47 protein-coding genes and 3 pseudogenes (2 of these 50 cut by a window edge) are annotated in these 57,671 nt (G+C 57.0%); 25 read left to right on the top strand and 25 right to left on the bottom strand.

Features of this window, described 5'->3' with window-relative positions; genetic code table 11:
* Both AC6I6S_RS16270 and AC6I6S_RS16265 read right to left on the bottom strand, forming a co-directional pair.
* Window positions 1-102 carry the 5' portion of a hypothetical protein gene (locus tag AC6I6S_RS16270; RefSeq protein ID WP_497951650.1) on the bottom strand. 612 nt of this gene lie to the left of the window's left edge, so the window shows 102 of its 714 coding nt (coding positions 1-102); its start codon is at window positions 100-102; the stop codon falls past the left edge of the window.
* 474 nt (window positions 103-576) lie between these two features.
* Window positions 577-1,827, bottom strand: coding sequence for a hypothetical protein (locus tag AC6I6S_RS16265; RefSeq protein WP_497951649.1), 1,251 nt, complete (start codon window positions 1,825-1,827; stop codon window positions 577-579).
* Window positions 1,828-2,028: 201 nt separating this feature from the next.
* Here AC6I6S_RS16265 and AC6I6S_RS16260 point away from each other — a divergent pair, with 201 nt between their 5' ends.
* Both AC6I6S_RS16260 and AC6I6S_RS16255 read left to right on the top strand, forming a co-directional pair.
* Entirely contained in the window at window positions 2,029-3,504 is a 1,476-nt protein-coding gene (locus AC6I6S_RS16260) for a flippase (RefSeq protein WP_497951648.1), read from the top strand.
* A 511-nt stretch (window positions 3,505-4,015) separates the two neighbouring features.
* Window positions 4,016-4,152 (top strand): annotated as a pseudogene (locus AC6I6S_RS16255) (IS701 family transposase); the annotation flags it as partial.
* A 57-nt stretch (window positions 4,153-4,209) separates the two neighbouring features.
* Here the strand turns inward: AC6I6S_RS16255 and AC6I6S_RS16250 are convergent.
* On the bottom strand, window positions 4,210-5,316 hold the full coding sequence (locus AC6I6S_RS16250) for a glycosyltransferase (RefSeq protein ID WP_497951646.1): 1,107 nt from the start codon (window positions 5,314-5,316) through the stop codon (window positions 4,210-4,212).
* Between the two features lie 120 nt (window positions 5,317-5,436).
* Between AC6I6S_RS16250 and AC6I6S_RS16245 the strand changes: the two genes are divergently transcribed.
* Window positions 5,437-6,612, top strand: a complete 1,176-nt coding sequence (locus AC6I6S_RS16245) for a glycosyltransferase family 4 protein (RefSeq protein ID WP_497951645.1) — start codon at window positions 5,437-5,439, stop codon at window positions 6,610-6,612.
* 30 nt (window positions 6,613-6,642) lie between these two features.
* Here AC6I6S_RS16245 and AC6I6S_RS16240 read toward each other — a convergent pair whose 3' ends face one another.
* The 6 genes from AC6I6S_RS16240 to AC6I6S_RS16215 form a co-directional block, all read right to left on the bottom strand.
* A complete protein-coding gene (locus AC6I6S_RS16240) occupies window positions 6,643-7,905 on the bottom strand; it encodes a polysaccharide pyruvyl transferase family protein (protein WP_497951644.1) in 1,263 nt (420 codons plus the stop codon).
* A gap of 124 nt (window positions 7,906-8,029) precedes the next feature.
* Window positions 8,030-9,871 (bottom strand): heparinase II/III domain-containing protein, encoded by a 1,842-nt coding sequence (locus AC6I6S_RS16235; protein ID WP_497951643.1) that lies wholly within the window; start codon window positions 9,869-9,871, stop codon window positions 8,030-8,032.
* Window positions 9,868-11,082 carry a glycosyltransferase family 4 protein gene (locus AC6I6S_RS16230; protein ID WP_497951641.1) on the bottom strand — a complete coding sequence of 405 codons (1,215 nt, stop codon included), beginning with the start codon at window positions 11,080-11,082 and terminating at the stop codon, window positions 9,868-9,870. Before AC6I6S_RS16230 ends, AC6I6S_RS16235 begins: the two co-directional genes overlap by 4 nt.
* An 8-nt stretch (window positions 11,083-11,090) precedes the next feature.
* Window positions 11,091-12,374 carry a nucleotide sugar dehydrogenase gene (locus tag AC6I6S_RS16225; protein WP_497951640.1) on the bottom strand — a complete coding sequence of 428 codons (1,284 nt, stop codon included), beginning with the start codon at window positions 12,372-12,374 and terminating at the stop codon, window positions 11,091-11,093.
* Window positions 12,371-13,480: a non-hydrolyzing UDP-N-acetylglucosamine 2-epimerase gene (gene wecB, locus AC6I6S_RS16220; protein ID WP_497951639.1), complete on the bottom strand. Its 1,110-nt coding sequence runs from the start codon at window positions 13,478-13,480 to the stop codon at window positions 12,371-12,373. The genes AC6I6S_RS16225 and wecB overlap by 4 nt, the downstream gene beginning before the upstream one ends.
* Window positions 13,481-13,555: 75 nt before the next feature.
* Complete coding sequence (locus AC6I6S_RS16215; RefSeq protein WP_497951638.1) at window positions 13,556-14,860, bottom strand: glycosyltransferase family 2 protein; 1,305 nt, start codon at window positions 14,858-14,860, stop codon at window positions 13,556-13,558.
* Between the two features lie 727 nt (window positions 14,861-15,587).
* Between AC6I6S_RS16215 and AC6I6S_RS16210 the strand changes: the two genes are divergently transcribed.
* On the top strand, window positions 15,588-16,379 hold the full coding sequence (locus tag AC6I6S_RS16210) for an SDR family oxidoreductase (RefSeq protein WP_497951636.1): 792 nt from the start codon (window positions 15,588-15,590) through the stop codon (window positions 16,377-16,379).
* A 73-nt stretch (window positions 16,380-16,452) separates the two neighbouring features.
* Here AC6I6S_RS16210 and AC6I6S_RS16205 read toward each other — a convergent pair whose 3' ends face one another.
* Window positions 16,453-17,559, bottom strand: coding sequence for a M24 family metallopeptidase (locus AC6I6S_RS16205; RefSeq protein WP_497951635.1), 1,107 nt, complete (start codon window positions 17,557-17,559; stop codon window positions 16,453-16,455).
* A gap of 459 nt (window positions 17,560-18,018) precedes the next feature.
* Between AC6I6S_RS16205 and AC6I6S_RS16200 the strand changes: the two genes are divergently transcribed.
* From AC6I6S_RS16200 to AC6I6S_RS16190, 3 genes are read left to right on the top strand one after another with little or no spacing between them, the layout of a single operon-like run.
* Window positions 18,019-19,002, top strand: coding sequence for an ABC transporter substrate-binding protein (locus tag AC6I6S_RS16200; protein WP_497951634.1), 984 nt, complete (start codon window positions 18,019-18,021; stop codon window positions 19,000-19,002).
* A gap of 12 nt (window positions 19,003-19,014) precedes the next feature.
* Window positions 19,015-20,115, top strand: a complete 1,101-nt coding sequence (locus tag AC6I6S_RS16195; protein ID WP_497951632.1) for an ABC transporter ATP-binding protein — start codon at window positions 19,015-19,017, stop codon at window positions 20,113-20,115.
* A gap of 3 nt (window positions 20,116-20,118) precedes the next feature.
* The gene (locus AC6I6S_RS16190; protein ID WP_497951630.1) at window positions 20,119-21,966 is read left to right on the top strand and encodes an ABC transporter permease; all 1,848 of its coding nucleotides are present in this window, start codon (window positions 20,119-20,121) and stop codon (window positions 21,964-21,966) included.
* A gap of 548 nt (window positions 21,967-22,514) precedes the next feature.
* Here the strand turns inward: AC6I6S_RS16190 and AC6I6S_RS16185 are convergent.
* Entirely contained in the window at window positions 22,515-23,345 is an 831-nt protein-coding gene (locus AC6I6S_RS16185) for an alpha/beta fold hydrolase (RefSeq protein WP_497951628.1), read from the bottom strand.
* A 24-nt stretch (window positions 23,346-23,369) separates the two neighbouring features.
* Here AC6I6S_RS16185 and AC6I6S_RS16180 point away from each other — a divergent pair, with 24 nt between their 5' ends.
* Entirely contained in the window at window positions 23,370-23,828 is a 459-nt protein-coding gene (locus tag AC6I6S_RS16180; RefSeq protein ID WP_497951626.1) for an FAD-binding protein, read from the top strand.
* Window positions 23,825-25,216, top strand: coding sequence for a M20/M25/M40 family metallo-hydrolase (locus AC6I6S_RS16175; RefSeq protein ID WP_497951624.1), 1,392 nt, complete (start codon window positions 23,825-23,827; stop codon window positions 25,214-25,216). The genes AC6I6S_RS16180 and AC6I6S_RS16175 overlap by 4 nt, the downstream gene beginning before the upstream one ends.
* Before the next feature lie 39 nt (window positions 25,217-25,255).
* On the opposite strand, the gene AC6I6S_RS16170 is transcribed toward AC6I6S_RS16175, so the two are convergent.
* The 11 genes and pseudogenes from AC6I6S_RS16170 to AC6I6S_RS16120 form a co-directional block, all read right to left on the bottom strand.
* Complete coding sequence (locus AC6I6S_RS16170; RefSeq protein ID WP_497951623.1) at window positions 25,256-25,795, bottom strand: hypothetical protein; 540 nt, start codon at window positions 25,793-25,795, stop codon at window positions 25,256-25,258.
* 783 nt (window positions 25,796-26,578) lie between these two features.
* The gene (locus tag AC6I6S_RS16165) at window positions 26,579-27,877 is read right to left on the bottom strand and encodes an ABC transporter ATP-binding protein (RefSeq protein ID WP_497951621.1); all 1,299 of its coding nucleotides are present in this window, start codon (window positions 27,875-27,877) and stop codon (window positions 26,579-26,581) included.
* Window positions 27,870-28,994 (bottom strand): ABC transporter ATP-binding protein, encoded by a 1,125-nt coding sequence (locus AC6I6S_RS16160; protein ID WP_497951620.1) that lies wholly within the window; start codon window positions 28,992-28,994, stop codon window positions 27,870-27,872. Before AC6I6S_RS16160 ends, AC6I6S_RS16165 begins: the two co-directional genes overlap by 8 nt.
* Window positions 28,991-29,932 carry an ABC transporter permease gene (locus tag AC6I6S_RS16155; RefSeq protein ID WP_497951618.1) on the bottom strand — a complete coding sequence of 314 codons (942 nt, stop codon included), beginning with the start codon at window positions 29,930-29,932 and terminating at the stop codon, window positions 28,991-28,993. Before AC6I6S_RS16155 ends, AC6I6S_RS16160 begins: the two co-directional genes overlap by 4 nt.
* Entirely contained in the window at window positions 29,929-30,909 is a 981-nt protein-coding gene (locus AC6I6S_RS16150) for an ABC transporter permease (RefSeq protein ID WP_497951617.1), read from the bottom strand. Before AC6I6S_RS16150 ends, AC6I6S_RS16155 begins: the two co-directional genes overlap by 4 nt.
* A gap of 78 nt (window positions 30,910-30,987) precedes the next feature.
* Window positions 30,988-32,646, bottom strand: coding sequence for an ABC transporter substrate-binding protein (locus tag AC6I6S_RS16145; protein WP_497951616.1), 1,659 nt, complete (start codon window positions 32,644-32,646; stop codon window positions 30,988-30,990).
* Window positions 32,647-32,787: 141 nt separating this feature from the next.
* Window positions 32,788-33,248, bottom strand: a pseudogene (locus tag AC6I6S_RS16140) (transposase); the annotation flags it as partial.
* A 183-nt stretch (window positions 33,249-33,431) separates the two neighbouring features.
* Window positions 33,432-33,905 (bottom strand): type IV pilin domain-containing protein, encoded by a 474-nt coding sequence (locus AC6I6S_RS16135; RefSeq protein WP_497951614.1) that lies wholly within the window; start codon window positions 33,903-33,905, stop codon window positions 33,432-33,434.
* 2 nt (window positions 33,906-33,907) lie between these two features.
* The gene (locus AC6I6S_RS16130; RefSeq protein ID WP_497951612.1) at window positions 33,908-34,324 is read right to left on the bottom strand and encodes a type IV pilin domain-containing protein; all 417 of its coding nucleotides are present in this window, start codon (window positions 34,322-34,324) and stop codon (window positions 33,908-33,910) included.
* Between the two features lie 192 nt (window positions 34,325-34,516).
* A complete protein-coding gene (locus tag AC6I6S_RS16125; protein WP_497951610.1) occupies window positions 34,517-35,059 on the bottom strand; it encodes an FAD-binding oxidoreductase in 543 nt (180 codons plus the stop codon).
* Window positions 35,056-35,178, bottom strand: a complete 123-nt coding sequence (locus tag AC6I6S_RS16120) for a hypothetical protein (RefSeq protein ID WP_497951608.1) — start codon at window positions 35,176-35,178, stop codon at window positions 35,056-35,058. The genes AC6I6S_RS16125 and AC6I6S_RS16120 overlap by 4 nt, the downstream gene beginning before the upstream one ends.
* A gap of 222 nt (window positions 35,179-35,400) precedes the next feature.
* Here AC6I6S_RS16120 and AC6I6S_RS16115 point away from each other — a divergent pair, with 222 nt between their 5' ends.
* Window positions 35,401-36,171, top strand: coding sequence for a carbon-nitrogen hydrolase family protein (locus AC6I6S_RS16115; RefSeq protein WP_497951606.1), 771 nt, complete (start codon window positions 35,401-35,403; stop codon window positions 36,169-36,171).
* A 44-nt stretch (window positions 36,172-36,215) separates the two neighbouring features.
* Here AC6I6S_RS16115 and AC6I6S_RS16110 read toward each other — a convergent pair whose 3' ends face one another.
* On the bottom strand, window positions 36,216-37,502 hold the full coding sequence (locus AC6I6S_RS16110) for an MFS transporter (protein ID WP_497951963.1): 1,287 nt from the start codon (window positions 37,500-37,502) through the stop codon (window positions 36,216-36,218).
* 896 nt (window positions 37,503-38,398) lie between these two features.
* On the opposite strand from AC6I6S_RS16110, the gene AC6I6S_RS16105 reads away from it, so the two are divergent.
* Both AC6I6S_RS16105 and AC6I6S_RS16100 read left to right on the top strand, forming a co-directional pair.
* Window positions 38,399-39,832 carry an MATE family efflux transporter gene (locus tag AC6I6S_RS16105; RefSeq protein ID WP_497951605.1) on the top strand — a complete coding sequence of 478 codons (1,434 nt, stop codon included), beginning with the start codon at window positions 38,399-38,401 and terminating at the stop codon, window positions 39,830-39,832.
* 420 nt (window positions 39,833-40,252) lie between these two features.
* Window positions 40,253-41,260: a multicopper oxidase family protein gene (locus AC6I6S_RS16100; RefSeq protein ID WP_497951603.1), complete on the top strand. Its 1,008-nt coding sequence runs from the start codon at window positions 40,253-40,255 to the stop codon at window positions 41,258-41,260.
* 53 nt (window positions 41,261-41,313) lie between these two features.
* On the opposite strand, the gene AC6I6S_RS16095 is transcribed toward AC6I6S_RS16100, so the two are convergent.
* The gene (locus tag AC6I6S_RS16095) at window positions 41,314-42,720 is read right to left on the bottom strand and encodes a transposase (protein ID WP_497951601.1); all 1,407 of its coding nucleotides are present in this window, start codon (window positions 42,718-42,720) and stop codon (window positions 41,314-41,316) included.
* Between the two features lie 358 nt (window positions 42,721-43,078).
* Here AC6I6S_RS16095 and AC6I6S_RS16090 point away from each other — a divergent pair, with 358 nt between their 5' ends.
* From AC6I6S_RS16090 to AC6I6S_RS16045, 10 genes and pseudogenes are all read left to right on the top strand, one after another.
* Entirely contained in the window at window positions 43,079-43,525 is a 447-nt protein-coding gene (locus tag AC6I6S_RS16090) for a hypothetical protein (protein WP_497951600.1), read from the top strand.
* A 310-nt stretch (window positions 43,526-43,835) separates the two neighbouring features.
* On the top strand, window positions 43,836-45,302 hold the full coding sequence (locus AC6I6S_RS16085) for an aldehyde dehydrogenase family protein (RefSeq protein WP_497951599.1): 1,467 nt from the start codon (window positions 43,836-43,838) through the stop codon (window positions 45,300-45,302).
* 105 nt (window positions 45,303-45,407) lie between these two features.
* A complete protein-coding gene (locus AC6I6S_RS16080; protein ID WP_497951597.1) occupies window positions 45,408-46,385 on the top strand; it encodes an isocitrate/isopropylmalate dehydrogenase family protein in 978 nt (325 codons plus the stop codon).
* A gap of 171 nt (window positions 46,386-46,556) precedes the next feature.
* Entirely contained in the window at window positions 46,557-48,116 is a 1,560-nt protein-coding gene (locus AC6I6S_RS16075; RefSeq protein ID WP_497951595.1) for an ABC transporter substrate-binding protein, read from the top strand.
* A gap of 156 nt (window positions 48,117-48,272) precedes the next feature.
* Entirely contained in the window at window positions 48,273-49,022 is a 750-nt protein-coding gene (locus AC6I6S_RS16070; RefSeq protein ID WP_497951594.1) for an SDR family NAD(P)-dependent oxidoreductase, read from the top strand.
* A gap of 9 nt (window positions 49,023-49,031) precedes the next feature.
* Window positions 49,032-50,297 (top strand): ArgE/DapE family deacylase, encoded by a 1,266-nt coding sequence (locus tag AC6I6S_RS16065; protein ID WP_497951592.1) that lies wholly within the window; start codon window positions 49,032-49,034, stop codon window positions 50,295-50,297.
* A complete protein-coding gene (locus AC6I6S_RS16060; RefSeq protein ID WP_497951590.1) occupies window positions 50,290-51,195 on the top strand; it encodes a hypothetical protein in 906 nt (301 codons plus the stop codon). The genes AC6I6S_RS16065 and AC6I6S_RS16060 overlap by 8 nt, the downstream gene beginning before the upstream one ends.
* Window positions 51,192-51,962, top strand: coding sequence for a hypothetical protein (locus tag AC6I6S_RS16055; protein ID WP_497951588.1), 771 nt, complete (start codon window positions 51,192-51,194; stop codon window positions 51,960-51,962). Before AC6I6S_RS16060 ends, AC6I6S_RS16055 begins: the two co-directional genes overlap by 4 nt.
* A gap of 183 nt (window positions 51,963-52,145) precedes the next feature.
* Window positions 52,146-52,307: pseudogene (locus AC6I6S_RS16050) on the top strand (winged helix-turn-helix transcriptional regulator); the annotation flags it as partial.
* Between the two features lie 54 nt (window positions 52,308-52,361).
* A complete protein-coding gene (locus tag AC6I6S_RS16045; RefSeq protein ID WP_497951962.1) occupies window positions 52,362-52,661 on the top strand; it encodes an Lrp/AsnC family transcriptional regulator in 300 nt (99 codons plus the stop codon).
* 29 nt (window positions 52,662-52,690) lie between these two features.
* Here the strand turns inward: AC6I6S_RS16045 and AC6I6S_RS16040 are convergent, their stop codons facing one another.
* A complete protein-coding gene (locus AC6I6S_RS16040) occupies window positions 52,691-54,163 on the bottom strand; it encodes a CoA-acylating methylmalonate-semialdehyde dehydrogenase (protein WP_497951586.1) in 1,473 nt (490 codons plus the stop codon).
* 177 nt (window positions 54,164-54,340) lie between these two features.
* Between AC6I6S_RS16040 and AC6I6S_RS16035 the strand changes: the two genes are divergently transcribed.
* The 3 genes from AC6I6S_RS16035 to AC6I6S_RS16025 all read left to right on the top strand — a co-directional run.
* Complete coding sequence (locus tag AC6I6S_RS16035) at window positions 54,341-55,675, top strand: aminotransferase family protein (RefSeq protein WP_497951584.1); 1,335 nt, start codon at window positions 54,341-54,343, stop codon at window positions 55,673-55,675.
* 187 nt (window positions 55,676-55,862) lie between these two features.
* Window positions 55,863-56,813 carry an ABC transporter permease gene (locus AC6I6S_RS16030; RefSeq protein ID WP_497951582.1) on the top strand — a complete coding sequence of 317 codons (951 nt, stop codon included), beginning with the start codon at window positions 55,863-55,865 and terminating at the stop codon, window positions 56,811-56,813.
* Window positions 56,810-57,671, top strand: the 5' portion of a protein-coding gene (locus tag AC6I6S_RS16025; protein WP_497951580.1) for an ABC transporter permease. It continues 59 nt past the right edge of the window; only the first 862 of its 921 coding nucleotides appear in the window; it begins with the start codon at window positions 56,810-56,812; the stop codon falls past the right edge of the window. Before AC6I6S_RS16030 ends, AC6I6S_RS16025 begins: the two co-directional genes overlap by 4 nt.

The following is a 57,671-nucleotide window of genomic DNA, read 5'->3' as shown; positions in this document are numbered from 1 at the left end:
TGAGACGTAGATCGTCCCGTCGAGAGGCGAGACAGCGCGGTTGTGTAGATGATCCTCCCAGTCCGAAAACTCGTTCTGATCGTCAGCAATAGATACCCACAACTGGCCGTCATCTGTGGACGTGGTCCCAGGTGAAAATGGATATTACAAAGCAACCACTCGGTTTCTTGAGGTGTGACAGGTGATGAAATATCCGTGGGGCTTAAGGTCGGTCCAGTCGTAATTTCGATACTTAACTACAGGGTCACTCTGTGGATACGCACCTTTATGCAGCCCTCTGCATCGACTGTGGCGCAGCGCTCCACGAAATCAATAATCGTTTTATATTCGCTCAGGGTATGTTTATCGGTTTGTCGTCTCAGCAGTATGGACGGTCTCACGCCTCTATTGCTTCGGATGCTCATCAAGATGTTAACCCACTTGGACGTGAAGCACAGCGGCTTCGCACCCGTCTCGGAGAAGCACATCGTCGAACAAACATATCGTGACTGATCATTAAACCAACCCCCGCTGTTCACTAATCTCCAGGCCAGGAGATATTATATTAAAATATAATATCCCCTAACGGAAATACACCTATTTGCAGGTGTTGTTGGTTGTTCTAGAATTGATTACTGACTTCGTTTCGCCGGATAACCGGTCCTGAATGTAAGACCGGTAGATAGATTCTGTATCGGGTGAGTGCGAATATTCCCACGGGTCTGGTCCTGGGTTTCGGTCAGGCCACCAAACCTCATCATTATATAAGATCTCACCGAGTTGTGGCCTCAAATCTGTCGATTTTGAGATCATATTCGGATCATAGTGCCGATAAACGTTTTCCCAAAGTTCCTCAGAGTGATATAGCGAAAGCACTGGTACACCGGTATAGTTTTTAGTAAGTTGGTGTGTGAGTGCTCCCCATTTTGCCCCACGGTTGAAGTGTGCCTTAAAGTAGTTATCTGACCCATGGAAAGCATGATGATAACTGTTTATAGTGTCCCCTTCTTCTCCGTTCCACATTATACATTTACCGTCAAACTGATCTACGAGATTATTTAATTTGGGATACCATTTGTGATGTCTAGGATCACTTCGGAGGTCGGTACAAATTACTTTCCGCTCAAATTCTTCTATAGATTCATTATTTTTATTATCATGATAGAATAGACTATTAATATCTATATTATTTTCATTGATAAATTTCTTGACAAGAGAGTGGTTCGGTTCTGCACTGAAGACGTGCCAGTTTTTAGTCTTTTTTGGAACAAGAGAAATCAATTGACTATCTTTCCCTCCCATACGGATTACATGTTGATGGTTGGGAAACATTTCTTCTATCTTATGCACAAATTTTGTTATATACTTGGCTGACTGTGAGAGAAACTCCTCTTTTTCACCAAGTGAATAGGTTGGTGAAAAATTATTCTTTTTGCTATTTAACGTCACTTTTTCGAACGGACGTAAATATGAGATGCGTCGATCTATCGTATGTCCCCCCTCATACCAACGGTCAGTAGGGTTAGGTAATACACTGAAATCTTGGAGGAAGTGTACTATGGATGAAGGAACGGTAGATTTCACACTGTTAGGCACATAGGAGATGGCCTTTTTGCGCTTATTAGGACTGAAGAAGTTAGGGGGATTAAAATTAGGATTTTCTTGGAGATCCCCTAATTCGCACACTAATTCTGTTACTGAGGTAGAGACCAAAATAGAATTATCCCGGCGGGCATAATAACAGGGATACATACCACACCCAACGTCTTTTAATTGATTTGTCTGTACTACCTTCCCAGCTGGATAGTTCGTGTGGAGATCAATGCTCCTAAGCCATTCCTTACTCATGTTCAGAATGGTCTTCTATTCACACAAGTAATTTCCTATCAGTTACATTCACCCATTTAACGGTGGATATTATATAATCCATAGTCTAATTCATATTCACTTTCATTATCTATATTACCAATTTACCAATATATTACTAGTTTTTATGGGCGAAAATATCGATATCAACAGTTAGTAGTGTCGGTTGAGTTGTGATCCTTAGTGAGTCTTACATCAGATCTTGGTGATCGGTTCAAAGCCGAGTTTGTTGGAAAGATTATTGCAGTTATTTCCGGAGCAATTCTGACAATCGCGCTAGCTCGACTTCTTAGTCCAGATGACTACGGACTATTGTTCCTCGCTATCTCCGTCTTTGGAGTAATTCGGGTATTCAGTGAACTCGGTATCGCTAGATCAACAGCTCGTTATATTGCAGAGTACAAAGAAACCGAACCAGGTCAACTCCCACACATTCTTAGGTTTGCATTCATTCTAAATATTAGCACGATTGCAGTTGTTTGTATCCTCCTGTTTGCCAGTCACGAGTATTTGGCCATATTAATTGGAGAGCCAAGGCTCAAACCTCTACTAGCAATAGGTATCTTCTTTCTTGTCTTTGTTGCATTGAAAACATTTGCTCGATTGGGGCTCCAGGGATTTGAAGATATCAAAACAGCTGCGACATTACACGCATTTGAGAACGTTTCACGATTGATACTTGTAATTGGAATTGTAATACTTGGATATGGTGCCATTGGTGCTCTTGTGGGTTACATCGCCGGCTATGCGATTGCGGCACTCATTGGATTAGGTGCATTATATTTTCGTTTCTACAAATCAATTTCCCCAGTAGATATTGAAGCAGGAATTCGACGGCGGATTGCTGAATATACCGTTCCATTAACGTTTACGAGTACTGCAAACGTCCTTGAGGGCCGTGTTGACACAATATTTGTAGGATTTTTTGTTGGCCCGGTTGGGGTCGCATACTATACAATCGGGAAACAGATTATTCAGTTTATTGAAGCTCCCATGGCGGCACTCGGATTTACACTCTCACCGACATATGAGGCACAAAAAGCGCAAGGTAACACAGAAACTGCCGCTAAAATATATGAAGAGGCTCTTACTCACGGACTACTGCTATATATACCAGCATCTGCTGGACTGATATTAATATCTGAGCCTTTAGTCCAATTGATTTTTGGGACAGAATATCTCGGTGCAGTTCTCGTTATACAGGTTCTGGCGATCTATGCGGTATTATACTCTATGATGGAACTCACAAGCACCGGGCTTGATTTTCTTGGACGAGCCCGAGATCGGGCAATTATCAAAGGAGTAACTGCGATACTTAATGTTGCTCTCAACATTCTCCTTATTCCATGGCTCGGCGTTGTCGGAGCTGCTATCGCCACCGTGATCACATATTCAATATTCTCATCTGCAAACATGTATCTTATGCATATTGAACTGGGATTGCGTGTAGCATCTCTACTTCGCCATACTGGGGCCGTATTACTGATAACATCAATAATGTCGATTACTATCCATCCTCTTGTCAGATTTATCGATGGTTTTGTGATGTTATCTATTGTGATTAGCGTTGGCGTTGTTGTTTGGGCAGTACTCGCAACCATTACTGGACTCCTTGATGTCAAAAATATTGTGTCGATATTATATAGTCATTCTGAGTGAGATCCCATTATAACCGACTTCGCACGTTTATTCCGGTTAGATGCCCATCTCTGGTGGATACCCTAATGTCCCCAATTATATTATTTCTTTCCAAAGGCAAGAAAACTACCTACCCGCTGCGTTTTCGCCGTTACGAGATACACAGCAAGTTCGAGGAAAAGAACTCGTCAATGGGTGCATCAAGATAGTTGTTCACTGGGACACCGTTCTCTTTGACATCACTGACTGTTCGGGTGAATATATTAACCATCTCAAAGGCTACGCCAAAGAGTGGGTGTCTACGAACAAGATTGATTGCACTATGATGTAGGCAAAGGAACGGATGTGCGTTGATACGCTACGTGAGCACATTGACACGCAACCACGAACTGGCGATAGGAGACCGACTACATTTGAACTAAGTGCTCACAACGTCAAAACTGAGAGCAGTGAAGTGCTGATCACGGAGAAACAGCCGACCGACGAAAATGATGAGTTGAGTATCAAGTACAGCGTGAAAAATATAATCAACGCGCCAGCGAGCCATCTCATCGTCTCCAGACAATGAGATGGCGGGTCAAGACGTTTTTCAGAGACGCTAAGCAGAACCTTGGCTTGGAAGACTGCGAATTGGACGCAGGTGCCCATCGTCACTGGCACCTGCTGTTGCCTGTCTAAAGTCTTCTGGAGTTAGGGGTACGAAGTAAGTTCATAGAATTCCAATGATCATATATTTTCTATTAGCTCAATATATTCTCTACAAACCTTATCTGATGAAAAATCCATTGATCGATTTTGTAACTTTTCACTGTGATGGGGGTTTGAGAGTACTTCCGATATACCAGCAGCCAATTTTTGAGGATTATTAGTTGGAACTAATTTTCCATATTCCCCGTCTACCAAAATCTCAACAGGGCCAGATGAACATTCTGTGGCGACAATTGGACAGCCACACCCTAATGCTTCTATCAATACTGTTGGTAGACCCTCTGAAAGAGATGGTAAGACGAACACTGATGCTTCCCTCATATATGGATAGGGGTTATCAACATATCCCGGTAAGTAAACTAAATCCTCTAGGTTATAAATTTCAATTAGGCTCTCAATTCTATCCTTCTCTTTACCATCTCCAAAAATAATAAGCTTAATGTTTTCTTCCTCGTTCAATATAGACATAGCTTTTATCAAGCTGGGAATGTCCTTTCTAGGATCCAGCCGAGCGACAGTTAAGATAACACTATATTTGCTATTTTCAAAGTATGGGTACTCGACCTCCTGTTTCCTTTTTTTATGAAATCTCTCTGTGATTACGGGATTGTGTATAACGGACACATTAGCAGGCTCCAGTTGAAAGGTATCAACTAAATCTTCTTTAACGCTATCTGAGACAGCTACAACATGGTCTGCATAATTATAAATATAACTCGCTAAGAAAAATGTTAGATGGGTTCTTTTTGTCCCGAAATGCGAAAGAACATCTGATTTGATATCATGCTCAGTTACTATTGTTTTAGATTCTTTCCCGGATAATATATTTGCACAAATAGATGTGATATTTGCATGAGGTTTAGCAGAGATTATTGCATCTGGTTGATTATTTCTAATATACATAGTTAGCTGGGGGATAGCTCCAAGGATCCCTATCGGAGTTCTTGGTATATCAAGATTGATTATATTTATATTTTCACCAACCTGATTTTTGAAATTGCCCTTCTGCTTGGCAACTATAATAGATACCTGCTCACCATTCGTATCAAAGCTTTTTGCCAAATTCAACATAATTCTTTGGACCCCTCCAGTCCGTAAGTCCGGTAAAAATATTGCGATATCCATGTGATACTGCTTGTTATTTCGGTTATTTATTAATAGTTGTGGTTTGAATTATCGACGGTATGAGATCAGGCCAGATCGATATAGCAAAAGTAAAGTAGACACCAACTAGTCTAATATTTGATGAAAATAGCGCATATTCATGCTTTTTTTGTCCCCGATCTGGGATATCAAGAGAATTACCTGCCAGCAAAGCAACAAGAATTGGGTCATGAAGTGGAGATTATTACAAGCGATTCACTCCCCCCAAAGTTTGACAATAAGAGAGAATCATTTGAACCAGGGACATATAACTACAATGGGGTAACAACACATAGACTACCCAGCTTGATTACTTGGAATGCTGTCGGGAAGGTTGTTTTGAAAGGATTAGAGGAGCAATTAGATGAGATTGAACCCGATGTAATACAAGGTAGAAACGTAATAACCACTCAAACTATTCGATTAGCACGTTATAGCCGCAAAAACAACATTCCATTGTTTGTTGACGATCATATTGACAATGACAATTTCCATCTTGATAAGTATTACAAAAATATTGGTTTAGAGTTGTTTAAAAATATATTTTTAGAGGAGGTGAAAAATCAAACAAACCTCTTCCTTCCAGTTCAACCACATTCGAGAGATTTCCTCCATAATGAACTAAACATCAAGAAGTCACAAATGGAGTTACTACCATTAGGGGTGGATGCGAATAAGTTTTATAAAGATGAGATTGCTGGTGAGAAAAAAAGGAAAGAACTAGGAGTAAAAGATGAGTTCTTAATTATCTCTGCTGGTAACTTTGATCCTCGAAAAGATATTGATATCCTTCTTGATTCCTTTAACAACTTAGTCGATGATTTCGACTGCAAATTATTGTTGCTTGGTAAGCCTTCTGAAGTAAATGGGAGAGAATATTGGAAGGAAATTCAATCTCAGGTTCGCTCTCAAAATTTAGAAGGTAGTGTCATATATCATGATTTTGTACCACATAATGAATTGTCTGATTTCTATAATGCAGCAGATATTGGTGTTTGGCCCGGAAAATTGGGAATAACTACAGTGGAGGCGCTCGGAACAGGGTTGCCAATCATAATTTGTGATAGCAAGGCGACGAACTATATTATAGAAAATAACAATGGTCTCTCATTCGAAAGAGGGGAGGAAAAAAGTCTAGAAAATAAGATTCGGAATTATCTGACGGATAAAGAGTTGAGACAAAAGCACGAAAAGAGATCTATTTCTCATGTCATGAATAGCCTTTCTTGGAATGCCATTGCAAAACAAAACATAGAATTATATCGTAAATATTCGTAATAGATTTAGTACCAAAGACAAGCCACTGAATTAGATATGTGTGAAACCATCAGCCATCCGAAACGCACTCTTGAAATCACTAACCATCTGTTGGTTCCGCATGGTCACGTTGGAAGCAACTTGTTTAGACAACGTATCGATCTCCTGAAGCGCGTTACTCGTGACCGCTATGAGGGTGTCAAGCGTTGCATCTTCCCACGTCATCGTATATTCTTCAATATCTAGTGTTTCAAAAGTACCCTGCATCTTCGGACCCCACTCAGGTCGATAAACACCAATTGACGGTGTTCCGACCGATAGTGCGAAGATAGCAGCGTGCAAACGCATCGTCACGAGTAGATCCATTTCACTGTAGTGGTCTCGGAGCGTCTGTGGATCAAAACTCGAGTAGAACCCAACGCCAATAGATTCCAGTCGCTCACGGTTCTTTTCAGCCCATTGTTTGTCTATCTCTGTTTGTAACGTTAGCGTCACCTCGTGTCCATTTTCAACGAGCTCTTCAAGGTATTCGAAGAAAGTACGCTCCATCTGTCGTCCTGCCTCGTCTAGCTCACCGGTGTCGCCAAGCGTCGAAAACCGGGGTACTACAGCGATCTCTTTCTGCTCGTCCGATGAGTCAGTATTGGCTGAGGGGGTACCATTCAGAAACGCAGTGTCAATAGCGTTGATAACCTCCGTCGACAGACCGAACTGCGATAGGTACCGGAATGTTTCCATATCCCGCGTCATAACGAACTCGGCATCATTCAAAATAGGGACAACAAGTCGCTTAGCGAGACCTTCTAATCCAAATATTGTCTGGGGAAGAATAGCGTATGGAATGTCGTTTCGTCGGGCGACGTGAAGTGGGTACAACACTGCCAGTAGATACGCGAAACTCTGGTGACTAGGTGAGTAATGAATGGCGTTTCCACCGTTGAAGAGCAATGCATTGGAGTTAGTGATTTGTTTGAAAAGATCCGAGTGGAAAGGAGAGTCGTTGGCGATCGCTGAGATATCGAATCCGTACCGCACCCCACTCCGAACGAGCGACAGTAGTTGTTCTGACTGGGATTGAGATTTTGGATCGTACGTGATCGGGCCTCCAGACAGTCGCTCTGCTTTGCCGAGGTCTTCAAGTTCTTGAGCCATCTTCCGAAACTCTTCCGAATTCTCTCCAAACCTCGAAATTGCCGTCACGTCTGCCTTCGGAACGGTACGCTCTATAAGCGACAACGAACCTTCATTGATCGCAAAGTCTCCAGCGTTACGACATCCATAGGTATAGGCAAGACTCAGTGACTCTATATCCATTTTGTCTGTTCAATGGTTGGTGTTTCAAGTTGCTTAGTACTAGCGGTTGTAGTTTCTCTTCGCTATTATGTCGTTATGATATGTTCTGGAGCAACAGTGATTAGATGTTAGTGCTCAAAATTCACTATTGGATTGTGTCAATAATTGTATCTACTGGAATGTTAGTTTTAGATTCTACTATAAGTGATGTGCGCTGAGACGTATCACCATATTGTGGATAGTATGGAGTCTGTGAGAGAGTAACTGAATCATGATTAGTAAACTCAAATGTAGCTAAAGTAGATCCATTATTATTGACTGTAAACTTCTTTTCATCAGACTCTCCCTGAGACACTCTAAGGTCGAAGTGGAAGTTATACCGTATCCGTATGTTACTCTCCTGAGTTGCTTTCACTTCGTCGGTGATCCTCCAACTGTTTGTGTTTGATTCAACGTTTCTTCTGTGATCGTAATTAGCACCCAGGGCTGATTTGCGAGAATAAGAAGCATGGATGGCACAGTCATTGTATTCTTGTACTTCAGGAATAATCCGCTTTCCCATTAAGTAACTACCTCCGACTGGAATTGGTTCTACATCTGCATACTGGGCCGTATTGTGCGCGCTAACACTTCTCGAGTACTGCCGTCGTGGCGTCGGTGCGTAATCGTACACACCGGTGTCGGTCAGGACGGGAGTTCCGTTGATCCAGAGGAGCACGCTCAATTGATCATTGTGCGAGTGACCTGGAAGGTGCGGTGGTCCAACAGCACCAACGTCGATAAGCAGAGTGCTATTATCGCCCGTCAGCTTTCGATAGCCGGATCCAGCGGGGTGATTCAGCGAGACGTCTTCTAGAGTCAGTCCACATAAGCGGCTGTACTCTAGACAGGCGCTCGCGGAAATCTGTTCGCCGTGAACGGAATCGTTCAGGAGCGGAATGTCGCCGTCTGGCTCTGAGATTGCTGACAGAAAGCTGAGTGCCAGCTCAGCGGTCGGTTTGAGTGTTGCCACCGAATAGCCACTTTCGAAGAGAAGTTGGTAGGCCGTTGCGTATCGACGCAACACCATCAGATGGTACATTGGACTTCGCTCGAAGTGCCCCCCATCAGCCAGAAACTGAGTTTCACTGGCGTGGTCGAAAACCTCCAATCCGGTTTCAGCCCAGTCAGTGTCGTGCTCCTCGAACAACACACTGGCCATTACGAGTGCGATTGCGTTCTCGATCAGATGGTTTCCGCCGACTTCGAACTCGATGTGGTTCTCGAGAAACAGCGCGTTCTTGTAGATTTGCTGGTAGAGGCGGTCATCGACCGGCAGCCCTGTCTGTTCGCACCAGGCCGCGTAACGGCTCCAGTTGAGAATACGAAGTGAAACCGAGTGGGGGATCCACGACCGACGAAGATATTTTGACTCGCCAATCGGGTTATCCACGGTCCAAGAGAGAAGCCACTGCTGAAACTGCTCATGAATGTCCTCGATCTCGGTGGGATCGTCGAAGCCGAGCACTGCCCACTCGAGGAACTCGAACGACTGGAGTTTCAGCCGCCAAAGCAACGGATACTCATCGAGTAAATCATGCTCCCAGTCGATCTCACTGCCAAACTCGATCGACCGGTTCAGAAACGTTAGTTTGCCATCTGCAGCTTCTTGTACGAGTTCCCGGTATCGATTACGCTCTGCATCCGTTAGACTCTCTCGGAGCAGTTCAGAGTTATCTGTAATCGACTGTGGCGCAACAACGAGTTGATCTGGGACCCGTTGTTCGTACCACTGATCGAAATCGATCGGCAGTCGTGGGATCACCGCGTGACGAGCCTTTCGTTCGACGACCCCTGCTAGCTGCCTCGCCTGCATGTTCTTCGCCGTATGGTAGAACAAAGGCCAGTTGCTTGGATTTGTGAACGAGGAAGTTGAACTCTCCGACTGATCTTCGTTTTGAATATCTGTCTGCAGGTCCAATTTAATCGACGAGTCGGTTCCGCTCATCCAGCACTTACCTGCTCGAGTGTTTGGCTGAGCCGACGTGCAACTACGGCACGGTCGTAGTGTTCGGTCATATGCTCACGCCCGTTCTCACCAAGCTCTGCACGTCTCTCATCGTCTTCAAGCAATGCTTCGAACGCTGCAGCGACTGCATCCGGATCGTTCGCTACAAGATACCCACCACCTGACTCCTCGATGAGCGCCTCAAGTTCTCCAGTCCCAGTAGCGACGACCGGCAGTTCACTCGCCATATACTCGTATGCCTTCGTCGGAACCGCGTACTCGAGTGTCTCGTCCGCTTTCAGTGGCGCAATCCCGATCATCGCGGTATCGAGAATCGTGGGGATCTCTTCTCGCGGAACAAGCCCCGAAAACTCGACCTGGCCGTTCAACTCCTCTTCGCGGACGATCTGCTCGAGACGTTCTCGAAGGTCGCCATCGCCAATGATCTTCAGAGAGACATCCGAGTGGTCGAGTCGCGACATCGCCCGAACACAGGACTCGAGATCTTGGGCGTGTCCAACGTTCCCAGTATACACGATCGTCGCCTCTGGCTCCGAATCAGTCGGCGCGAACCGGTCCGTATCAACCCCGTTCGGGATATGCACAATCTTCCCTTGGTCAAGCCCATACTGCTGGGCTACGCGATCACCCAGTTCGGTTGTGGTAACTGTCACACGATCAGTGGTCGAGAGAACCCATCGCTGGTATCGCCGACTCAGTCGTTCAGCAGCACCGCCGCCTTCAATAAAGCCCAGTCCAACCGAGGCATCGATCCACAGATCACGAATATCCACGACCCACGGAGTGCGACCGAACAGTCCGAACGGAAGGGCGGCAATCCCGGTGAAGATCGGCGGTGACGTCGTGAGAACGACATCCACATCTCGATAGTGGACGAGCAACCAGAGCAGCGCGTGTAGTGGGAAGAGCAGATAGTATGCCAGTCGACTGATGAACCCGGGATCCTCGGTCGATGGCTGCCAGGCCCACAAACTGTGGACTGTGATCCCATCTATCTCTCTGGTTTGCTGGCGTTTCCACGTCTGGTCATACTCTCCATGCGGGAAAGCCGGTGGCGGCGTCAAGACTGTTATCTCCCAGTCCTCGGAGAGATGCTTTGCCATATCGTGCATCCGAGACGCCCCACCTGTCTTCTCCGGTGGGAAATACTGCGAGACGATTACCAGTGATTTGGTATCCCTGTTACTCATTATCAAACTCAGATTGAGAACACATCGAAACCGGCCTCGTTCCACTCCGATTCATCGATAATCGCTCGTGAATCAATTACGATACCTCCTTCGGTATCGAACTGCCGGGGATCGAGGTCATCATACTCGTCGTGATCGGTTGCGATAACGATTCCGTTGGCGCCCTCAATCGCGCAGTCGATGGACTCGAGTTGCAGCGTCTGGTCGTCGACGTGTGGATCGTGAAGAGCTACATCGATGCCGTCGCCTCCGTCTGCAGCGACCGTCTCACGATCCCCAGCCACAGCAGTTTGTAACTCCCGAGCTAGTTTCAGACCGGGACTCTTCCGCGTGTCGCCAACGTTTCCTTTGTAGGCCACACCGAGGATAGCGATCTTAGTTCCCGCCAACGAACCGAGCTCCTCCTCGAGTACCTCAATGATGTAACCGGACATTCCGTCGTTGATTCGTCGGGCCGTCTCGATCAGATCGAGTTCGTCGGAGTTCTGTCCGAGGAACCATGGATCGATCGGCAAACAGTGGCCACCAACACCCGGTCCAGGCAAATGCATGTTCACTCGTGGATGCTGGTTCGCCAGTTCGACCACCTCCCGGGAATCGATCTCGTAGTCCGCGGCGAGCTTTGCGATTTCGTTCGCCAGGGCGATGTTCGTATCCCGGAACGTGTTCTGGACCAATTTTACGAACTCGGCGGTCGTTGCGTTCTCGGTCGTTCGAATTTCGCCGTCGACGAACGACTCGTACAGACGAACCGCAGCCTGTGTCGAGACACCGTTGACACCACCGATGATTCGGTTGTTCTGCTGGAGTTCCGTGATAATGTTCCCCGGCAGCACCGTCTCGGGACAGTGCACCAGCGCGAAATCATCGCCCGCAGCAAGTCCACCCTCCTCGAGGACCGGTTGTAACGTCTCGACGGTCGTCCCCGGTGGCACCGTCGACTCGAGGATCACCGTATCGCCGGTCCGCAAGTGTGGCACGATCGCCTCACCGGCGGCCTCGACGTACGAGAGATCGGCCTCCTTCGATTCCTCATCGAACGGCGTCGGGACCGCAATCACGTGGTACTCTGCCGGCACCACTTCATCGCTGACCGAGAGGTGGCCCGACTCGAGAGCCTGAGTGACGAACGCCCGGAGTCCGGGCTCGTCGAAGTGAATCTCGCCCTCTTCGAGTTGGTTGACGACCGCCGAATCGACGTCGTATCCGGTGACGTCGTGGTCGTAGTTCGCGAACATTGCAGCCGTCGGCAGGCCGATATAGCCCAACCCATGAACGCAGATCGTACTCATTGAATAATCTCTTGTGTCGTTGGGAGCGAAAGCGTCTGTAATATCTGTTCTGCAGCGGTGCCATCGCCGAACGGGTTCTCCCACTCGCCCGTCTCGTCGACAGTCTCCACCGCGCCGGCAACGATCGCCTCGGGATCCGTTCCGACCAACCGGTTCGCACCGACATCGACCGTCTCCGGACGTTCGGTGTTCTCCCGCAGAGTCACACACGGCACGCCCAGAATACACGCCTCCTCCTGGACGCCACCGGAGTCCGTCAGAATCACTGACGCCGACCCCTCGAGGGTCAGGAAGTCGAGGTAGTCCTGCGGGCCAACCAGCCGAATCGAATCCGGCACGTCGAGACCGAACTTCTCGAGTTTGTTCTCTGCACGCGGGTGGATCGGATAGACGAACTCGAGGCCCAATCGCTCGGCGGCCCGATCGACGCCCTCGAGTAAATCCCGGAACCGCTGTTCGTCATCGACGTTTTCGGCCCGGTGGGCGGTCATCAACCCGAACTGGCCGGCCTCGAGATCTAACTCGTCGAGGACGTCGCTCTTGCGCTCGGCGAGCTCCCGATTCTGGTGGACGGCATCGACGACCGTGTTCCCCGTGATGTGAATCCGCGCATTCGACACGCCCTCGTTGAGTAAGTACTGGCGGGACTGCTCAGTCGGGACGAACAGGTAATCCCCCACGCGGTCAGTCAGGACGCGGTTGATCTCTTCGGGCATCGACCAATCGAAACTGCGGAGGCCGGCCTCGACGTGTCCGAGTTCGATATCGAGTTTGCTCGTCGCGATCGCCCCGGCGAGCACCGAGTTCGTATCGCCCTGGACGAGGACCACCTCCGGCTCCTCCTCGAGGAGGATCTCCTCGATACCGACCATCATCGCGGCGGTCTGGGCGGCATGCGAGTCCGAGCCCACGCCGAGGTGGTGATCCGGTTCGGGGAGATCGAGTTGTTCGAAAAAGACCGAATCGAGCGAATCGGAGTAGTGCTGGCCCGTGTGGATCACCGAGTACGAAATCCCGGTGTTCTCACATGCTCGGATAACCGGAGCCAGTTTAATGATCTCCGGACGAGTTCCGAGGACGATTGTTACATCAGTGGTTGCAGTCATCGATAGATCTCCACCCTTTCGTGATTCACGGCTTCTGCCTGGTGTACGAATCCCTGAAGTGTGTTTTCTCTCATATTATTGAGTGTGTGTATTGATAGCGTGGAGGACAATCCCAGTAAGCGATGAAAAAACACCTAACAGGATCAAGAACACGGCAACGAGTGCCATCCCAAAGGGAAACGTCCCAGACCCTACATAGTTGATGATCGACAGGTATCCGGCGGTGAGCCCACCGAGCGTGAAAATAAAGCCCGGAACGCCAAGGGATAAGACAGGGTGGTCCTGTTCGACCGTCCGAAGGATCGTCCCGACGAGAGTCATCCCGTGGCGAAGCGGGTGTTGGCTACTCCCGTTTTCGACATCGTAATCGATCGTCGTGCTGATCTCGTCAATCGAACACTCTTCTTCGTTCACCTGATACAGAATATCCAGACTAGCATCCATGTCGTTCCCGATCGCATCGGACTCTGCGAGATGTTTCACGGTACGGCGATCGTACGCCCGAAATCCACTCTGGGTATCCCGTATCCAGCTCCGCGGCAAGAATCGACCCATACTTAGGTTCGTCATCACGTTGATGACAAACAGGCCGAACTGCCGGTATAGCGGAATATCAGTCGTTTCCGTGCCGATAAACCGGTTACCGATCGCAACGTTCGCATTGGCATCCTCAATCCGCTCGACGAGCGACGGAATATCGGACGTGTCATGCTGGTCGTCGGCGTCGATAATCACGAGACAATCGACATCCCACTTTGCGGCCGTCTCGAAGGCTGTCTGTAGCGCTGCTCCGTAGCCTTGATTGTACTCGTGTTCGATGACGTGGGCACCACTGGCTTGCGCTTCAACAGCAGTCTCATCAGCACTCCCGTCGTCGACCACCACCACGTCGTCCGCATAGTGGTGTGCCGACATTACAACTGATCCGATTGTGCTCGCTTCGTTGTATGCGGGAATGGCTACGAGCACGTCACCATGCGCAGGCGTCTCTGCTCCAACGCCATCCACAACGAACGAACTGTCATCACACGTAGCGAGTGTTCGCTCGTAATCAACTGGCAACGAAGCGTCACCGAGATAGATTAGATTTGTATCTGTAATCGCTTGTGCACCGACGATGAGCCGGTCCTTCGAATTTGAGCTTCCGTCGGTTGCCACTTGCCCTGGCTCAATGACCCGAACAGGTGGTTCGGTGAGACTTTTGAGAATTTCGGGTTTCGTCGACCCGGTGTATGTGATCAGTACAGGATAGTTGCGTGCGGTGGCCCTGATTACGGCCCGCGCAACGGCGTCATCGTTTTCCCCAGTAGCGACAATCCCAACTACTGGGTCGTCAGTAACAAGTCTGCCGTCACCAAACCGCTCGATTACTTCGCTCATACGGATTTGATGTTCAGATCGTTTTGATTGTGCCAGGAGCTGACGACGAGCCCGAGCGCGTACGCAGACTCGAGGTCGTGCTCTGGCCGACCAACCGATGCGTGATTAATCGATTCTTGAGACATATGTCCCTCCAGACACGCTGGTCACTGATTGCATCTCAATACCCCCGTCCGTGTTCCGCTGACCGTCCCCCGTTTCGACAGGTGAAGCCATCTGTGCTGTGGTAGTGCAAGTTTCGTCCTACGTATGGTGTGTGATTTGCTGAATGTCCGATGCCGGGGTCCACACAGCAGCAAGCGACTCAGTTCCCATCACGCCGCTGCAGGTGCCGTCACACAGTAGGCAGTGCATACTGTGTGGACCATCCCGAGTTTACGTACCAACACATAACGTGTAACACGTAAATAGCTAACGGCTTATTGACACTGGTTGTCCCGTCACGAACCGCTCGAGGCCACTAGTAACAGCAAATAGGGATATCGTCAATAATAATCCGTAACATATTGTATATTTTCATGGAGTGTTAATAGTTGATTGAGTGAGGCGTGGCGCCAGCCCACAGATTGACGGAGACACTTGATTTCGTGAGCGTCGCTCCGAGTGATCGGTACTGTCGTTTCTCGATGCCCGTCGGTAGTCTCTCAGACCTGCTCACGACCGCCGACACGGTTTCCGTGAGCCCACTCCCCGTCGATTTAAGCCGATCCACAGGGGAGACTAACAAATGGATCTGGAGATCGAGGGGGACGCAGCACTGATCACCGCCTCGAGTAGCGGACTCGGCAAAGCAGCGGCGAAAGCGCTGGCACGTGAGGGTGTCGACGTCGTCATCAACGGGCGCGATGAGGACCGGCTGGCAGACGCGGTTACGGAGATCAGCGAGGTCGCAACCGGCAGGGTTGTCGGCCAGCCCGGCGACCTGACGAACGCCGAGGACATCGAAACGCTCATCGAGCGCACCATTTCCGAATTCGACCGCCTCGACCACCTCGTCACGAGCGCTGGCGGCCCGCCACGATTGCGACCACTGGAACCCAGCGACGCAGAGTGGTACGACGCGTTCGACTTACTCGTCATGAGCGTCGTTCGCCTCGTCCGCACGGCCACACCCCACTTGGTGGCAGACGGCGGCGGGACGGTCACCACCATCACCTCTCGCACCGTCAAGAGTGCAAGTCCAACGAACGTGCTGTCGAGTTCCGTCCGAATGGCCGTCATCGGCTTGGAAAAGACTCTCTCACGGGAACTGGCGCCCGACGTCCGCGTCAACGCCGTGCTCCCCGGTGCACACGACACCCCCCGTGTCACAGAGCCGTTAGCGCGCCAGGTCGAACACGGCGAGTACGAGTCCCTGGCAGCCGCCCGGCAAAAGCGGGCCGAACCCATTCCAGTCGGTCGCTTAGGTGCGCCACGGGAGACGGGCGATCTGGTCGCCTATCTCTCTTCCCCGCGAGCCGGGTTCATTACCGGTCAGGCGATCGTGATCGACGGGGGTGCGCTTACGTCGACTCTCTAAGTTGTGTTCACTCCGAGCGACTCGAGGCAGTGATGCGACCGCACTCAAGCCGGCTTCTCCCCGATGGGTCCGCTTAGAGTTCCCGAAGAGTCCGTGAACTCGTCGACAGGACCTCCGCACCATCATCGCTGACCACGACGTCGTCTTCGATCCGGACACCGCCGACCCCTTCGATATAGATTCCGGGCTCGACTGTCACCGCGTGGCCAACGGCGAGTTGACGGTCGTTCCCCTCAACGAGGTATGGCGGTTCGTGGCCCTCGAGTCCGAGGCCGTGTCCGACCCGGTGAGGGAAGTACTCGCCGTAGCCTGCGTCCTCAATGACGCTGCGAGCGGCCCGATCGATCTCCTGGCATTCAACACCGGGGGCAACCGTCTCACGCGCCTCGCGCGCAGCGTTTCGGACGGCATCATACACCTCGCGCAGTTCACTGCCGGGATCGCCGACGGCGACGGTCCGGGTGATATCAGAGTAGTACCCCTCGTAGATCACGCCGGTATCGATCATCACCAGATCGCCGTCCTCAACGGGCCGTGTCCCCGTATTGGTGTGTGCGTTGGCGGTTCGCGGACCGGAGGTAACGACGCCGACCCCGTATGCATCTGCTTCGCTCTCGAGCACGCGCCGTTTGATCTCGAATTCGATCTCCGCCTCCGTCATTCCGGGTTCGATTCGGTCGAAAACCTCCTCTAGAATCCCTTCTGTGATGGAGACCGCAGTGCGCATTCGCTCGATTTCTTCGCTCTCCTTTCGCGAACGGACGGCCACAATCGCCGGTTCGATATCGACATACTCCCGCTCGTCCGGGGCAAACACCTGTTTCTCCAACAAGCGTGTTGACCGGAACTCCGCACCCACCGGGCCGGTGAGATCACGCTCTGCCGCTAGCCGGTCGAACGCAGTGCGAGCGGCCGTTGCTGGATTCGGAGTGTCGCCGTACGGATAGGGGGTGACGTCAGGAATTGCTTCCTTTACTCGGGGAACCTCGAGTTCCGGAAGAACGGCCGCCGGGGGGTGATCGCGAAACAGTGCCATCAACGTCGGACGTTCGCTCTGATGCATCGAGAGCCCGGTAAAATACTGCAGTGATTTACTCGGTGTAAGAAGTACGACGTCGACATCGTTAGGCGTTTGTTCGAACAGGCGGTCGACACGTGCTGTAACGTCACTGGTGTCCATGGCCCACGTTAACCTACCCCTCCGATAAATCACTGGATGGGGGCAATATGGCCCTCTTCAACCGGATCCCGCCCGTGTTTGACCCACGGCCAAGAGCGTCGAGCTCCCCTCCGGGTCAGCAGGATGCGGTAGTCGTCGCGGATCGCTTCACCGCCGTCTCCACCGAACGCGTATTGGTCTCCAAATCCATCCCCAAACTGAAATGTAAGTTGAGTTAGATTTCGGAAGGACTATCTGCACATCACCATTGGTATGAGTGCGAGATTAGCAGCGTGACATTATGGGCTTGAGAATAGAAAATAACATTTTGCTGGGAGAGCAATTCTTTTATATACTCGATCCATGTGTGATGATATCATGGGCTGTGGCAATGACAAACACTCGCGTCGATCCTATCTGAAATCTGCAACGGGGTCAGTAGTAGCGGCATCCGCGCTGGCGGGATGTCTAGCAGATGTCATGGGAGGCGATGATGACGAGGTCGACGAGATCATCATGGGGTCCTATGCCGGCAGTTGGCAGGAAACGATGATCGAAGCAGTTGTAGAACCGTTCGAAGAGGAGACGGGTATCTCGGTTGATTACGTGCTGGGTGACAACCGCGAACGGATCAACCAAATGATCGTTCAGGAAGATGATCCGCCGGTGGACGTCGCGCAACTCGACGGGCCAGCGCTCTCTCAGGGACGAACGGAGGATCTCTGGCTCACGCAAGACGAGGAGATGGTTCCGAACCGAGCGGATATCCCCGATGAACTGAACCCGGATGAGTGGACCCTACAGATCTTCACTGCGAGTGGGCTGCAGTATAACACCGAGACGTTTGACTCGCCGCCGGAGTCGTTCGGTGTCTATCTCGATCCCGAATATCAAGGCCGCGTCGGCTTGTACACGGAGGATCCGGCATACGACCTGATGGCGTTCTCCCTCTACCAGACGGACGGTGAGTCGGCCCAAGACATGGATGCAGCGTTCGAGATGTACGAGGAGGTCGTCGCCGAAATGGATCCCGTCTTCATGGAATCGAGCGACGAGTACGGCTCGAGATGGCACAACGGGGAACTCGACCTCGGTCGGTACTGGCAAGCTCGTGCCGTAACGTGGCGGGATGATGGTGCGCCAGTCGAGTTCGTGATCCCCGAGGAAGGGGCGATGATGCAGGAGTGGGGGAACGCCATCCCGCAGAACATCCCTGAAGAAAAAGTAGAGGCCGTCAGCGAGTTTATCAATTTCAGTCTCGAGGAGGAGGCGGCGATTACGATCGCTGAGCAGATGAACTATCCCGGCCCACGAACGGATGTCGACTATCCCGAAGAGATGCAAGACGATCTGATCGTCGGCGACGACCTTGAAGAGTTACGGGCGCCGGACTGGGAGTTCATCGGAGAGAACCGTGATCAATGGACGGGGCGAATGTACGACATCATCGACGAACACAACTAACGAACCAATCATATGGGTGAAACTCTTGTCGACTTACAGCGTGTAACGAAGAAATTCGGCGATGTAACTGCCATTGAAGATCTCAATCTTGACATCCGTCGTGGCGAACTACTCACCCTGCTCGGACCGAGTGGATGTGGAAAAACGACCACATTACGGATCATCGCAGGGTTCGAGACGCCGACGGACGGCCGGGTCGAAATCGCTGGCAGGGACGTGAGTGAGGATCCTCCGTACGAACGTGATATCGGCATGGTGTTTCAGCAGTTCGCACTCTTCCCACACATGACCGTCAGTGACAACATCGCGTTTGGGCTCGAAATGGAGGGACTACCGAAAGCGGAGATAAACGACCGAGTAGCGGAGATATTGGAGCTGGTTTCGTTGTCCGAGATGGGCGACCGTTCCCCGACGACGCTCTCGGGAGGCCAGCAACAGCGGGTAGCGCTTGCTCGCGCTCTTGTGACTGAGCCATCAGTGCTGTTACTCGATGAGCCACTCTCGAGTCTCGATAAAAAACTCCGCGAGGAGATGCGGTTAGAGATCCTCCGTCTGCATCGCGAACTCGACGTCACGATGATCTATGTGACACACAATCAGGACGAGGCACTCTCGATGTCCGATCGTATGGCCGTATTGGCAGACGGACGGATTCAACAGGTTGGCTCTCCGGATGAAGTGTACCAGAACCCGGCCAACGAGTTCGTCGCCAATTTCATCGGAACGGCGAACCTGTTCAAAGGTATCGTCGAGGACGGTTCGAGTGGACGGATCAGCCTGAACGAAACAGTATCGTTCACCGTTGGTGAGACAGGCGAACCAGTGCACTCGTTAGAGCCTGGCACAGAGGCCACGGTTCTCCTCCGGCCCGAATTTCTGTCGATAACGAACGGTACCGGAACGGGGAAAAACGAGATCCCCGGCAGAGTCCGTGAAACGACGTACTATGGCTCCCATGTGGATTATTTCGTCGAAGTCGATATAAAGGACATCTACGGTGAGAAACTCATCCAGGTAACAGAGCCACTCAGTGCGGAAACGAGTGTCGCGGTCGGGGATGAGATCACAATCTCGTTCGACTCGACGGCCCCCACCGTGATCAGGGAGGAGTAATCGATGGCCAACGAACCCGACCAGTCGGAAACCAGTGGTCAAGTCCGCCACCAGCTCGCAGCGAACTACTCTTCGCTGTACGGTCGCCTCTTACGGTTCATCCAAAACAACAAGGGGACGAAGCGGGCACCGTTTCTGTTGATGTTACCGTACCTCCTCTTTATGGGCGTGTTCTTCTTTATTCCAGTGCTCTATATGTTCATTATTAGTTTCTATACGAACGTCCCTGGAGGCACGATGGAACCCACGTTCACACTGGAGAACTACCTGACTGTGTTCACATCGAGTCGATACGTGAACACGCTCTATCTCACAGTCCGGATCAGCATGATCTCTACACTGTTAGCGCTCGTCATCAGCTATCCGATTTCGTATTTCATCGTATTCTCGAAGCGGTGGTATTCGTCAGCGCTGATTCTGCTGGCGATTACGCCGTTGCTCGTGGGGACGGTTGTCCGCGCGTTCGGATGGTTCGCTCTGCTTGACCGGAGCGGACTGGTAACGCAGGTGCTCTCCGTGTTCGGGGTCGACTATACACTGTTAAACACCGAGGCCGGGCTGATCATCGCCATCGTATCTGTGTTGTTGCCCTTTGCGGTCTTAATCCTCCTGAGCAACCTCTATACGTTGGATTCAGACCTCATCCAGGCCGGGAAGAGTTTGGGCGGCTCACCGCTCCAGACGTTCGTCTATGTGACACTTCCACTCTCGATGCCTGGCATTATCGGGGCAACGTTGATCGCATTTATCTTAACGATGGGGACGTTCGCGACTGCCGTCTTCGTCGGCATGCCCCAGGTGCCAATGCTTGCGCCGTTCATCTATGAAGCAGCGGCTCAACAGCTCAACTGGCCGTTGGGGGCTGCGCTCTCTTTTGTGCTCCTGTTCATTTCGCTGATTCTCATCTATCTCTATTCTACCGTCATGGAACGCGGAACAGCAGGCCTGACACGTCCAGTTGACCGGTTCTTTGGCGGGGAGAATCAGATCGGCAGAGAAACGCAGTTCTACCTCGCTCACTATCTCGGAAAGATCCGGCTATACCGGAAGATCGGCCCTGTCAGGCTGCATTCCATCCTATTCGCGGTAGTTCTCGTCGCTGCGTTCGTCTATCTCCTCATTCCAGTTATATTTGCAATCCTGATTAGTTTCAGTCAAGGACTCTATATTTTTCCGCCGGAAACGCCGACACTCGAGTGGTACGAAAGCGTCGCGACGAGCTCCCAGTGGATTCGATCGTTCGCTGTGAGTTTTCAGTTCTCTATTCTCGCAACGATTCTCGCGCTTGTCTTCAGTTTCTCAGCCGCGTACGGACTTGGACGCTACGAGTTCCGTGGCAAACAAGCTATCAGTAGTGCTACCTTCCTCCCGCTGATTATTCCACAGGTAATCCTCGGAATCGCGCTGTTGATATTCTTGCACTTCTTTGGAATGGTTGGTAGTCTCATCGGGTTGGCGATCGGTCTCGCCGTCTACGTCTCACCGTTCTGTACGCAGACGCTCCTGATCACGATGAACGATTTCGACCGATCGTACGAAGAGGCCGCGCTGAGTCTCGGCGCGGATGAACTCCAGACGTTTAAACGAGTGACCCTCCCGCTACTGCTTCCGGGCTTGGTCTCGGCATCGATACTGGCCTTTATTCTTAGCTTTGCGAACCTCCAGATCGCGGTTTTCCTCCAAGGTGCGGGTGTGATCCCCGTTCCCGTCCGGATCTTTGCTTCGGTACAGTTCGGCGCCACACCCGTGATTGCGGCGGTCGCAACGATCAATATTATAATTACGTTGGCTGCAATCGTGATCGTCGAACGGATCTTTGGCGCTACGAAAGCACTCGGCTACACCGCCTGATCTTCACCGTTCTAAAAACGTAGTTCTCACTGGCTCGGACTCGGTGAAACGGAGTACTCCGCAGCGATTCGTCCGGCTGCCTCAACAAGCCGATCCACGAACTGATCGAAATTTTCCCTCGAGATCGGATGCCCATGGATCGGGCCAACGTAAGCCGGCGGGAACTTCTCGAAAATCGACTCGAGTGTCGCACGAAGTTTTTCGGGATCGACGTACCGGAGCCAAACGAGCGTGCCCGCATGAAACGCGTAGATCTGTTCTAGGGGGAGAGACCCGAACCCACTGTCCACGCTGTGAGGAGGAGACGCCCGTTCGACGAACGGTGCCGTGGCAAGCCGATCTGTGCACAGTCTGTGGCAACGACGTCGAGACCGGGTGACCGCGGACCCGGACAGCGCCGAGCCTCGAGGTCCGGTACGATTTCGCCGCCGCCGCTCCGATACACCTCGCCGACCTCCTCCAGCGAATGTATCCGCCGGACGCGGCGACCGGACCCGAGACCGTCGGCCCGTTGATGGAGCAAACCGGACCTGGCGACCGCCGACAGGTCAGTTCGACTCGCGGATGAAGCCGAGTACCGCCTCGGTGAAGCGCTCCGGTGCGTTGTTCATCGCCACGTGTTGTTGGCCCTCGAAGGTCGTAACCCGGCTGTTCGGGAGCGCCTCGTGTACCGCATACGTTGCATCCGTGAAGAGTGGGGGGCTCTCGCCGCCGGACAACAGCAGCGTCGGCGTCGTCATGGAGGCGAATCGCTCGGCATCGAACTCGTAGGCCGCGACCGCTTGCTCCTCGCGGGGCAACGTATGCGCACCGGCCACTCGGTCCTGCCAGCTCGGAGCCGCCCGAAACGTCTCGAGTTCCGCGGGCGTGAGTCCCGCGATCTCACGACAGAACACCACCAACGCCCGCTCGTTCTCACCGTCGGCCAGAAGGTCGTTCAGTTGAGCAACGACCGCCGCGGACGTAAACTCGTGTTCGCCGACCGCGAACCCCGGTTCGTACAGGATGAGTGTCTCTAGACTCTCGGTTTGCAGGGAAACCTCGAGCCCGATGGTGGCTCCGTAGGAATGCCCGAGCAGGGTCGCCGGCTCGTCGATTGCCTCGAGGACGGCGCGGACGTCCTCGACCTCCCGCTCGAGCGCGTACGCTGAAGCGTCCCCGCTGTCGCCACGACCGCGTCGATCCATCGCGTACACCGTCGTGCTGGCAGCCAGGGCCGACCGGACGCCGCCGATCTCCCAGCGGCGATGATCGCTGGCGCCGCTTCCGTGGACGAGGACGAGCGGCGGCCCGCTTCCCGTCCGATGAACGGCGATCTGGGTTCCATCTGCGGACGTGACGGGTTCCGGCCCCGTCTCCGGGGATGTTGCGTCGGCCATGGGGTTGGACACCGTCGGTCTCCTATGCGACTCAGCCACATAGAGCCCGCTCATGGAAATCCGTGGGGTGTCGACCGGGCGGTTGGCCACCAGCTCGTCGGTGGATTCGCCGTCTCGAGCGGTCTCGCCCTCGAGAAGGGAGTGATGGGGGTTCAACAGGAGCTGCGAGAGGGTGGCATGCCACGGGACGAGACCGTCATCGTGGGGGCAGGGATCGCGGGCCTCGCAAGCGCCCACGAACTCGCCCGACGGGAACGACGTGCTGGTCATCGACCGAGACGCAGTCGGGCAGGGGACGTCGATTGGGCGTCCGGACTCATCGTGTGTCCGCTCGATGATCCGGACCGCCCGGAGTGGACCGAACGCGCCATCAACTCCGACCGGGCCCTCGACGGGACCGACGTCTTCGAGTCCGATGAACGCCCGTACAGCCGACCGGTAACCAAAACACCAATGGCCCCTCTGAGAAAGGGACCGGTATGACTTCCGATATTGAGTCGGTGATCAACGCCAATTTCGAGACGTATCGGTCCGCCCTCTTCGACCTCCTCCGGCAACCGAGTATCAGCACCACCGGGGAAGGGATGGACGAGGCCCCAGCCATCGTCAGCGAGTGTCTGACCGACTTCGGATTCGAGAACGTCCGAGACATCGAGACGAGTCGATACCCGGTCATATACGGAGAGAAACTCGCCGACGAGGAGTCACCGACGATTCTGTTCTACGGACACTACGACGTCCAGCCCCCCGGTGATCTCCAGGAGTGGGACTCACCACCGTTCGAGCCAACCGTCAGAGACGGGAGTGTATACGCTCGCGGCGCCGGTGATAACAAAGGCCAGTTCAGCACCCACATGTTCGCGGTCGACGCCCTGTGTGAGGCGGATGCGTATCCTGCGGTGAACGTCAAAGTCCTGTTGGACGGTGGGGAAGAAAGCGGGAGTGCAGGGTTTCGTGAGTATCTCGACTCGAACCCTGCTGAACTCGCCGGCGTTGATCTGGTGGTCGTCGCTGACGGACCGATGTTCGGATCGGCGACGAACGCGGCGGCAGGGACGGGCGATCGATCCCAACGACCGCTGATCGCCTACGGGAACAAAGGTGTTCTCTCGTTCCAGTTGGACCTTCGAACCGCTCGGACGGACTTACATTCGGGAAACTTCGGGGGGCCGGTCCCGAACGCTGCGACAGAACTCGTGGCGGTTCTCTCATCGATGCGTGATGGCGACGAAATCGTCATCGACGGGTTTCACGACGGGAGCACCGTCACCGACGAGGACAGAGACGCCGTCGCGGCGATTCCGACGGACGAGGAGGCGATCATGGCTGAACTCGATCTCTCGCATCTCGCCTCCGACCGCCCCTACTACGAGCGTCTGTTACTTCATCCGACGCTGACGATCAATGGGCTTTCCTCGGGGTATGAGGGGGACGGCATGAAAACGGTCCTCCCCTCGAGCGCAACGGCGAAACTCGACTGCCGCTTGGTCCCTGATCAGGACCCCGACGCCGTCTTTGAGGCGGTTCGAGACCACGTCCACTCGAGACACGCAGACGTCGAAGTGACGAAACAGGGCACCTTTCCCCCGCTAAAAACACCGCTTGAGACACCCCTCTCCGAGCCGGTTGCGGAGGCGCTTACAACCGTGTGGAACGAGGACCCTGTCGAGTTCCCTGTCCTTGGCGGCAGTCTGCCCGCGGCGTATTTCAGAACGGCCCCTGAACTGTCTGCGGTCCCGATACTGGTCGTCCCCTACGCAAACCCCGACCAGGGTAACCATTCGCCGAACGAACACCTTGATCTGGAGTGTTTCAAAAACGGCATCAGAACGAGCGCAGAGACGATTCGTCGACTCGGTGACCGCGCCTGATCTGACGGCCTGTGGGCGACGAGCCGGCGCCGTTCGTGCTCACACCACGATCACCCACACGGCCGGGCTCACGACCACACTCGAATCTCTCGGTCCCGTCCCCCGCAAATACGCCTCGAGGTCGAGAAACCGTGTTTTGAGATAGTTGAGCTGGACCTCCATACGGGTGCGTGCCTCGAGACCCAGCGCCTCCCGCAGCGCCGCTCGCTGGTCGTCGGTTACCCCGTCGCCCGCCAGCAGCTGAATCAGGCCATCGACGGCGGCCGATCCCGACTGATCTGACGGCGCCGGGAGGGCCGCGGCCGACGGCTCGCCACCCGACTGCCCCCGCGCCCCGTCGATCAGCTCGTCCAGACTCTGCCCATCGTCGTCGGGCATCTCGAGGACGCCGTAGCTCTCGAGAAATTCCAGATACGCCGGGTCTTCCAGTAACTCCTCGAGATCGACCGGGTCGACCTCCTCCTGGACGGCAGGAAACTCGGGTCCCGTCCTCGTCGATACGTCGGATGCTGACTCACTCGAGTCGTCGGTACAGTGTCTCAACTGGCAGTCCGAACGATCTACTGTGTTATCGGTCACGATGATCCCCCAACCCTCGGTCGGATGGATGGGTTGTGGATAGTACACATAATAAAACACTAGGTTCTTACACAAATAGCCATAGACAACGATGCGGTAGACGACACTGCCCCCCTCCAGGTCAGACCACACCCTAACTGACCACCAGTGTTTCACCTGGGGGTACGGGACACTTTCACTGACCGCTCAGACCTCTTTCCACGTCGAATCAACTGGTGAGCGAGACAGCGACGAACACAGCAGTCACAATTATCGCCCTCCCAACCCCGTGGCTATCCCCTCGAGGCGAAGCGACAGCCGGCCGCAGCCATCCTACTGTCGGAGTTCATTCGGCACGTCTCGATCCTCGCTGTCGAGGTGGTCTGCTTGTTCTTCGTCCTCGAAGCGAAACCCCTCCTCGACATCCGCGCCACAGGTTTTACACAAATCGTCCTGCCAGGGGACCGTCACATTGAGTTCACGAACTTCATCACACTGGTTGCAGTATCCTATCATCCTTGGTTGGCTTCGTCAAGTTATGGTCACAAACTACGAATATATGAATTATACCCTACTACTAGTACCCGATATTAAATAGGCCGTCGGGTACGCCCACGACTGTGTGCACAGTCCAACCGAGCTCCCGCGAAACGCGGAACATCGCCTTCTCCATCCGAACGACAGTCGGCGACGCTGGCTGCTATCGACCCGCCACAGGGAGCACTCGAGGGCAATCACGCTTGGCCAACGCCAGTCGTGAACTACTCCACCCTACCGCTCCCGGCGTTTACGCCGGGGAGGATGTCATGGTCGACTGCCAACGTCGTCGTAGAGGACGCACTTGGCCTGCTGATCCGACGTCACCTGATGCATCTCGATCGGCGGGCTTTCACACGGCGTGGCGAACTCGGTCTCGAGACGATCCTTCGCGACCGCGTGATTCTCGTTGGCGACCTCTGTCAACGCGTCTGCGAGGACGCGTTCGGCGGCCGAATCCGTGAGCTCCGACGGAATCTCGTAGGACGACCGGATTCGCTCGGGCGTAACCTCCGCCGCTTCGCTCGTGATCGTCACGTCGTCCTCGAGCAGGTCGCGTCTGAAGTTGGCGACCGCTCGCCAGTGATCCTGGTCGAACGCGTAGTTCGTGGGCTGGACGAGCTTCGGACACCGCGGGTGGAACCGACAGCCGCTCGGTACGTCGACTGGATCGGGCACCTCGCCGACGAGTTCGATTCGCTCCCGATCCTCGTCCGGGTCGATACGCGGCACCGAGGACACCAGTGCCTGCGTGTAGGGGTGTTTGGGATTGTTGATGATCTCGTCGGCCGGACCGACTTCGACGAGTTCCCCGAGGTACATGATCCCGATCCGGTCACACATGTGCTTGAGCAACGAGAGATCGTGGCTGATGTACACCGCCGTCAGCCCCAACTCGGTTTGAAGTCGTTTGAACAGGTCGAGGATGCTCGCCCGAATCGAGACGTCGAGCATGCTCGCCGGCTCATCGGCCAGCAGGAACGACGGCTCGAGGGCGAGTGCTCGAGCGATCCCGACGCGCTGACGCTCGCCGCCGGAGAGTTCGTTCGGATACTCGTCTACGTAGGCTTCGGCGGGTTCGAGGCCGGACTGTTCGATGACCTCGTACACCCGAGCGTCGCGCTCCTCGGCCGTCCCAATGTCGTGTACGTCGAGGGGCTCTTTCACCCACTTGTAGACGGTAAAGCGGGGATTGATCGACTGGTAGGGATCCTGGTGGATGATCTGGGCCTCGCGTCTGAACGCGTTGAGTGCAGTGCCCCCGACGTCCGTGATCTCCTGGCCGTCGAAGTAGATCTCCCCGCCCGTCGGCTCGAGCAACCGAATCGCCGACTTGCCGAGGGTCGTTTTTCCACAGCCGGATTCGCCAGCCAGTCCGAACGCCTCACCCTCGCGAATGCCGAGTGAGACGCCGTCAACTGCTTTGACGGCCTTGTCGCTTTCACCCCTGAAAATGCGGGAGATGATGCCCGTGTTCACCGGGAAGTGTTTCTCGAGGTTGCGTACCTCGAGTTTGTACGACTGCTCTGACTCGGGTTCGCTGATGAGTTCGCGACCGTCAATCATCGGTGGTCGCCTCCTCGGCCTCGCTATCGGTGTCGGCATCGGCATTGGCCTCGGTATCGACACTGGCTCCGCCTCCGGGGGCGAGGTCACCCTCCTTTCCGATTTCCTGCTCGAACCAGGTCGCTTTCTTGCCGGCTTCCTCCTGAAGGTACTCAATCTCGTCGGCGCGGTGGCACTCGACGAGGTGCCCGTCCTCGTACTCCTCGGGTTCGGGCGTCACCTCCCAGCAGTCGTCCTCGGCGAACGGACACCGCGGGGCGAACCGACAACCCTCGTCGGGATCAACCAGATCCGGCGGCGTGCCGGGAATCGAGATCAGATCCTGGTCGTCGTCGCTGATGTCCGGGAACGCATTCCGTAGCCCCAGCGTGTAGGGATGGCGCGGATTCTTGATGATCGTCGCCGCGTCAGCGACTTCGACGATGCGGCCACCATAGACGACGGCGATCCGGTCGCACGTCTCGGAGACCACCGACATGTCGTGGGTGATCATGATCATCGCGCTGTTGATCTCGCGTTGTTTCTCCTTGATCGTCTCGAGAATGCGATCCTGGATCACCACGTCGAGCGCGGTGGTTGGCTCGTCGGCCAGGATCATGTTCGGGTCGAGCGCGAGTGCGAGCGCGATCATCGCCCGCTGGGCCATGCCGCCGGAGAACTGGTGAGGGTAGTCGTCGACACGGTCTGGGTCGATTCCGAGGTCGTCGAACAGTGCTCTGGCCCGTTCGCGAGCCTCCTGTTTCGACGTGTCGTCCTCGTGGTAGCGAATGACCTCAACGATCTGTTCGCCAACGGTGTAGACGGGGTCGAACCCGTTCATGGCGTTCTGGGGGATCATCGAGATCTCAGACCAGCGAATCTGCTTGCGCAGTTCCCTGTCCGAGAGGTCGGTGATCTCCGTCCCGTCGTAATCGATCGAGCCGTCGACGATCTCGGCGTTCTTCGGAAACAGTCGGATGATCGACTTCGCCAGCGTCGTCTTCCCGCTGCCGCTTTCGCCGACCAGCCCGACGGTCTCGCCGCGGTCGATCGACAGCGAGACGTCGTCGGTCGCCCGAACCCATCCGTCGTCGGCCCGGTAGTACGTCTTCAGATTGGATATCTCGAGTAAACTCATTCTTGGTGCCTCAGTTCTGGGTTGACCACTTTCTCGAGCGTGCGGCCGATGAAGAACACCGACATCACGAACAGCATGATGGCGATGCCCGGTGGGAAGACCCACCACCACGCTTCGCGGACGGCGTTCGCGGTTCGCACCTCGAAGATCATCTGGCCCCAGGAGAGCATGTTCGGATCGCCGAAGCCGAGAAACGCGAGGCTCGCCTCCGCGATGACCGAGTAGGCCACGGCGAACGCCGCGTACAGGAACGCCAGTGGCAGGACGTTCGGCAGGATGTGACGGTACATGATCCGGACGTTGCTGGCCCCGATCGCCTGGGCGCTCTCGACGTACGGTCGTTGCTTGTGGCTCAACACCTGGGAACGGATCACCCGCGCCGTCGAGCGCCACAGGATTAACACGATCGCCCCAATGATATTGACGATGCTGCTGCCCAGAATTGCGACGAGCACGATCGCGAACGGTAGGAACGGCAGGCCGTACACGATGTCGGTGATGCGCATGAGCACGTCGTCGACGATACCACCGAAGTAGGCGCTGATGAGGCCGATGTTCGTGCCGATGAACACCGCCATGAACGCCGCCAGCGTGCCGACGACCAGCGTCACGCGGGTTCCGACGATGAGTTGTGAGAGGACGTCGCGCCCGAGGTCGGTCGTTCCGAGCGGGTGGGCCGCAGACGGGCTCTCGAGTCGCCCGCCAATCCCCCGTTCGGCCGGATCGTGCGGTGCGAGCCCCGGAATCGTTATGTTGAGGACGTCGATCGTGATCGGTCGGGCGAAAATGCCGACGAAGATGAACACGATCAGGATGGCCAGCCCAATCTGTCCGAGACGGTCACCCTCGAACACCTTGAGTTTGTCCCGAACGTAGTCGACGCTGCTCCCCATTTTCCCCACCGCGTTGTCGATGGGGGATGTCGTCCCAGTGCTCATTCGTACTCCACCCTCGGATCGAGGTAGACGTAGGCCAGGTCGGCGACGAAGTTCATGATGATCACGACCGATCCCATGAGGAAGAACGCGGCCATCGCGACCGGGTAATCGTTGTTGTTCACCGCGCGCACCATTTCACGACCCATGCCGGGCCAGTTGAAGACCGTCTCGATGACGACGGAGCCGCCCATCGCGGCACCGGTGGCGATCGCTGCGACCGTCACGACCGGCAAGATCGAGTTTCTGGCGGCGTGTTTGTACAGGACGGTTCGCTCGGGCAGCCCCTCCGCTTTCTTGATCTCGATGAAGTCCGCGTTGAGGATGTCGAGCATCGTACTCCGCATCAGGAGCGTCGGCGTCGCCAGATAGACGATCGCACCCGTCAACGCTGGCAGGAACAGATGACGGAGGAAATCGAGCGAGCCGTATCGGGCGATGAAACCACCGCCGAGTTCACCGCCGGTGGTTCGCATCCCGCTCGAGGGGAACCAGCCGAGCCAGTAGACGAACACCGACAGGAGGACGATCCCAACCCAGAACTCCGGTGAGGAGCGGGCGATGAGCGCGACGACGATGCCACCGCGCTCGAACTTCGAATCGCGCCACCAGCCCATGAGCGCCCCGAACGTGATCCCGATGAGGTAGGCGAAAAACAGCGCTGTTCCCATCAGGACGATCGTGTTCATGAACCGGACGACGATGATGTCTATGACCGGGTCGCGGTAAATGAACGATTGACCGAAGTCCCCGGTCAGTAGCTGTCTCCCGTATTCGACGTACTGTACGTACAGTGGCTGATCCAGGCCGAGTTCGGCAATCCGCTGTTCGCGCTGTTCCGGTGTCATCCCGTCGAGGATGAACATCGATGTCGGATCGCCCGGCATCATCCGGAACAGGACGAAGAGGATCGTAAAGAACGCCCAGAACGTCACGATGAGCTGGAGAACGCGCCTGATGACGAACTCCCTTAGTCCCATCGCTCCCCCCGCCTCGTGTGCGTTGTGGTGACCATCAGATTATGTTGAAATTGATTCATGAAAGATGGGTCAGTCCGGCTACTGGTCTACGCCGTAGTGGAGCATCCCGTCGTCGTCCCAGCCGTATCCGCCCTCTGCGAGTTCCGCTCGTGCAGCATCGAGATCCTCGTCGAACTGCTCGACGTCTGGGTTGTGCCAGAACTCGACGGCCTCCGAGATCGTCGTGTGGGTTACCGTCCCCATGCCGTCACGGACGAGTTCGACCCAGTCCTCCTTGGGCACACCGTAGGACAGTGCGCGGCGAACGTTGACGTCGTCCAGATGATCGCGACGCATGTTGTAGGCGATCTTCGCGTAACCGACGGCCGCGAACTCCTCCATATCGAGATCGTCGTCGTCTCGCACGCGCTCGATAGCCGCTGGCTGTGGCACCGCGCCGAGCATATCCAGCTGGCCGGCCTCGAGGTCGCCCACGAGCTGTGAGACGTCGGCTCCGGGAACACGGATGAAGGTATCCGCGTTCGGCGTTTCGAAGTGATCGTCGAACGCCGAGAGCTGGAGTTCGGACTGACGCTCCCAGTTCTGGAACTGGAACGGACCGCTGCCGACCCAGTTCTCGTCCTCGAAGTCCGCGAGGTCGTCCGGTTCGACGTCGCCCCAGATGTGTTCGGGGAAGATGTACACCTGTCCGAGCACGTTCGCCGTGAACGGGGCAAACACTTCGTCCAGGTGGAACGTGATCTCGTTTCCGGAGGTGTCAATCTCCGAAATATTCTCCACGAGTGCGCCGTACGTCGGCGAATCGGCGTACATCTCGTAGGTGAACTCGACGTCGTCGATCGTGAGATCCTCGCCGTCGTGGAACGTCATGTCGTCGCGAACCTCGACGGTGTAGGTCATCCCGTCGTCTTCGATTTCGGGATCGTCGACTGCCAGCCACGGCTCCGGCATCCCGTCCGTGCCGATCCGGTACAGCTGGTCGTAAATGAGGCGGACGAACTGCCTGTCCGGCGTCGCCAGATCCTGCATCGGGTTCAGCGAGATGATCTCGGAGGGGTAGCCAAAGCGAACCGTGTCGCCTTCGGTTGGCGTGACCGAGATCATGTTCCAGAACGAGTTGAACCCCTCGCCGAGTCCCGCATCGACGTTCTCGACGCGCGAACTCGCGTACGGGTGGAAGCCACCTTCGTTCGCGATGTACGTACGCGGCTGATCGCGAGCAATAATCTCCTGGGCCTCGTACACCGTCTGCTGACGTTCGTCTTCGTCGACCTGCGTCACCTGCAGTTCCGCGAGTTCGTCGTACTCCGGGTTTTCGTAACCCGGTGTGTTCCGCCCACCTTCCCCCGTCGTCGAGGAGTGGTGCATGTCGAAGATGAACGTGTGCGGGTCGATCCGCTCCGGCGTCCCACCCCAGCCGAGGAGCGACGCGTCGAAATCCTGCTGGACGACCGCCTGGTCGACGTGCGCACCGAACTCGAGTTCGTCGAGATTGACCTCGAAACCGAGATCTTCCCAGTTCTCCGCGACCATCGTCGCGAGTTCGTTTCGGAACGCGTTCACGCCGGCAGTCGGCACGAGGAAGTGAATTTCCGGGAACTGCTCGCCGAGTTCGTCGGCACCGTCGACATCGCCGTTTCCGTCGTCATCGCCACCGAGGCAACCTGCAAGCCCCGCAACGCCGGCCGCACCCGCACCCTTGAGCACCGTTCGTCGAGATGTGTTACGATATCCCATATGTTACACCCACTACCTTCGGGCAAAGGTATATAAACGTCTCGTCGTCGATTTCGAATTTTGGAAAATTTACACGGTTGACCGTAATTAGACCAACATATTCCGAAATTTCTTAACGTAGAGAGCGTCATATGATTCATCTTACACCAAGAGCTTGGTTCGGCCTGGTTTTTCACCCTGTTCGTAGTTCGTGATGCGGATGATCACTCGAAGACACAGTCCAAGATACGCTTGTACCCACGCATGGACACGGCCCCGGGACGCTTCGCGCCCGAGGCCGCAATCTGAACACGCTCCGAACGTTCGCTCAACTTGCGTTCGACGCTTGTAGGTCTCAGCAAGGATCGAACGCTTGAGCGTCACATCCTGGGTAAATTCGCTGATTCTGTCTTCGACGCGGTATTCGATATCGAGCGGATCAGTCGCTTTTCGTGCGTTGTACGGGCAATCGGCACGACTCCTGCTTTCAGCAGGAAGTCGTGCAATCGAGGATGTCGTAGGCGCTGTCTCCAAGCATCCAGATCGGTTTCTTGACGGCGATGCGCGTCACGTGACGCGCTCGCCGTCTCCTTCGAGGCCTGTTTCGCCTGCGTAAGGTGGGAATCACGCGCCTGGTCGTAGTCCGGTGGTCGAGTTGGCGGACCTATCGCGTAAACGACCACGGGTCGGGTGACCCGTGGAACTCTCGCTGTTTTCTTTAGACCCCGCCCTGAAGGACGAGGCTTCCGCTAACTTTCCGTGAACGCCGAAAAATAGTTCCAGAGACGAGCTGGTCTCCTAGCGTGTCACTCGTGATTGGCGATCACGTTTTCGTCGTCACCGCTGACGGCAATCACGGTGAGTTCGACCCCGTCGGGGTCACTGGCGCCGGTGTCTTCTACAACGGAGAGTCTGTCACCGACGCCCGATAAGGTACACGTCGCGTCGTTCTCATCGCAGTTGACAGTCTCGTCGAATCGGGGACTCTCCGCTGCGACGACGGTTACACCATCGTCGGTTTCGGTAGCATGAGTATCGATGACGACACGGACGCCATCAGCGGTCCCCATATCGGTTACCTGAACGGTCACTTCGTCGGCGTTGTCATCGATGGAGACGCCGGCAGTGACGGCCGCGCTCTGGCTTTGGCCCAGATCCAGCACAAACGCTGCGATCACGGCTGCGAGGATCACCGTAATGGCGACCATCAAGATAACACCAATAACTGGACTCACGGCCCGTTCGTCCTCGTCGCCGATGAGCTTCGGTGTGAGATCCATCGTCAGGCAGCGTTGTTGATGACGTTTTCATCGTCACCGGCAACCGCAACGACCGCGACCGGGTTCTCGCCCGAGTTATAGGAGACACTCTCACCAACACCAGAGAGCTCACAGTACCCCTGGCCGGGTCCAGCGGACACTTCGGTACACGCCGCATCCGGGGAATCGTCGTCGATCCCCTGGAGGTAGACGTAGTCTGCGTTCCCACTATCAGTGAGTTGGACCGTGGTCAGATCCTCACCGTGATCAATACTCACGCCTGCGTTTGCGGTCGCGCTCTGGCTTTGGCCCATGTCCAGCACGAACGCTGCGATTACGGCTGCGAGGATAACAGTAATGGCGACCATCAAGATAACACCAATAACCGGACTCACAGCCCGTTCGTTGTCGTTGCCGATAAGTTTCGTTGCGAGATTCATTGTTGTCTGTCGTTGTTGTGCCACGCGAACGCTGAGAATCCGTATCGGAGTCCGCGGTGGACCCCGATTCGGTGAGGAAGGGGAGACTACACCCAGTCCCATACCGTCGGTCTCTCGAGTCGATCGCTGGCTACCCAGTCCAGTGAAACCGTCGGTAATAAATCCCCTCAATAGTACGGAAAATATGAATCTCTACCGACACCCGTGGGTTTCACCTCTGATAATCAGTTGCCAGTGGAAATCCCGCAAGCACGCCTTGGATAGTTCATCACTGTAGAACGTCGGCGTCTCGAGACGCTCCCCCTCGAGGCGATTCAGCGTCGCGACGGTCCCATCGGCGAAGACGCACTCGAGCGAGCGGACGTTGTCGCCAGTCGTCCCGTGGCGGACCGAGTGGGCACCGGCGGCGTCGTTGGCGACCATCCCGCCGAGCGTACAGGTGCTTGACGTGCTCGGATCCGGCGGGAAGTACAGCCCGAACGCCGCCAGGTGCTCGTTGAGATCATCCAGAACGACCCCCGGCTGGACGGTCGCCGTCCCCGCCTCGGAATCGACCGACACGATTTCATCGAGATGGCGCTCGCAGTCGAGGACGAGTCCCTCACCGATGGCGTTTCCCGTCAGACTACTGCCCGCCCCGCGGGGCGTGATGCTGACCCCCCGTCGACGGGCGTAGTCGACGGTCCGGCGGATGTCCTCTCGGCTGGCCGGAAAGACGACACCCGCCGGCTTCACCTCGTACACGCTTGCATCCGTCGCATACAGCGTCCGCGTCGGGTCGCCGAAATCGATTCGCCATCGAGCCGGTCGGCGAGCCCGGCGGAGTCGAGTGCGTGGTCCGTGTGTGCTCCCATCAGGCCGTCGTTCGCTCGCCCACCGGTTAACCCTCGAGTCGTACAGACGCCACCTTTTTTCAGGCGGCGTCTGTCGACACCCGGCCTCGAGGGCAGGGTATCCACCTCGACCAGTGATGAACACCGGGATATGTCGGACCGAACGCTCATCCCCGATTAGCCCACAGGAGTGTGTATGATCGACTCGCCATCTGCGTGGCTGCCCCCCGGCGGTGAGCGGCCGTGACCGGGCGACTCGCGGCCTGTCAGTTCGAACCCGCGATCGGTGACGTCGCGGCGAACCTCGAAACCATCCGTGAACTCGGGAGTCGACTCGAGACGACGACCGAACTCGCCGTGTTTCCCGAACTCTGTGTGACCGGCTACGATCTCGACACGGTAACCGAACTCGCAACATCGGTCCCCGGCCCGATCGTCGACGACCTGATCGCCATCGCTGCCGACCTCGACACCACCCTCGCCGTCGGCCTGCCCGAACGCGCCGACGGAGCCCTGTACAACACGACCGTGCTCGTCTCGCCGAACGGCACAGAAGCTGTGTACCGAAAACGGTATCTCTGGGGCGAGGAAGCCACAGTCTTCGACGCCGGACACCAGCCGGTGACCGCCGAGACAGCCGTCGGCACCGTCGGTATCTGCTGTTGTTACGACCTCAATTTCCCGGAGGTCGGCCTCGAGTACGCCCGTCTCGAGTGTGACGCTCTCGCGGTAACTGCCGCCTGGCGCACGGCGTTTCTCGACGACTGGCGGCTCCTGACGCGAGCGCGTGCCCGTGACGGACTCTGCTACGTCGCGGCCTCCAATCACACCGGCGACCAGCGCGGCCGCCAGCACGCCGGTCACAGCCTCGTTGCCGGCCCCGGCGGGCAGATTCGCACCGAAACGGAGCGGTCGACGGCAGTCGCAAGCGCTCGCTTCGCTGTGGACGACCTCGAGCGCGAGCGCGAACGAAATCCGGTTCGCCAGACGCGTCTCTCCCGTGGCGACAGGTAATCAACGCTCATGAGACCACTGCCGACGACAGCGACACAGCTCCTTCACTGCGTTCCTGTTTTCGCATTCGAACCGGTCGGTGGTCCTTCGATTGGAGATTCCCAGAGTAGGATCGCAACTGAACCGACGATCAGTATCACACCTGCTGCCGAGAGCGCGATCAGCGGTGACACTGCATCCGAGATCACGCCGCTTCCAAGTTGGAACGGGATGACAGTTACTGCGCTCACCATCGCCATTGCGCTCAACACCGTCGCACGACCGAGCGTTTCGATACGGTCGTTCACGTACTGTCCAGCAAGCACTCGCGTCGGTTCAACACACGCCCACCCCACGAACAACGCGATGAGCGCTATCGGAGGCACGAACACCATCGCCGTTAACAGACCACCGACGAGGAACGGGATTACGACGAACCACCGACGCAACCCAATCACCTCCTCGAGAAGGCTGATACGGTAGGTGATCGCTGCCGAAACGAGATTGATCGCTGCGTAGTACACCCCGAGCAGCGTTTCGACGTTGTCGGTCGAAATAGCGAGCGTGTAGGGGTTTTCTCGACTGGGAACAGGGAATGAGAGGGAAAGACTCATGTTCAGACTGGTCACGACGGACTCGAAGATCGGCTGGAGAAAAATGAACACGAGATAGGTAACGGCTGAGAACAATACGAAGTAGTAGACGATGAACGACCGGAGGCGACGCTGGCCGATAGCCCGCGTAACGACGCCCCACGCCTCTCGAATACCCATCTCGCTCGAATCGCTTTCCTCGTACGTTGTCGGTTCATCCAGTGTCACGATCACGAGCAGCCCGACTCCGGTAAACAGCGCAGCCGCGAGAAACGGGTACATAAGGTCGAGCCCCCCGAGATACCCGCCAACGAGTGACGCACCGACACCAGCCGTCAAGGCAACCGATTGGCCACGTCCCCGAATGCGGGTGAACTCGTCACTCGCAGCGACGTCCGTGAGCGTTTCGTACACCCACGCATCTTCCGTTCCTGAGCGGAAGTTATAGCCAAGCGACCAGCAGATGAACAAGAGGGCAAATGCAAGAAACGAAGAGGCGAACGCGATACCAACTAACGTCGCCGTAATGAGTGCTGATCCGACGAGAAGGCTATTTCGACGGCCGATTCGATCGCCGACGTATCCAGTCGGCACCTCGCCGAGAACCGTCGTGAGGTTGTAGAGCGCCTCGATGATCACGATATGAGTGAACGAGAGTCCCTGTGAGAGAAAGTAGAGATACATGATCGGCCGATAGAACTCAACCGCTTCCGTCGCTTTGTAAAGATAATATTTGAAAACTGCCCCGGAAATCGCCATATCCCAGCAGTTACACCACGCACCCCTAACGTCTTTGATATACATCGACGACTGTTCCTTCCCTATTCGATGGCCCGCCCGGATCAGCCAGGGTTCACCGACCGAGAGACAGTGAATTGCCTCGGGTCGAGTGGTTCGAAAAAGCGGCGCTCTCTCGTCATCAAGAGAAACAGACGGTTTCGCGGACATCGCAAATCGAAGATTCGCTCAGTCACGGAAGACCGAAGGTCATCCGAACGACTCCGAGGGTAAAACGAGACGAAGAGAGGAGTGGCACCGCCATGAAGATAATTGTGACTTTCATTATTACATCCATATAGAAAATGCGATACATTGTGTGTCTAACTGTCAACCTAACATAATTCTTATGGCGGTGATCACCAATGGTATATTGTGAACGACGAAGATTTCCCGCCCCGCCCGGAACGCTGCGAACTTGGTGTCACCCGAGACGAAGTCAAGTGGTTACAAGACGTCATCAACGCGAGACGCGCTCGCGTTGAGCGGGGTAACAGGCGCTGAGGAGCGGTTTCTCGAGCAGTCGAGCACGTGGCACTCCGGCGTGGGGATGTCTGCACTCGAGTCTGTGGCCCGGAACACCCAGCGTGCCATGTAGTTCTACGGTCGAACGCCGGCACCTTCGATCACCTGGTATAGCTGCGATCACACGTGACGGTCCACCGGTTCCAGCCGAGGGGCGTCCACGAACGGTCAACCCCAGAGTGGCGGGAGAAAACCAGCGTTCCAGAGGCGGACCGTCGTCCTCGAGATCGAACGACGCGTAGTACGCTGCCTCGACCGCCTGAGGACGTCGGCGTACTGTCGTCTGCCGGAGACTCCGACGAGCGATTCGGAATGTCGCCAGAGGTAAGTCACCGCCGGGGGTAGATCCTGATATGTCGGAGGACAGTGACGACGCGGTCGACACCCTCGGCCGGTACCTCGACCGGCTGGGGATCATCGACGCCGAGCGGTTGCGGCCGACGCTTGAACTCGCCTGGCCGCGCGTCGTCACGGGTTTTGCGATCATGTCCAAACAGACCGCCGACCTCGCGATGGTCGGCATCGCCGTCGGCACCGCCGGGACGGCGGGTCTGGCGTTCGCGCTCGGCTACTGGAGCGTCGTCGTTCTCTTGGGGCTGGGGCTGGCGGGCGGAACGGTGAGTCTCGTCTCGCAGAACTACGGCGGCGGCCGGGAGGACCGCGCGTCACTCGTCGTCACACAGAGCGCGTTGGTCGCAGCGCTTTTTGCCGCCCCGATCATGGCCGTCTTCGTCCTGTTTGCCCCCGAACTGATCGCTGTTCTGGGTGCCGAGTCCGAGGCGCACCGGCACGGAACCGTCTATCTGCTGTTCGTCACGCCGGCCGTGCTCTTCGAGCTGTTGAACCTGATCGCCAGCCGGACCTACACCGGCGTCGGGGACACGTTCACCGAGATGGTCGTTCGAAGTGGCGGGGCGGTGCTCAACGTCGTCCTCAGCGCGGTGTTCATCTTCGGGCTCGGGATGGGCGTCGCCGGGGCCGCCCTGGGAACGACGCTTTCGACCGGTGTGGTGCTGGTCGTCCTCGGGTGGGGAATGGTCGGCCGCTCCTACGGCGGCCTGGGCATGGAGCCGAGCCCGGTTCCGATCTCGCTGTCGACGCCGCTCGTGGACCTCGCGATCGTCCGTCAACTGCTCGAGGTCGCGGCTCCCGAGATCGGTCGCCGGGTCGCCGAGGGTCTCGTTATCTTCCCGCTCCTGTGGATCGCCGCCTCGTTTGGCCCCGTCGTCGTGACCGCCCTGGAGGTCGCACGGCGGGTTCGTGCGATGATCAACAGCATCAACTGGGGGATGTCACTGGCGTCGAGTTCGCTCGTCGGCCAGCATCTCGGCGCCAACGAGGAATCGGAGGCCGGTGCCTACGGCTCGGAAATCATCCGTCTGGCGATGATGGTATACCTGGTCGTCGCGACCGCCGTGATCCTGTTCGCGGCACCGATCGCCGAACTGTTCGTCTCCGGCTCCGAGGAGGTTTCCGTGACCGCGACGTTCGTCGCAGTCGCCGCGATCAGCGCCGTCGGCCTCGGCCTCGACGGGACGGCCTCGGGTGCACTCGTCGGCGCCGGTGATACCCGCTGGCCCTTCGTTGCCTCGCTGATCGGCCGGTACGTCTTCGCGTTGCCCGTCGCACTGTTCGGGTTGGTCACGCCGCTCGGCGTTGCCGGCCTTTACCTGGCGCTCGTCCTAGAGTCGTTCGTCCCGGGAGGCATCAACTACGGACTGTTCAGGTCCGGCCGTTGGAAGGTCGTCAGCCGGCGATATCGGCCGAGTCCGGACGCCAGTGAATGACCCATCCCACTCGCTCGCCACGAACGGTGTGACTCGCTCCTCGAGGGTGGCTTCCCGCCTCTCGAACGGGACTTCCTGAGACCATGACGCGACGTACATTCCTCCGAGCGGTTCGAAAGAACAGTCGGGAGCAAGCACAGCGGTCGAAACCGCCTGTCCTGGATCGTCTACGACAGGTCACCACGCAAAATCAGATGAGCCACCCGTGGTGGGCGGCTTTTGCACACGTGAGACACGACAGGGAATCTACCCTGCTACAATTGCTTGAACAGTTGGCCAATTCCTATACTCCGGGAATGCGCTTCCCTATTCTTGTTTTTGTCGCAACTATACCAAAGTGTGATGAACGCCTGGAACGGCTTGATAGGGACAAACTCGACTCGACGGGTATTTTTGACAACGCTCGGCGGAGCGAGCGCTTTGGCTCTCGCGGGGTGTGTAGGGGGGAACCCGGACGAAGGCGCCAGCGAACCAGGGAACGGTGCGGACGAAAGCGACAGCGAACCGAGAAACAACGTGACCCTCGAGAAGTGGGTCGACGAGGTGCCCCGTCCCGGCACCGTCGCTCCCTCGCGGACCAAGGACGGACAGCCGTACTACGAGATCGAGATGCAGGCGGCCGAACAGAAACTCCACAGGGACCTTCCGGCGACGACGATTTTCGGCTACAATGGTCAGTACCCGGGCCCGACAATCGAGGCGCAGAAGGGAGAACCGATCTGCGTCCGGTGGCAAAACGACTTGCCGGACGAACACATCCTCCCGGTGGACACGACCGTCTACGAAGAGACAGCACCGCACCACCTCGACAGCGTGTGGGCTACGACCCACCTGCACGGCGGCAACGTCGGTCCTGCGGACGACGGGCAGTCGATGACGTGGTTCACACCTGGCTTCGAGGAAACGGGACCAGCGTTTGAGAAGAAAGACTACTACTATCAGAACGACCAGCCTGCGTCGACGCTGTGGTACCACGATCATGCCAAGGCAATCACCCGACTCAACGTATACGCCGGTCTCGCCGGGCTGTACGTTCTCCGCAGCGATCACGAGGAGAGTCTCGGATTGCCCAGCGGCGAGTACGAGATCCCACTCGTGTTTCAGGATCGCTCGTTCAACGAGGACGGCTCGCTGTACTATCCCTCCGGCCCGGAGGAGACCGACGAGGAGCTCCCCGAGCCGAGCATTGTCCCGGCGTGGCACGGCGACACCTCGATGGTCAACGGCAAGGCGTGGCCACGGCTCTCCGTGGAGCCTCGTAAGTACCGGTTTCGGATGCTCAACGGGGCGAACAGCAGGTACTACCGGCTCAAGTTGTTCGAGTACGATGAGCAGACGGAGACGCTCGGGGACGGCGGACCGGCGTTCGTCGGGATCGGAAACGACGGCGGCCTGCTTCGGGAGCCATTGACATCCTCCCCGCGCTGAAGCGCGAGGATTCCCACGTGGGCGACACAGCCAAGGGTCGCGTCGTGGTGAACTTACGGGTTCGCTGACGCCTCGTTGGTCGGATGACCACCGTGTTCCCCGTGAGAGACGGGTGTCCACGAGTGATCGTTCCACTGGAGGTGCGTAACCTCAAGATTGAGATCATCGCCCCGTGAGCGTTCAGCATCACGGGCAGCGGGCCGTGCCATCGGCCCGAATTCGTCTTCAAACGATGCCGCTGAGTGTGTGACGAGCAGATTCACCGCTCCGACCACGTCGGCGTGACCGGCGAAACCACAGTCCGAACAGCGAAAGTCGTCGCCGTCGCGATCGACGGCTTCGTCGGTCGCGCCACAGCACGGGCAGGTCGAACTCGAACCCGCCTCCGATTCCTCCTGAAGCCGCATCCCGTCGACTTCCTCGAACACGTCCGAAAGCCGATTACAGAGCGAGCCGTGACTCCAAAACGCATGGGTTTTCATGTTGACGGTAGCCGACCAGTGCGTCGAAAGTACGTCACTCAGATCACCGACGATGACGTCTTCGACGCCACCGGCGGCGAGCCACTCCACGAGGTGTCTCACTGATGCATCGTGGTGGTGATCGCGGCGGTTGCGCCGGTCGTCGTACCGGTGGTCGATCCGCTCGCTGGTGTGGCGGCCGTCCGGAAGTTTCGATTGCAGGTCTGCGATATGGGTTGAGATTGACTGGAAGCGGGTGAACTCGCTGCGGGCGTTGAACACGAGGGCCTCTCCAGCGTCGGTGACGACGCTGAAGGTGTTGTTGGCTCCGACGTCGATTGCGGCGGTGGTCGCCTGAGATGGGGTGGTCGCGTTCCCAGAAGGTGTGTAAGTCTGTCCACCCGCGTGAACGCAAAGAGTTGGCTGTTTCACGGGGTGCCTGACGCAAACCACATCGTATGTCTCATCGTACCACAACTGCAACTGACAGTCTTTGCCCTGCCACCGTTGAACGCCCTTGAGATGCAATCGGAGGCGCTGACGGCCGCCGTAGCCGTATTTCTCTTTGAGTGCCTTCCCGATGGTGAACTGGATGGTGGAACGGTCGCCGTCCCACTCGATCTCGTAGAGGTCGTTGCGGATCAGCGTGAACAGAGGGGAGCCGTCCGACCGATTCCCCCAGTACCCCGGCAGACCGGGTTCGTCCGCAAGTTCTCCGCGCTCGTACTTCCCATCGAGTTCGAAGTACGACCGCCACTGCTCGCGGTTCTTGCGTTCGAGTTGATCGAACGTGCCGCTCCCGATGACGGGAACGTACTTCTCGCGAAGGTCGCGGAGGTCGACCTCGTACACGTCGCCGTCGGGGTCGAAGTAGGCGTCGTGGCGGCGGTAGTTGATCTCGTTGTAGCAGGCATCGCTGGACGCGGCGAACTCGCAGTAGATACGCTTCGCCTCACGCGAGGGAAACATAGCCACATACGAGTTCGTTCGGTCGTCCATCACGTCTACCAACCTCACCCATGTTTTTAAACGTGGGTGTCGCAGCCTGCCGATTCGGGTGGATGTGTCAGCAGTGTCGGCTTACCCCGCCCTGAAGGACGGGGCTTGCGCCTCGACATTCTACGTCAAACTCAGCCGTTACATTACAGTTGACTGTCTTCCCGTCAGTAATGAGACGAAAACGCACCATTGCACTCGGGGTGGCGGTAACCGTCCTCCTTCTGGCGATGGCCGCCGGAGCGTTCGCGACGCTCCCACTGAGCTACGACGAGCGCGATCCAGAGGGCGGTTTCGGAGGTGTCCCCGACGAGTCTGCCTACGATGCGACCGCCGAGTTGCGAGGTGATGGAGAACTACCGTGGCGGATCCAGACTGGACGATCCGCGATCGGATGGACGTGCTGTACGAGACGGACGACGGCGTCGTCGTCGAGCATCCCGATGTACAGCCCCATCTCGAGGATCAGGTCATGTTAATGAACTCGCTTGTCGTCTCGACTATGAACCGCCCGCCGTACGACCACGTCGACACCCGAGAAACCGACTCACGAGTGCTCGAGGTGTACGAACCCCAGGACGCCTGGCGGGACGGAAGCCGACCGTATCGGCTGACGAACACCGCCGGCGAAGTGCAAATCGACGCAGAAACGGGTGAGATCCTGGCCGTCGACATCACGTACGATGCAACTCGAGCGGAAACGTACGCCGATTTCTACTTCAACGTCAACGAGACGGTAACGATCGGGATCGCGTATGCGTTCGACGGTGACGGGAGCGACGCCGACGAACCGGAGTGGCTCGAGTGAGAAGTGAGGGACGACGAACAGCGCGGAGTCACCAGTAGTCCGATGCGTATAGCCCTCTGAGAATTCAGGATGGTAACCGAGGATCGAACTGTGCACATGTTGACCGTCTCGAGATCGGTGAGAGTGCATACACGATCGAAATCCCCGTAAAAGCCGGCTATTGAACATAATTCTCCACGATACCACATATGGATCTTATGTCCGGAATAGAACTGTGGCTGTCGAACATAATTCTGTGGGGGCCGAAGATACTCGAAAATAGCAGTATCTTTACGCAACTTTCAAAGCGAGAACGTGTGTAGTGTGCACCATGGGCCATGGAAACCTTGAGCCAACATACGATGCCTACGTCAATGGGTCGTGGAGGCCGCCCGCTGACGGCGACTATATCGACGTCATCGACCCGGCAACCGAAGCGACGGTGACAACCGTCGCCAACTGTACGGCGGCGGACGTCGACGCCGCGGTAACCGCCGCGCGCCGGGCCTTCCAGGAGTGGCGGGAGACACCCCCGGACGAACGCGGGCGGATCGTCTACGAGATCGGCCACCGCATCCGCGAAAATCAGGCCGAACTCGCCGCTCTCGAGAGTATCGACCAGGGCAAACCGCGCTCGCAGGCCGAAAGTGACATCGAGAGCGCGGCTCGATACTTCGAATACTACGCCGGATACACCGACAAACTGGAAGGAAAGAGCATTCCGCTCGGGTCGGACAAACTCGATTTCACGATCAGAGAACCGTACGGCGTCAGCGCACAGATCACGCCCTGGAACTTTCCCGGCAATCTCTTCGCTCGCGGGACCGCACCGGCGCTAGTCGGCGGTAACGCGGTCGTGCTCAAGCCGGCGCCCGAAACGCCGTTGAGTTCGCTTCGGTTAGCGGAGCTATGCAACGAAACCGATATCCCGGACGGACTGATCAACGTCGTTCCCGGCGGTGGTGAAACCGGAGCCGCGGTGACCTCCCATGAGGGGATCGATACGATCACGTTCACCGGCAGCGTCCCTACGGGTCAGGCGATAATGCAGTCGGCCGCCGAGACGATCACGCCGGTAACCCTCGAACTTGGCGGGAAGAACCCGGCACTGATCTTCCCGGATGCCGACCTCGAATCGGCGGCGGAAACGGTTTCGACGGCGATTTTCACCAACGCCGGACAGGTGTGTTCTGCGGCCGATCGGGCGCTCGTCCACGAGTCCGTCTACGACGAGTTCGTCGACCGGATCGTGGCGCTGGCTGAGGGCTATACGCTCGCCCCCGGTGGGGACGACGCGGATATGGGACCACTCGCCTCGGCTGCACAGTTCGAGAAGGTGACGAGCTACATCGATGTCGGGACCGAGGAGGGAGCGACGCTCGCAACCGGGGGGACGCCACCGGATCGAACCGGGTATTTCGTCCCGCCGACGGTGTTCACCGACGTGACCCCGGAAATGCGAATCGCCCAGGAAGAAATTTTCGGACCGGTGCTCTGTGTCATCCCGTTCGGCTCTGAAGCGGAGGCCATCGAGATCGCAAACGGGGTCGACTACGGCCTCGTGGCCGGCGTGTTCACAAATGATATATCGCGCGCAGGCCGGTTCGCGCGTCGGCTCGAAGCAGGGAACGTATACGTGAACGACTGGTTCGTCGATACCCAGCAGACGCCGTTCGGCGGCTACAAGCACAGTGGCATCGGCCGGGAGAAAGGACTCGAGGCCCTGGAATCGTACGTCCAGTCGAAGAACGTCGCCATAAACATCGGTGGTGAGGGTGGCAATCTTCCCGGCGCGTAACGCCGCTATCATCGATCCCTCCCCGGGTCGAGCCGAGTCGGACGCGACCACCCACGGTATCGACTGCAATCGTCGGACGGAAACGGACAACTCGGGGCGATCGGGATGAGCGAGCAAATCGCCGTCGTTCCCGGCGACGGAATCGGCCGCGAGGTCGTCCCAGCCGCTGTCTCGGTCCTCGAGGCGGTCGGCTCGTTCGAATACATCGAGGTCGAAGCTGGAGACGAGGTGCGAGAGCGACGCGGGTCGGCGCTACCGGCTGAGACGCGAACGGCCGTCGTGGAGGCGGATGCGACTCTGCTCGGTGCCGTCGGAGAGACGGCCGCAGACGTCGTAATTCCCCTCAGAAATGCGCTCGATTCGTTCGTCAACGTACGCCCAGCTAGCGCCGTTCCCGGCACGAACGCGCTCTGTCCGGCGCTCGACGTGGTCATTCTTCGAGAGAACACGGAAGGCGTCTACGCAGGCCACGAGACGCGGCTGAGCGACGAGCTGTCGACGTTGACGCGCGTCTCGACGACGGCGGCTGCGACGCGACTCGCCGAGTTCGCCTGCCAATACGTCGAACAGCACGAGTGTTCGACCCTACACGTCGTCCATAAGGCGAACGTCATGCGTGAAACCGATGGCCGGTTCAGGGATGCCGTTCTCGACGTGGCACGCGAACGCGGCGTCCCGACTGAAGAGGTGCTGATGGATGCGTTCGCCACGCGGGTCTGTCTTTCACCGACCGAGTTCGACGTGGTCGTCACGCCGAACCTCGCCGGGGACGTCCTGTCCGATCTCGCGGCAGGTCTCGTCGGCGGTCTCGGTCTGCTCCCGTCCGCAAACCTCGGCCCCGAGGGCGGGCTATTCGAACCGGTACACGGAAGTGCACCCGACATCGCTGGGGAAGGAGTTGCTAATCCGGCGGCAACAATCCTCTCAGCGGCGATGTTACTGGACAACCTTGGCTACGATGATGGTGCTCGGGAGGTCCGACACGCCGTTACCGCCGTTCTCGAAAACGGACCGAAAACGCCCGACATGGGTGGGTCGGCTTCGACCGCCGAGATGACGGACGCGGTTCTTCGAACGCTGTAGATCCGGGCACAGTTCGGCCACAACACCACAGTTCGTCTTAAGGAATTCCGAGAGAAAAGGGTAAACACAGAACAGAATTCACTATTGTATCGGTGTCTACAGAAACTATTTTACTACCGACCGAGAATAGTGGCATCAGCGTTCATGACTGAGAGTTACAAACAGGGGCCGGTGGAGTCGTCCAGAAGGCGCGTACTCGCGGCGGCGGCCGCCGCTGGTGGGGTCGCCCTCGCGGGCTGTATGGGTGATGAAGACGACGATGGCACCGATGATACCGGTGACGGCGCCAACGGAAACGGTGACGGGGCCGAAACGCAGGTTTCGCTCGGAATCGGAAGGGGCGCATGGGACCTCATCCCTGCCCGTGACACCGACTTCGACTCGAACAAGGTATACTCGCTCGTGTACGACAACCTGGTCGACATCACTCCCGAGGGTGAGTACGTCCCGCAGTTGGCGACCGAATGGGAACTCGAGAACGATTCCCAGTACGTCTTCCACCTCGAGGAGGGAGTGACCTTCCACAACGGCGAGGAGTTCACTGCCAACGACGTAGAGTACACCTACGATTGGATCATGACCGAAGAAAACCCACGACGACACTACGTGGATATGGTCGAGGAGGTCGTCGTCGAAGACGATCACACCGTTCGCTTCGATCTCGAGCACCCACACGCGCCGTTCCTCGATAGTGTCGAGAAGGTCATGTGGCCCCTCTCCGAGGAGGCAGTCACCGAACACGGCGACGACTACAACGCGAACCCGGTCGGAACCGGACCGTACGAGTTCGTCGAGTGGAACTCCGGCGACAACGCGGTTCTCAGGAAGTACGACGATTACTGGGAAGATGGAACGCCGAGCATTGACGAGATCGAGTTCCGTATCCTACCGGACGAGTCGTCGATGGTTTCACAGCTCGAAACCGACTCCATCCAGTTGGTCGATCAGATGTCACCGCAGTTCGTCGACCAGATAGAGAACGCGCCGGGAGTATCAGTCCACCGGACGGACGACGTGAGTTCCGGTCGCGTTGACTTCAACACCGACGTTGAGCCCCTTGACGACCGGCAGGTTCGGCGAGCGATCGCCTGGGCGATCGACAAAGAGCAGATCGTCGAGACGGTGCTCCAAGGGTACGGTGAACCGGGTCGCTCGATCCTGCCGAGTTCCTTCCCCGAACACAACGGGGATCTCGAAGATTTCAATCATCCGCAGGGAGATCCCGACGAGGCAGAAGACCTCCTCGCCGAGGCCGGGCACGAGGATCTCTCACTCGAGATCATCACCTCGACGACGACCCAACACGAACAGACGGCGACGTTGATCCAGGATATGCTCGGAGCCATCGGGGTCGACGCGGACGTCCAGACGATGGACGGGTCAACGTTCTGGACGCGAGAGCAAGAAGGAGACTACGAAGTCGCAGTGTCGAACTGGGAATCGTTCGCCGACCCCGACGAGCTGTTGTATCTTCATCACACCGACGGACTCAACGTCTGGAACATCAGCAACCAGGAACTCGACGAGTTGCTCGAGGAACAGCGACGAACGACCGATTCGGACGAGCGTGGTGAGATCCTCGACAGTATTCAAGAAATTATCTACGAGGAGGCGTACTCAGTCTATACGTACTATCCAGAGCGGATCCAGGGCGTCTCCGACCGAATCGATGGATTCGAGCAGTATCCACACGGTGCGTTCCGGTCGCTTCGTAACGCAACATACGAATAGCGAGACGCGTCCTAGGACGACGCCTCATTGAATTAATTTCTGTGTGTTTCCGTTTAAGGAGATTTAGTTCATCATGTAGCCCACTTCAACGAACAGAGTCCCATCATCACCGGTCATGTCCCAAAACTTGATGATTGTTCGAATCGAGATCCGAGTATGAGTAACAGGGCACGAAGTGTAATCGTTACCGGCGCGGGGTCGGGAATGGGCGAGGCAACCGCCCGCCGATTTGCGGCGACCGGTGATCGGGTGCTGGTGGCCGACATCGACAGCGACGCCGCGGAATCGACCGTAAAAGCGATCGAAAACGACGAGGGGAGTGCGGTCGCACATCTCGCCGACGTCTCGGATCCCGCGTCGGTAAAAGAGATGGTCGAGAAGGCCGTGGAAGTCTTCGGAGGGGTTGACGTGCTGCATAACAACGCGGGCGTTCCACAGGAGTCGACACCGGTCGAAGACGTGACCGAAGCGACCTGGGACGCGATCCAAGACGTGAACCTGAAAAGCGCCTTTCTCGGCGCGAAATACGCCACACCCCATCTCCGCGAGTCCGACCGAGGGGTGATCATCAACACCGCATCAACCGCGGCGATCCGCCCGCGAACAGGCCTTTCTGCGTACGTCGCGTCGAAGGCAGGGATGGTCGGGCTCACGAAACAACTCGCATATGAACTCGCGCCGGACGATATTCGGGTGAACGCGATCTGTCCGGTAGCGACAGACACGCCGATGCTCCGGGAGTTCGCCGCCGGTGATCTCACCGTCGACGCGATGCAAGAGACGATTCCGTTGGGTCGGCTCTGTGAACCGGACGACGTCGCCGGTGCTGCGATGTTTCTCGCCAGCGAGGACGCCGCAATGATCACGGGCACCGCACTCGAAGTCGACGGTGGACGCGATATCTGAGCTACTACCATGACGACACGTGATGAAATCAGTGATGCCGTCGATGCACGGCGTGAGACGGCCGTGGAGTTCCTCTCCAATTTCCTCAAGATCGAAACCGAAAACCCGCCGGGGATGAACTACCGAGAGGGGGCACAGTTCCTCAGAGAACGGCTCGAAGAGCGCAAATACGACGTCGACCTGCTCGAAGTTCCGACGGCGACCGTCGAGGAGCACTATCCCGACCGGACCGACCACGACCGGGTGAACGTGCTCGCCCGCCTTGACGAAGGACGCGACGGACCAGATATCCATTTCACGGGGCACTTCGACGTTGTCCCCGCGGGTGAAGACTGGTCGACCGACCCGTACGAGCCGACGATCAAAGACGGTAATATCTACGCACGCGGGGCGAGTGACATGAAATCCGGAATCGCCGCGAGCGTGCTGGCCATCGACGCCCTGCGCGACCTGGGCGTCCCAATTCACGGAACGATCACCCAGAGCATGACCGTCGACGAGGAAACCGGCGGCTTCACTGGGCTCGGCGAACTGGTCCGCGAAGGCCACCTCTCGCGTGAAAACACCGATTACTGCATCTACACGGAGTGTTTCGACTCTTCACGGATTTGTCTCGGCCACCGCGGCGTGCTGAAATTCCGTGTCGTCACCCACGGCGAGAAAGCCCACGGCTGTATGGCCCACGACGGCAAAAACGCCGTCAGTGCCATGAACGACTTTCTGACCCGGATCGAAGACTACCGCAAGACGCTCCACGAGCGGACCACCGACGAACCGGTCGTGCCGGCGGCGTCGGCTCGAGCGGACATCTCCACAACGATGATCGATGCGGGTTACTCCGAAAACGTCGTCCCTGACCGATGTACGTCGACGTTCTACCGCGTGTTAGTTCCCGAAGAGAGCGTCGAGGACGCCCGCGAGGAGATCCAGTCGATGATGGCCGACACGGAAGCGACGACGGGAGCACAGGTGACCTACGAAGAGATCATGTTTGCAGAGCCGGCGCTCGTCTCGCGGAACTGTACGCTCGCCCAGTCGTTCGCCCGCGAGATCAAACCTCACCACGGATCACCCGAGTACGTCGTCTCGCCCGGCTCCGACGATCAACGCTTCGTCGTGAACGACGCCGGAATCGAAGAGTGCATCGTCTACGGGCCGGGGCTGCTCGAGCAGGCTCACGTCGAAGACGAGTACGTCCCGGTCGAGGAGATCACCACTGCTGCGGCGGTGATGGCCGCTGCGACCGCCGACCTCATGGGCCAGTTGGATGAGTAAAGCCGACCTTCCCGGACTCGAAACCGTTCGGGAACTATCGTGCGACGCGGCCGACGGAACCGGCGTGAATATTCTCGTCGGATCGGGAGCACTCGACGGGACTGATCCACTCACCGCCGCCACGGTTCGAGGAGACAACGACTCCCCGGCCGCATACGCCGGCCAGTGGGGTGCCCAGGCCGGACTCCTCGCAGCCGCCGCGACGGCTGTGGCCGGGCGCACGGCGCGACTCCACTATCCGGAGGTCGAACTGTCAGCCGACGGACCGTGGCTGGTACTGGAGCCACTCGGTGGTCGGATGGCGACCGTCGCTCGTGGCAGCGCCACCGTATTCGTCGACCTCGACCGCGAGCACTCCTCGAGTTCGGGCGGGAGCGTCGATCGCCACCTCGAGGCCGACAAGACGCGTCTGTCCGCGGTGCTCGAGGCTGCGCGCCCGCAACACGAACACTATCCGGTAGCCGACGATAGCCGTGGAGTGTTCACCGCGGGGATGACGACGTTTTCGCTCGTCAGCGTCGACGGTGACGACGAGACGATGACGGTTGTATTAGATGTCGAGACGACGCCAGTGACGACGGCCGGCAAAATCGAATCGCGTTTCTGTGACTGCGAGGGAGTGAAGACGGTTCGTCTCGAGCGGACGAGCGGCGTTCGGCGAATGCGGCCAGATCCCGGCCTGCGAGAAGCCGCTGAGAACGCACAGGTGGCCGTCCTCGGCGACGCGGATTACGCGTGGGTGTCGCCCGACAGCGCGCTTGCGGCCGTCCCTTCGACGAATTCGCTCGCCCTGGGGCTCGGTGCGGACGGCGAAGCGTTCGACCGAGAGCAGTTTACGGAGTCTGTACGCATCCTCGAGCGAACCCTCGATACGTTCACACCGGAGGACGCACCGTGAGAACGGTTTCGACCGCCGTTGACGGAGAGTACGTTCGCGTCGAACCGAGCGATGAGCCCGGGATACGAATCAACGGAATCCCGGCCACACTGGATCACGTCCGGAAGGCGGATGTACGCGTCGACCTCGTCGGCGACGGTCGGAACCGAGCGTTTGTGGTCGAACACGTGCTCGGGCCGCTCAGGCTCTGTGGCGTGACCGCCGCCGATGTCGTCGGCATCGCCGACACCTGGGACTTTTCTCGGCCCGAACACCGGATCTGCTATTCCACCGGGCTCGGGCCTGACGCAGTCGTCAGCCATCCGGCCGGACTCCCAAACCCCGCGTTGGTCGAGGCGGTGGCGAACGTCGGCACGAAGCGCCTCTCGGACGGTCGCCGGACGACGGTCGCCGAACCGGTTTCGCTGGAATCCAACGACGGGAGCATCACCGTTTCGCCGGCTCCACCGGGGGACGGCGCTTCGCTCGACCTCCAGTACGACGACGGGCGATTTGCCGCGGAGATTCCCACCGACGGAGCGGACTCCGCCGTTATCGACGGGGTAACGACCGCAACGACGCCGTACCTCGCCTCGGAACCCAGCGTGGCAGTAACCCACGCGGTTGCTGACGTCCTTTCGGACGTCGTCGTTCTCGGCGGTCTAGACGACGTGCAGATCGAGGCAACCCTCGGCGGTGCGTACCACGCGCTAACGGTCGGTGTTGCCAGACGCGCCCACAAAAACGGTCTGATCGTCGACAGCGAACGGACCGACGACCGCGAGTGACCAACCGATGGAAATACACGTCAGCAGAAAGAACCGTGCGTCCAGAACGACTATCGTCAGAAATAGCTAAGGGAAAGACCTGTGACGACACGGGTGCTCGGTTAGATCAGACGCCCCAAAATCGATGTAGAGACGCTGTTCGATTCCGTCTCCATCGATCCACGACAACACACTCATCCAACGATGCCTAAAAAACGATCACAAACCGATTCGTTCGATCAAACCGATGTCGATCTCCTCGCATACGTTGAAAACGACTTCGACGTCAATCTTACCGTCCTATCAGATGAACTTGGCCTCTCGAAGTCCGCGATACATTATCGACTCGAGAAACTGAAAGAACGGGGCGTCATTCGAGGTGTCACGGCGGATTTAGACCCCGTCCCGTTCGGCCTTGATATGGTGGCGATCACTGAGGTAGCGGTGACACATGAACAGGGGTACTCCGAGGATATCGGCAGTGAACTCGCCGAAATCCAGGGTATCGAACAGGTATACTACACGATGGGGGACGTCGACTTCATGACGATCATACGCGTCCAGGATCGTGAACAGATGAACGAGGTGATCGATCAGATCGTCGGCATCGACGGCGTGAAAGAAACATCCTCGCGGTTCGTCATGGACGAAGTCAAAAGCGACCCAAAAACGGTGACGATCATGTCCGACGAGATGAAACAGATCGTCCAGGAAGAGTAAGCGGCGGACACCGTGTCGAATGCGCCTACTCAGGCGTCTGGCCACCGCTCGATGTACACAGTCTCGTCGGTGTAAAAGCGAACCACGTCTTCGGATTGGGCGTGTAGATCACCGAAGAACGAGTCCTTCTGACCGCCGAAGTGGAAGAACGCCATCGGTGCTGCCGTCCCCGCATTAACGGCGAGGTTCCCGGCTTCTGCTTCGTGACGGAACTGCTTCGCCTCTGCACCGCTGTCCGTAAACAGGCTGGCGGCGTTCCCGAAGTCACTTCGGTTCATGATTTCGATTCCCTCCGAGACGTCGCTGACGGACATCAGTCCGAGCACCGGCCCGAAAATCTCCTCGCGCGAAATGACCATCTCCGGGGTGACGTCGCGGAAGATACATGGACCGAGGAAGTTCCCCGATTCGTCAACATCGATGTTCCGACCATCGACAACGAGTTCAGCTCCCTCTTCGATGCCGGATTCGACGTAATCGCGGACTCGCTGTTCGTGTTCAGCCGAGATGAGTGGCCCAACGGTCGTCTCTTCGTCTAAACCGTTGCCGACGACCTGTTCCCGAGCGTGTTCAACTACCTGTTCGACGAACTCCTCATAGACATCGTCTTCAACCAGGACGACGTCGTTTGCCAGACAGCGTTCGCCCGAACACGCGAGGGCAGAGCTGACCGTTTTCTCGGCCGCAAACTCGAGGTCTGCACTCGCGGAAACGATGACGTGATTTTTCGCACCGCCTTGGGCCTGCACCCGTTTGCCGTGGGCGGCGCTTTTTTCGTAAATCTGCCTGGCGACCGGAGTGCTGCCGACGAAGGAGATCCCTTCGACGTCGTCGTGTTCGATAAGTGCGTTGACCGTGTCCACGCCGCCGTTGACGAGTTGAACGACGCCATCGGGGAATCCCGCCTCATCGATGAGGTCGAAGAGCCGCTCAGTCACCAACGGGTCCTGCTCGCTGGGCTTGAGGATGAAGCTATTCCCGGTGGCGACCGCGTATGGGAGGAACCATAATGGGATCATTCCAGGGAAATTAAACGGCGTGATGGCAGCGAAGACACCCAGCGGTTCTCGAACCGCCGTTTCGTCGATCTCTGGGGCGGCGTTCTGAACGTGTCCAGACTGCATGAGCGTCGGGATCCCGCAGGCGACTTCGACGTTCTCGATGCCACGGCGAAGTTCGCCGCGGGCCTCGCCGACGGTTTTCCCGTGTTCCTGAACGAGGATCTCGGCGAGTTCCTGCTGGTGATCTTCCAACAGCTGTTTGAGCGTAAACAACGGTTGAATCCGTTCTTCGACCGGAGTCCGCCGCCATTGTTCGAACGCGTCGCGGCCAGCTGCAACGGCCGCATCAACGTCGTCATCGGTGCTGAAGCCGACGTAACCGATGGTGTCGCCGCTCGCCGGATTGACAACGTCTTGGCCGTCATCTGCCGTCGGAGCGACCCACGCTCCATCGATGTAGTTTTGGACATCGCCAAATGGTGGGGAGGCGTCGTGAGACATGCAGCTAAAGCTGTCTACGAACCCTAATAAGGCTTCTGAAAAACTGAATAATATCCATTCCACCGAGCTTTCTCACGTACTAGTTACCGCAAGTGGATAGTTCGTCGAAGAATATCCAGTGAAACCCATCCAGGGATAAATATTAGTCAAGGCAGAGAGAACAGGGGAAGCAGACACATGGCGACTGGTGACACGACGACAGATCTCAACGAAATCGAGGCCCTCGATAAGGAGTACGTCTTCGGAACGTGGGCATATCAGAGCGAGGTGATGCCAACACAGATCGTCGGAGGTGACGGAGCAACCTTCACCGGTGCCGACGGGAGCAAGTACATCGACTTTTCCGCACAGCTCATGTGTTCGAACCTCGGACACTCGGCGGACGGAGTTTCGGAGGCGATCGCCGAACAGGCCGAGAACGGCGCGTACTTCGCTCCTGGGTTCGCAACCGAAGCCCGGGCTAAACTCGGCGAAAAACTCGCCGAAGTAACGCCCGGAAACCTCTCGAAGACGTTCTTTTCGACGAGCGGGACCGAGGCTATCGAAGCGGCGATCAAGATTGCCAAGTTCTACACGGGTAAGGACAAGATAATCTCCCGGTATCGGTCCTACCACGGGGCGACTGCCGGTTCGATCAGCGTCACCGGGGACCCGCGTCGACTCCACGCAGAACCCGGCATTCCGGGCATGATCAAAGCTCCCGATCCCTACGCGTACGGATCGACGCTCGATCCGATGGAGAGCGTCGAGTACATCGACGAGATGCTGATGCTCGAGGGAGACACCGTTGCTGCAGTCCTCGTGGAACCGATCGTCGGTTCGAACGGCATACTCGTCCCGCCCGCGGAGTATCTTCCACGCCTCAAGGAGATTGCACACGACCACGGAGCCCTGCTCATCTGTGACGAAGTGATGAGTGGATTCGGGCGAACTGGAGAGTGGTTTGGGAGCGACGTGTACGACGTCACGCCGGACATTATGACGATGGCGAAGGGGCTCACTGGCGCATATATGCCGCTCGCGGCGACGACCGTCACGGACGAAATCGCCGCCCACTTCGAGGACAATATGTTCACCCACGGACACACGTACGCCGGTCATCCCGTCGCCTGTGCAGCCGGACTGGCGGCCATCGAGACGTACCAGGAAGAAAATCTCATCGCCAGAGCCGATGACCTAGGAGAATACCTGGGCAAGCGCATCGAGGACCTCGCAGCGGACCACCCGAGCGTCGGAGATACCCGTGGTATCGGGCTCTTCCACGGTATCGAACTCACTAAGCGGTCCGATCAACGCGATCCCTTCGGAGTCCGAGAAGACAAACTATCGAAGGGGACCACCGTCGTTGACGAGGTTGCCGCGGCCGCCATGGAGAACGGAACCTACGTCGCAAACATGATTAACACGCTGATTATCGCCCCATCACTGACCATTAGCCGGGACGAAATCGATGCGGCGATCGACACACTCGATGTCGCACTCGAGGTTTCCGACGCCGCGATGGAGGCGTAAGGAGAAGTTCAACTATGTTGGGGAACACAGACAGAGTCGACGTAAGTTCATATTAGACCAATATGCAGAACAATGTCCAACATGTGCCAGGAATTTGCGGACCTGTCATAACAGTTAAGAAGTCATGCGAAAACGTCCCACCCATGCTTTTGGGGACGAGTAACGGGGAGGTGTTTCGACCGATCACATGAATTTTCTCCGTTATATACTGGTGCGAACACTCCAAACGATTCCCGTGTTAGCGGGTGTTTCAGTGGTCGTATTCATCATCGTCCAGGCAGCGCCGGGAGACCCGGTCGTCAATATGTTGGGCATTCAAGCAACCGAAGAAAACATCGCGGAGCTAGAGGCCCAACACGGTCTCGACGAACCACTATACATCCAGTATTTCGTGTGGTTATCCAACGTCTTGCAAGGTGATTTCGGTCGGTCGTTCGTCCACGACCAGGCCGTCTCACAACTTATTTTGAGCCGGCTTCCTGCGACGCTGTTCCTCGCAGTGGTATCGATGTGTATTGCAACCGTCATTGCGATCCCCGCCGGGATGGTGAGCGCGATCCGTAAGGGGAGTTCGACCGACTTCGCCGTTACGATCGGTGCGCTGTCAGGCGTCTCGATTCCGAACTTCTGGCTTGGACTGATCCTGATCATGGTGTTCGCTCAATCGCTCGGCATCTTTCCCGCCGGCAACTACGTCTCACCGATGGACAATCCAACCGAAGCGCTCAGAAGCGTCTTTCTCCCGGCGATAACGGTCGGAACCGCGTACGCCGCCCTGTTGACAAGACAGACCCGCTCCGCCGTCTTGGAAAACCTTCGCGCTGACAACGTCCGGATGGCAAAAGCGAAAGGACTCCCGACCCAGCGAATCCTGACGTTCCACGTGCTGAAGGCAGCGTTACTTCCCGTCATCACCGTTGCCGGGCTACAGTTCGGCTATCTGCTTTCGGCGACGGTCGTCATCGAACAGGTGTTTGCCTGGCCTGGAATGGGGCGGCTCATCTGGTTCGGCGTCTTACAGCAGGACTACCCGACCGTCCAAGGAACCGTACTCGTCGTCGCAGCGTTGTTCGTCTTGATCAACCTCCTCGTCGACATCACCTACAGCTACCTCGATCCACGGGTGAGTGCTGCATGAGCGAATCATCATCCGAGCCGGCACAAAGCAACCGCTGGGATCGCCTGCGCCGATTCCTCCGGAGCTTTGGGGCCCATCGACTCGCAGTTGCCGGACTCGTCGTCGTCGCCGTCGTTCTCGTCGTCGGCATCCTCGCGTTCATCGACGAACAGCTATTCGGTGGCACCCTCATCGAGCGGCTCGTAAACAGCCCGAGCGATACGGGGAACCAACCGCTCGAGGGACCGAGTCGAGACCACCCCTTCGGCACCGATGAGCTGGGACGAGACGTCCTCGCACGGACGATTTCAGGGGCAAAAGTCTCCGTTCAGGTGGCGCTCACGGCAGTCTCCGTAGCGGCCGTTATCGGCTCGATTCTCGGTGTTCTGGCCGGGTACGCGAAAGGCTACACCGAGACGATGATCATGCGGTTAGTCGACGTCCTGCTCGGCTTTCCGGCGCTGATTCTCGCGATCGGTGTCGTTGCCGCACTCGGTTTCTCCCTGCAGAACGTGATCATCGCCCTCGGTATCGTCTACGTGCCGCAGTTCACCCGAATCGCCCGCAGTAGCGCACTCTCGGTAACCGAAGAGGAGTACGTCGAAGCCGCGGAGGCACTCGGCTACTCGCGGCGACACATCCTCTTTCGGGAGGTTCTCCCGAACTGTCTCTCGCCGCTCCTAGTTCAGGCGTCGCTGCTCATGGCGTTCGCCATCATCGCCGAGGCCTCGCTCTCGTTCCTCGGACTCGGCGTCCAGCCACCACAGGCCTCGTGGGGACAGATGGTCGCCGACGGCAGTAGTTACATGAGCAACGCCCCCTGGATAACGGTCTTCCCGGGTATCGCAATTTTCGTCACTGTGCTCGGGTTCAACCTCG

The sequence above is a fragment of the Natrononativus sp. DTA114 genome (assembly GCF_059736515.1).
The sequence above is the reverse complement of the archived record's forward strand: the minus strand, read 5'-3'. Positions and strand labels throughout refer to the sequence as shown.

Bases quoted from the DNA above. Each gene is read 5' to 3' on its own strand.
- AC6I6S_RS16180 (WP_497951626.1), top strand. From the start codon at position 23,370: ATGCGACTCAGCCACATAGAGCCCGCTCATGGAAATCCGTGGGGTGTC.
- AC6I6S_RS16265 (WP_497951649.1), bottom strand. From the start codon at position 1,827: ATGAGTAAGGAATGGCTTAGGAGCATTGATCTCCACACGAACTATCCA.
- AC6I6S_RS16135 (WP_497951614.1), bottom strand. From the start codon at position 33,905: ATGGATCTCACACCGAAGCTCATCGGCGACGAGGACGAACGGGCCGTG.
- AC6I6S_RS16230 (WP_497951641.1), bottom strand. From the start codon at position 11,082: ATGAGTAACAGGGATACCAAATCACTGGTAATCGTCTCGCAGTATTTC.
- AC6I6S_RS16145 (WP_497951616.1), bottom strand. From the start codon at position 32,646: ATGGGATATCGTAACACATCTCGACGAACGGTGCTCAAGGGTGCGGGT.
- AC6I6S_RS16130 (WP_497951612.1), bottom strand. From the start codon at position 34,324: ATGAATCTCGCAACGAAACTTATCGGCAACGACAACGAACGGGCTGTG.
- AC6I6S_RS16190 (WP_497951630.1), top strand. From the start codon at position 20,119: ATGGCCAACGAACCCGACCAGTCGGAAACCAGTGGTCAAGTCCGCCAC.
- AC6I6S_RS16085 (WP_497951599.1), top strand. From the start codon at position 43,836: ATGGGCCATGGAAACCTTGAGCCAACATACGATGCCTACGTCAATGGG.
- AC6I6S_RS16200 (WP_497951634.1), top strand. From the start codon at position 18,019: ATGGGAGGCGATGATGACGAGGTCGACGAGATCATCATGGGGTCCTAT.
- AC6I6S_RS16110 (WP_497951963.1), bottom strand. From the start codon at position 37,502: ATGGCGATTTCCGGGGCAGTTTTCAAATATTATCTTTACAAAGCGACG.
- AC6I6S_RS16210 (WP_497951636.1), top strand. From the start codon at position 15,588: ATGGATCTGGAGATCGAGGGGGACGCAGCACTGATCACCGCCTCGAGT.
- AC6I6S_RS16035 (WP_497951584.1), top strand. From the start codon at position 54,341: ATGGCGACTGGTGACACGACGACAGATCTCAACGAAATCGAGGCCCTC.
- wecB (WP_497951639.1), bottom strand. From the start codon at position 13,480: ATGACTGCAACCACTGATGTAACAATCGTCCTCGGAACTCGTCCGGAG.
- AC6I6S_RS16040 (WP_497951586.1), bottom strand. From the start codon at position 54,163: ATGTCTCACGACGCCTCCCCACCATTTGGCGATGTCCAAAACTACATC.
- AC6I6S_RS16105 (WP_497951605.1), top strand. From the start codon at position 38,399: ATGTCGGAGGACAGTGACGACGCGGTCGACACCCTCGGCCGGTACCTC.
- AC6I6S_RS16095 (WP_497951601.1), bottom strand. From the start codon at position 42,720: ATGGACGACCGAACGAACTCGTATGTGGCTATGTTTCCCTCGCGTGAG.
- AC6I6S_RS16245 (WP_497951645.1), top strand. From the start codon at position 5,437: ATGAAAATAGCGCATATTCATGCTTTTTTTGTCCCCGATCTGGGATAT.
- AC6I6S_RS16195 (WP_497951632.1), top strand. From the start codon at position 19,015: ATGGGTGAAACTCTTGTCGACTTACAGCGTGTAACGAAGAAATTCGGC.
- AC6I6S_RS16160 (WP_497951620.1), bottom strand. From the start codon at position 28,994: ATGAGTTTACTCGAGATATCCAATCTGAAGACGTACTACCGGGCCGAC.
- AC6I6S_RS16045 (WP_497951962.1), top strand. From the start codon at position 52,362: ATGGTGGCGATCACTGAGGTAGCGGTGACACATGAACAGGGGTACTCC.
- AC6I6S_RS16240 (WP_497951644.1), bottom strand. From the start codon at position 7,905: ATGGATATAGAGTCACTGAGTCTTGCCTATACCTATGGATGTCGTAAC.
- AC6I6S_RS16165 (WP_497951621.1), bottom strand. From the start codon at position 27,877: ATGATTGACGGTCGCGAACTCATCAGCGAACCCGAGTCAGAGCAGTCG.
- AC6I6S_RS16065 (WP_497951592.1), top strand. From the start codon at position 49,032: ATGACGACACGTGATGAAATCAGTGATGCCGTCGATGCACGGCGTGAG.
- AC6I6S_RS16215 (WP_497951638.1), bottom strand. From the start codon at position 14,860: ATGAGCGAAGTAATCGAGCGGTTTGGTGACGGCAGACTTGTTACTGAC.
- AC6I6S_RS16235 (WP_497951643.1), bottom strand. From the start codon at position 9,871: ATGAGCGGAACCGACTCGTCGATTAAATTGGACCTGCAGACAGATATT.
- AC6I6S_RS16150 (WP_497951617.1), bottom strand. From the start codon at position 30,909: ATGGGACTAAGGGAGTTCGTCATCAGGCGCGTTCTCCAGCTCATCGTG.
- AC6I6S_RS16080 (WP_497951597.1), top strand. From the start codon at position 45,408: ATGAGCGAGCAAATCGCCGTCGTTCCCGGCGACGGAATCGGCCGCGAG.
- AC6I6S_RS16030 (WP_497951582.1), top strand. From the start codon at position 55,863: ATGAATTTTCTCCGTTATATACTGGTGCGAACACTCCAAACGATTCCC.
- AC6I6S_RS16185 (WP_497951628.1), bottom strand. From the start codon at position 23,345: ATGGCCGACGCAACATCCCCGGAGACGGGGCCGGAACCCGTCACGTCC.
- AC6I6S_RS16120 (WP_497951608.1), bottom strand. From the start codon at position 35,178: ATGGGAGCACACACGGACCACGCACTCGACTCCGCCGGGCTCGCCGAC.
- AC6I6S_RS16250 (WP_497951646.1), bottom strand. From the start codon at position 5,316: ATGGATATCGCAATATTTTTACCGGACTTACGGACTGGAGGGGTCCAA.
- AC6I6S_RS16175 (WP_497951624.1), top strand. From the start codon at position 23,825: ATGACTTCCGATATTGAGTCGGTGATCAACGCCAATTTCGAGACGTAT.
- AC6I6S_RS16070 (WP_497951594.1), top strand. From the start codon at position 48,273: ATGAGTAACAGGGCACGAAGTGTAATCGTTACCGGCGCGGGGTCGGGA.
- AC6I6S_RS16225 (WP_497951640.1), bottom strand. From the start codon at position 12,374: ATGAGTACGATCTGCGTTCATGGGTTGGGCTATATCGGCCTGCCGACG.
- AC6I6S_RS16060 (WP_497951590.1), top strand. From the start codon at position 50,290: ATGAGTAAAGCCGACCTTCCCGGACTCGAAACCGTTCGGGAACTATCG.
- AC6I6S_RS16205 (WP_497951635.1), bottom strand. From the start codon at position 17,559: ATGGACACCAGTGACGTTACAGCACGTGTCGACCGCCTGTTCGAACAA.
- AC6I6S_RS16155 (WP_497951618.1), bottom strand. From the start codon at position 29,932: ATGAGCACTGGGACGACATCCCCCATCGACAACGCGGTGGGGAAAATG.